Origin of the sequence: Gilliamella sp. wkB108 (assembly GCF_001690195.1) — a bacterium.
GTDB classification, from domain to species: domain Bacteria; phylum Pseudomonadota; class Gammaproteobacteria; order Enterobacterales; family Orbaceae; genus Gilliamella; species Gilliamella apicola_L.
On record NZ_LZGM01000085.1, the window covers coordinates 1 to 57,671 of the forward strand.

At 35.2% G+C, this 57,671-nt stretch carries 45 protein-coding genes and 1 pseudogene (1 of these 46 running past the window's edge); 23 read left to right on the forward strand and 23 right to left on the reverse strand.

Translation table 11 applies throughout. The annotated features are described in order from the left end of the window. A pseudogene (locus A9G11_RS14455) lies at positions 1-403 on the forward strand (hypothetical protein); the annotation flags it as partial. A gap of 122 nt (positions 404-525) precedes the next feature. Here A9G11_RS14455 and A9G11_RS09675 read toward each other — a convergent pair. Beyond that, positions 526-2,523 carry a MacB family efflux pump subunit gene (locus A9G11_RS09675; RefSeq protein WP_255308540.1) on the reverse strand — a complete coding sequence of 666 codons (1,998 nt, stop codon included), beginning with the start codon at positions 2,521-2,523 and terminating at the stop codon, positions 526-528. Beyond that, complete coding sequence (locus tag A9G11_RS09680) at positions 2,495-3,691, reverse strand: efflux RND transporter periplasmic adaptor subunit (RefSeq protein WP_065619406.1); 1,197 nt, start codon at positions 3,689-3,691, stop codon at positions 2,495-2,497. Before A9G11_RS09680 ends, A9G11_RS09675 begins: the two co-directional genes overlap by 29 nt. 1,187 nt (positions 3,692-4,878) lie before the next feature. Between A9G11_RS09680 and A9G11_RS09685 the strand changes: the two genes are divergently transcribed. Further along, positions 4,879-5,133, forward strand: coding sequence for a YfhL family 4Fe-4S dicluster ferredoxin (locus A9G11_RS09685; RefSeq protein WP_065619407.1), 255 nt, complete (start codon positions 4,879-4,881; stop codon positions 5,131-5,133). A gap of 4 nt (positions 5,134-5,137) precedes the next feature. Here the strand turns inward: A9G11_RS09685 and ispH are convergent, their stop codons facing one another. The 5 genes from ispH to folE all read right to left on the reverse strand — a co-directional run bounded on the left by ispH (position 5,138) and on the right by folE (position 11,315). After that, a complete protein-coding gene (ispH, locus tag A9G11_RS09690; protein ID WP_065619408.1) occupies positions 5,138-6,085 on the reverse strand; it encodes a 4-hydroxy-3-methylbut-2-enyl diphosphate reductase in 948 nt (315 codons plus the stop codon). Position 6,086: 1 nt separating this feature from the next. After that, positions 6,087-6,560: a signal peptidase II gene (lspA, locus tag A9G11_RS09695; RefSeq protein ID WP_065619409.1), complete on the reverse strand. Its 474-nt coding sequence runs from the start codon at positions 6,558-6,560 to the stop codon at positions 6,087-6,089. Between the two features lie 113 nt (positions 6,561-6,673). Next, on the reverse strand, positions 6,674-9,481 hold the full coding sequence (gene ileS, locus A9G11_RS09700; protein ID WP_065619410.1) for an isoleucine--tRNA ligase: 2,808 nt from the start codon (positions 9,479-9,481) through the stop codon (positions 6,674-6,676). 37 nt (positions 9,482-9,518) lie between these two features. Next, positions 9,519-10,457: a bifunctional riboflavin kinase/FAD synthetase gene (gene ribF / locus A9G11_RS09705; protein ID WP_065619411.1), complete on the reverse strand. Its 939-nt coding sequence runs from the start codon at positions 10,455-10,457 to the stop codon at positions 9,519-9,521. Positions 10,458-10,655: 198 nt separating this feature from the next. Further along, positions 10,656-11,315 carry a GTP cyclohydrolase I FolE gene (folE, locus tag A9G11_RS09710; RefSeq protein WP_065619412.1) on the reverse strand — a complete coding sequence of 220 codons (660 nt, stop codon included), beginning with the start codon at positions 11,313-11,315 and terminating at the stop codon, positions 10,656-10,658. A gap of 481 nt (positions 11,316-11,796) precedes the next feature. Here folE and polA point away from each other — a divergent pair, with 481 nt between their 5' ends. After that, positions 11,797-14,574, forward strand: a complete 2,778-nt coding sequence (polA, locus tag A9G11_RS09715) for a DNA polymerase I (protein ID WP_065619413.1) — start codon at positions 11,797-11,799, stop codon at positions 14,572-14,574. A gap of 369 nt (positions 14,575-14,943) precedes the next feature. Here the strand turns inward: polA and A9G11_RS09720 are convergent, their stop codons facing one another. The 8 genes from A9G11_RS09720 to A9G11_RS09755 form a co-directional block, all read right to left on the reverse strand. After that, positions 14,944-15,963, reverse strand: a complete 1,020-nt coding sequence (locus A9G11_RS09720) for a LacI family DNA-binding transcriptional regulator (protein ID WP_065619414.1) — start codon at positions 15,961-15,963, stop codon at positions 14,944-14,946. A gap of 77 nt (positions 15,964-16,040) precedes the next feature. Then, positions 16,041-16,472, reverse strand: a complete 432-nt coding sequence (locus A9G11_RS09725) for a GlcG/HbpS family heme-binding protein (protein ID WP_065619415.1) — start codon at positions 16,470-16,472, stop codon at positions 16,041-16,043. After that, entirely contained in the window at positions 16,459-17,364 is a 906-nt protein-coding gene (locus tag A9G11_RS09730; protein ID WP_065619416.1) for a dihydrodipicolinate synthase family protein, read from the reverse strand. Before A9G11_RS09730 ends, A9G11_RS09725 begins: the two co-directional genes overlap by 14 nt. Continuing rightward, entirely contained in the window at positions 17,358-18,185 is an 828-nt protein-coding gene (locus A9G11_RS09735) for an SDR family oxidoreductase (RefSeq protein WP_065619417.1), read from the reverse strand. Before A9G11_RS09735 ends, A9G11_RS09730 begins: the two co-directional genes overlap by 7 nt. A 16-nt stretch (positions 18,186-18,201) precedes the next feature. Further along, positions 18,202-19,305 (reverse strand): mandelate racemase/muconate lactonizing enzyme family protein, encoded by a 1,104-nt coding sequence (locus tag A9G11_RS09740; RefSeq protein ID WP_065619418.1) that lies wholly within the window; start codon positions 19,303-19,305, stop codon positions 18,202-18,204. A 68-nt stretch (positions 19,306-19,373) separates the two neighbouring features. Next, positions 19,374-20,771, reverse strand: a complete 1,398-nt coding sequence (locus A9G11_RS09745; RefSeq protein WP_065619419.1) for an MFS transporter — start codon at positions 20,769-20,771, stop codon at positions 19,374-19,376. A 93-nt stretch (positions 20,772-20,864) separates the two neighbouring features. Further along, positions 20,865-22,514: a signal transduction protein gene (locus tag A9G11_RS09750; RefSeq protein WP_065619420.1), complete on the reverse strand. Its 1,650-nt coding sequence runs from the start codon at positions 22,512-22,514 to the stop codon at positions 20,865-20,867. A gap of 27 nt (positions 22,515-22,541) precedes the next feature. Next, on the reverse strand, positions 22,542-24,125 hold the full coding sequence (locus tag A9G11_RS09755) for an FGGY-family carbohydrate kinase (RefSeq protein ID WP_065619421.1): 1,584 nt from the start codon (positions 24,123-24,125) through the stop codon (positions 22,542-22,544). Between the two features lie 775 nt (positions 24,126-24,900). On the opposite strand from A9G11_RS09755, the gene gltX reads away from it, so the two are divergent. From gltX to asnB, 5 genes are all read left to right on the forward strand, one after another. Continuing rightward, a complete protein-coding gene (gene gltX, locus A9G11_RS09760) occupies positions 24,901-26,331 on the forward strand; it encodes a glutamate--tRNA ligase (RefSeq protein WP_065619422.1) in 1,431 nt (476 codons plus the stop codon). Positions 26,332-26,388: 57 nt separating this feature from the next. Further along, positions 26,389-27,972, forward strand: coding sequence for an intermembrane phospholipid transport protein YdbH family protein (locus tag A9G11_RS09765; RefSeq protein ID WP_065619423.1), 1,584 nt, complete (start codon positions 26,389-26,391; stop codon positions 27,970-27,972). Between the two features lie 26 nt (positions 27,973-27,998). Continuing rightward, complete coding sequence (locus A9G11_RS09770; RefSeq protein WP_065619424.1) at positions 27,999-28,184, forward strand: YnbE family lipoprotein; 186 nt, start codon at positions 27,999-28,001, stop codon at positions 28,182-28,184. Between the two features lie 167 nt (positions 28,185-28,351). After that, positions 28,352-28,696 (forward strand): YdbL family protein, encoded by a 345-nt coding sequence (locus tag A9G11_RS09775; protein WP_065619425.1) that lies wholly within the window; start codon positions 28,352-28,354, stop codon positions 28,694-28,696. Between the two features lie 217 nt (positions 28,697-28,913). After that, a complete protein-coding gene (asnB, locus tag A9G11_RS09780; RefSeq protein ID WP_065619426.1) occupies positions 28,914-30,587 on the forward strand; it encodes an asparagine synthase B in 1,674 nt (557 codons plus the stop codon). Positions 30,588-30,678: 91 nt separating this feature from the next. Here the strand turns inward: asnB and satP are convergent, their stop codons facing one another. Next, positions 30,679-31,257: an acetate uptake transporter gene (gene satP / locus A9G11_RS09785; RefSeq protein WP_065619427.1), complete on the reverse strand. Its 579-nt coding sequence runs from the start codon at positions 31,255-31,257 to the stop codon at positions 30,679-30,681. A 232-nt stretch (positions 31,258-31,489) separates the two neighbouring features. On the opposite strand from satP, the gene dnaK reads away from it, so the two are divergent. Both dnaK and dnaJ read left to right on the forward strand, forming a co-directional pair. Further along, positions 31,490-33,406 carry a molecular chaperone DnaK gene (gene dnaK, locus A9G11_RS09790; RefSeq protein WP_065619428.1) on the forward strand — a complete coding sequence of 639 codons (1,917 nt, stop codon included), beginning with the start codon at positions 31,490-31,492 and terminating at the stop codon, positions 33,404-33,406. A gap of 124 nt (positions 33,407-33,530) precedes the next feature. Next, on the forward strand, positions 33,531-34,664 hold the full coding sequence (gene dnaJ, locus A9G11_RS09795) for a molecular chaperone DnaJ (RefSeq protein ID WP_065619429.1): 1,134 nt from the start codon (positions 33,531-33,533) through the stop codon (positions 34,662-34,664). A 702-nt stretch (positions 34,665-35,366) separates the two neighbouring features. Here dnaJ and grcA read toward each other — a convergent pair. Both grcA and A9G11_RS09805 read right to left on the reverse strand, forming a co-directional pair. After that, entirely contained in the window at positions 35,367-35,750 is a 384-nt protein-coding gene (grcA, locus tag A9G11_RS09800; RefSeq protein ID WP_065619430.1) for an autonomous glycyl radical cofactor GrcA, read from the reverse strand. Positions 35,751-36,030: 280 nt separating this feature from the next. Further along, complete coding sequence (locus A9G11_RS09805; protein WP_065619431.1) at positions 36,031-36,594, reverse strand: DJ-1/PfpI family protein; 564 nt, start codon at positions 36,592-36,594, stop codon at positions 36,031-36,033. Between the two features lie 318 nt (positions 36,595-36,912). Here A9G11_RS09805 and A9G11_RS09810 point away from each other — a divergent pair, with 318 nt between their 5' ends. The 6 genes from A9G11_RS09810 to A9G11_RS09835 all read left to right on the forward strand — a co-directional run bounded on the left by A9G11_RS09810 (position 36,913) and on the right by A9G11_RS09835 (position 43,711). Beyond that, a complete protein-coding gene (locus A9G11_RS09810; protein WP_065619432.1) occupies positions 36,913-38,433 on the forward strand; it encodes an MFS transporter in 1,521 nt (506 codons plus the stop codon). A gap of 48 nt (positions 38,434-38,481) precedes the next feature. Beyond that, positions 38,482-39,621: a beta-galactosidase BglB gene (gene bglB / locus A9G11_RS09815; RefSeq protein ID WP_065619433.1), complete on the forward strand. Its 1,140-nt coding sequence runs from the start codon at positions 38,482-38,484 to the stop codon at positions 39,619-39,621. Between the two features lie 107 nt (positions 39,622-39,728). Next, a complete protein-coding gene (ung, locus tag A9G11_RS09820) occupies positions 39,729-40,424 on the forward strand; it encodes a uracil-DNA glycosylase (protein ID WP_065619434.1) in 696 nt (231 codons plus the stop codon). After that, entirely contained in the window at positions 40,414-41,418 is a 1,005-nt protein-coding gene (gntR, locus tag A9G11_RS09825) for a gluconate operon transcriptional repressor GntR (protein ID WP_065619435.1), read from the forward strand. The genes ung and gntR overlap by 11 nt, the downstream gene beginning before the upstream one ends. 310 nt (positions 41,419-41,728) lie before the next feature. Then, the gene (gene upp, locus A9G11_RS09830; RefSeq protein WP_065619436.1) at positions 41,729-42,355 is read left to right on the forward strand and encodes a uracil phosphoribosyltransferase; all 627 of its coding nucleotides are present in this window, start codon (positions 41,729-41,731) and stop codon (positions 42,353-42,355) included. Positions 42,356-42,448: 93 nt separating this feature from the next. Further along, complete coding sequence (locus tag A9G11_RS09835; RefSeq protein ID WP_065619437.1) at positions 42,449-43,711, forward strand: uracil-xanthine permease family protein; 1,263 nt, start codon at positions 42,449-42,451, stop codon at positions 43,709-43,711. A gap of 599 nt (positions 43,712-44,310) precedes the next feature. Here the strand turns inward: A9G11_RS09835 and lysS are convergent. The 5 genes from lysS to A9G11_RS09860 all read right to left on the reverse strand — a co-directional run bounded on the left by lysS (position 44,311) and on the right by A9G11_RS09860 (position 49,569). Further along, the gene (lysS, locus tag A9G11_RS09840; RefSeq protein WP_065619438.1) at positions 44,311-45,828 is read right to left on the reverse strand and encodes a lysine--tRNA ligase; all 1,518 of its coding nucleotides are present in this window, start codon (positions 45,826-45,828) and stop codon (positions 44,311-44,313) included. 30 nt (positions 45,829-45,858) lie between these two features. Next, positions 45,859-46,957, reverse strand: a protein-coding gene (gene prfB / locus A9G11_RS09845; RefSeq protein ID WP_141674402.1) for a peptide chain release factor 2 whose coding sequence is annotated in 2 segments (ribosomal slippage) — positions 45,859-46,881 and positions 46,883-46,957 — 1,098 coding nt in all. Because the reading frame shifts where the segments join, the coding sequence is not laid out codon by codon here. Between the two features lie 181 nt (positions 46,958-47,138). Beyond that, the gene (locus A9G11_RS09850; protein WP_065619440.1) at positions 47,139-47,765 is read right to left on the reverse strand and encodes a Fe-Mn family superoxide dismutase; all 627 of its coding nucleotides are present in this window, start codon (positions 47,763-47,765) and stop codon (positions 47,139-47,141) included. Positions 47,766-47,969: 204 nt separating this feature from the next. Continuing rightward, complete coding sequence (locus A9G11_RS09855) at positions 47,970-48,791, reverse strand: VanW family protein (protein WP_081298523.1); 822 nt, start codon at positions 48,789-48,791, stop codon at positions 47,970-47,972. A 46-nt stretch (positions 48,792-48,837) separates the two neighbouring features. Next, positions 48,838-49,569, reverse strand: a complete 732-nt coding sequence (locus A9G11_RS09860) for a type 1 glutamine amidotransferase (protein ID WP_065619441.1) — start codon at positions 49,567-49,569, stop codon at positions 48,838-48,840. A 599-nt stretch (positions 49,570-50,168) separates the two neighbouring features. Between A9G11_RS09860 and tssB the strand changes: the two genes are divergently transcribed. The 7 genes from tssB to tssH form a co-directional block, all read left to right on the forward strand. Then, on the forward strand, positions 50,169-50,672 hold the full coding sequence (gene tssB, locus A9G11_RS09865) for a type VI secretion system contractile sheath small subunit (RefSeq protein ID WP_176701261.1): 504 nt from the start codon (positions 50,169-50,171) through the stop codon (positions 50,670-50,672). A 77-nt stretch (positions 50,673-50,749) separates the two neighbouring features. Beyond that, the gene (gene tssC, locus A9G11_RS09870) at positions 50,750-52,282 is read left to right on the forward strand and encodes a type VI secretion system contractile sheath large subunit (protein WP_065619443.1); all 1,533 of its coding nucleotides are present in this window, start codon (positions 50,750-50,752) and stop codon (positions 52,280-52,282) included. Positions 52,283-52,321: 39 nt separating this feature from the next. Continuing rightward, complete coding sequence (gene tssK / locus A9G11_RS09875; protein ID WP_065619444.1) at positions 52,322-53,674, forward strand: type VI secretion system baseplate subunit TssK; 1,353 nt, start codon at positions 52,322-52,324, stop codon at positions 53,672-53,674. 10 nt (positions 53,675-53,684) lie between these two features. Then, positions 53,685-54,350, forward strand: coding sequence for a type VI secretion system protein TssL, short form (gene tssL, locus A9G11_RS09880; protein ID WP_065619445.1), 666 nt, complete (start codon positions 53,685-53,687; stop codon positions 54,348-54,350). An 11-nt stretch (positions 54,351-54,361) separates the two neighbouring features. Beyond that, positions 54,362-56,122, forward strand: coding sequence for an OmpA family protein (locus tag A9G11_RS09885; protein WP_065619446.1), 1,761 nt, complete (start codon positions 54,362-54,364; stop codon positions 56,120-56,122). 40 nt (positions 56,123-56,162) lie between these two features. After that, positions 56,163-56,651 carry an Hcp family type VI secretion system effector gene (locus tag A9G11_RS09890; protein ID WP_065619447.1) on the forward strand — a complete coding sequence of 163 codons (489 nt, stop codon included), beginning with the start codon at positions 56,163-56,165 and terminating at the stop codon, positions 56,649-56,651. A gap of 79 nt (positions 56,652-56,730) precedes the next feature. Beyond that, a protein-coding gene (tssH, locus tag A9G11_RS09895; RefSeq protein ID WP_065619448.1) for a type VI secretion system ATPase TssH crosses the window boundary here: on the forward strand, positions 56,731-57,671 show its 5' end (the start). Its footprint extends 1,888 nt past the window's final position; the window shows 941 of its 2,829 coding nt (coding positions 1-941); its start codon is at positions 56,731-56,733; its stop codon lies beyond the right edge, outside the window.

Genomic DNA, 57,671 nt, shown 5'->3' on the forward strand with positions numbered 1-57,671 from the left:
GGAAACTGTTGCACCAGCCACAACGACTCAGCCAGAAACCGCGCCGGTACCAGAGACAAAACCTGAACCTGTTGTACCAGCCACAACGACTCAGCCAGAAACAGTACCGGTACCAGAGGCAAAACCAGAAACCGTTGCACCAGCAACACCGACTCAGCCAGAAACTGCGCCGGTACCAGAGGTGAAACCGGAAACCGTTGCACCAGCAACAACGACTCAGCCAGAAACCGCGCCGGTACCTGAGACGAAACCGGAAACCGTTGCACCAGCGACAACGACTCAGTCTGAAACCGCACCGGTACCAGAGGCAAAACCTGAGACCGTTGCACCAGCCACAACGGCTCAATCAGAATCAGTGCCGGTAGCAGAAGTTAAAACTGAAGTAATACCTGAAAATAAATAATTTATTTAAAAATTAATTTCTGTTTAGGTAAATGAGACACGCTTTAAGGGTTTTTAAAGATGTGGAAAAAATAAATCCCCTTGTAGGTTAACATCACCAAGGGGATTTTTATTTGAATAACACTATTCTCTTTCTAAAGCATATATCGGATCAAGTTTAGCTGCACGTTTAGCAGGGAAATAACCAAAAATTATACCAACCATACTTGAACAGGTGAATGCCGCTACAATAGCTGCAACTGAAAAACTCATTGCAAATGAAGTAACTAAATAATTGAAAATAAAGCCTATTGCAAAAGAGAGTAAAATACCTAAAGTACCACCAATTAAACAGACTAATATAGCTTCAATTAAAAACTGTTGTAATATATCACTCGAACGAGCTCCAACAGCCATGCGTACGCCAATTTCCCGCGTTCTTTCTGTCACAGACACTAACATGATATTCATCACCCCAATCCCACCAACTACTAACGAAATTAAGGCAATTGTAGAGACTAATAGCGTCATAACCCAAGCGGATGAATTAATTGTTTCACGAATATTATCCGAGTTAAAAATAAAGAAATCTTTGGTACCATGCCTTTGTAACATAATTTTGTTAATCGCTTGCTCAGCAACGGATAAATCGACATCGTCATTAATACGTACAGTAATACTTTTTAAAGAAGTTTGTCCTACCATCCTATTAATCACAGTTGTATAAGGTAACCAAACATTGAGGCTTTCATTACTACCAAAACCTTGTTGTTTTTTGGTTGCAACACCAATAATCCTAACGGGAAGTTGCCCAACCATTAAGATTTTACCGATTGGATCTTGATTAACAAAGAGTCGATTGGCGGTGTTATCATCAATTACTGCTTCTTGTGCAGAAGTAAAAACACTGGTTTCGTCGAAAGCTATTCCTTGGGTAATATCGTATCCACGGACAGCAAAAAATTGTTCACCTACTCCATTAACCGTTCCTGTTACGGCTAGATTGTCAATTCGGAAATAAACAGTGGTTGCAAGATTAGGTGTGGTACTATGGACAAAGCTTTGTTTAGCTAAAAAATCAGCATCGGAGGAGCGTAATGTAGTGATCTTTTCGGCATTACGATCACCAAACCCAGTCCCAGCAAAAATTTCTAATGTACTGGTTCCAAGTGAATTAATATTGGATAAGATTTTTTGTTTAGTACCTTGTCCTAAAGCTACGACAGATACGACAGACGCAATACCAATAATAATCCCCAGCATGGTTAAAAATGTTCGTAAACGCTGCGAAAACATAGATAAAATCGCCATTTTAAAGGCATCCCGAAAGCGATAATATTTAGCAAAAAAATTATCTTTCGTTTTTGTCGTTTCAATCTGTTTAACTTGTCGATTATTAGGTTGTTCGGATTGATAATCAGGATTAATGGTATCTGAAATAATATGGCCATCACTAATTTCAATTATTCGTTCAGCACTTTGGGCTATATTGGTGTCATGAGTTACGATAATTACCGTATGACCTTGTTGGTGTAATTCGCGTAAAATAGCCATTACTTCAAGGCCACTTTTGCGATCAAGTGCGCCGGTTGGCTCATCAGCTAAAATAATTTGGCCACCGTTAATTAATGCCCGACCTATACTTACTCGTTGTTGCTGACCACCTGATAGCTGATTGGGTTTATTATGTATTTTATCGGCAAGACCTAACCTTGTTAGAATTTCAGTTGCGCGTTTTTGCCGCTGTTCAGAGGTGACACCAGCATAAATAGCAGGGATCTCGACATTACCTTGCGCAGTTAAGGCACTTAATAAATGGTATCGTTGGAAGATAAAACCAAAGTGTTCGCGGCGTAATTCAGCAAGTTCATCAGGTGACAATTTGCTCGTAGTTCGCCCGCCAATTGTATAAGTACCCGTAGTCGGTTTATCTAAACAACCTAAAATATTCATTAAGGTAGATTTACCTGAACCCGAAGCGCCAATAATGGCTACCATTTCCCCAGCATTGATTGTTAAATTCACATTTTTAAGAACTTGTATGGTCGAATCCCCGGCAGGGAATTCACGAACAATATTCTCAAGTTTAATAAGAGGAGTATTGGTCGTCATATTAGAATCGAATCCTTGGTGTTTTGGCATTGTTACCTAATGAAGTTCCATTGGGACTACTAATAATAACGGTTTCACCTTCTTTAAGTCCTGATTTTATCTCTACATTAACGTTATTATTTATACCTAAAACGACCTCACGTTCTTCTACTTCCTTCTGTTGATTTAATAGGTAAATAATGGCTTTATTATTTACTAAATTCTTCTGAATGGCTTGAGAAGGAATAGTGAGTACATCTTTTACTTCAGCCAGTACTATATACACTTGAGCCGTCATGGAGATTCGTAAAATATGATTTGGATTATCAACATCAAACAAACCATTATAGTAGATAGCACTTTTAGTTGTGGAAGATGCACTACTTGAATTGGAAGTACTTTCGCTGTTAATTGAGTCAGGAGCAGGGTTGATTGAGCGTAAAGTCAATCCGTCGAAACGTTTATTCGGTTGACCAAGAATCGTAAAATAGACCGACATACCTTTTTTAACATTGATCACATCTGCTTCTGATATTTGCGCCTCAATTGTCATCTTATCAAGCTGAGCCACTTTTACTATAGTTGGTGCGCTTTGAACGGAGTTAACAGTTTGTCCTTGATCCACGGGAATAGCGACTACCACTCCGTCGATAGGCGAACGAATTTTGGTATAACCCAAATTAACTTTGGCGGTATCGACTGCGACTTGAGCGCTGATAATATCGGCATCTAAAGCCACAATATCAGCTTTAATTGCATCGAGATCCGCTTTTGCTGCATCCAGATCGGATTGAATACCCACCCCTTTATTGACTAATTTTAATTGACGCTCATAAGTTAATTGATAATTAACTAACTTAGCTTGTTTTGATTTACGCTGAGCTTCAAGGCTGTTAAGTGAGGCTTCAGATTGCTTTAAATCATTGCTTTGTTTGAGATCATCAATTTCAGCAATCATATCACCTTGTTTAACTTCATCGCCCAACTCGACATATAATTTTTTAATCTGACCAGATACCTGCGCACCAACACTTACTTGTTTAAACGCACTGATAGTGCCATCTGCAAGTACCGTTTTTTCAATATTACCTTTCGTAACTGGTGCGGTAATGTAATTAATCGTGGTTTGAGTTGGCGAAATGATTAATTTTATAATATAACAAATTGCAAAGACAATGATTGCTATGAATAAATATTTGATTTTAATGTGTTTTAACAATCTTTTATATCCTTTGATTTTGTTGTTATTGTATAAATATTGTATCTTATTAAATGAGTTGTCATTGATAACTAACCATAATAATTTGTAATAAATACGAAAATTTGTGAAATTATATAAAAAAAATAAAATAATTAAATTTAAATCTTCAAAAAATGTCTGAATACAAAGAAATTATTGAATTTCTAGAAAAAGAATAATTATGTAAATAATAGGTAAAAGCTAAACTTAATATGCGTGTAAATAATGGTAATAACACACCTAAAATAACAATCCACTTTAGATAACTCTACTTGAAATCATTAGCCATTATTCTTCGGGAATTGCTTTAGCTGAAAATAGTGATATTAAGTCGAATAGCTAAAACAGCGGTCTTTAACATCTCGGATATATACCAATTGTCACAATAAAATCGCTCTTATATGTTGAGTTCAGCCTCGTCAAAAAAATGAAACGGTATAGACTCCTGAATAATTTTTACACTATAGGCATCATATTAAATACAAATAAATCCTGTTATTACTCTCTCTGATGTTGAATTCAGCTTTTATATGATACTTAAACGTATAGCTAACCTGAAACATCTTTACCAATTGCAAATGATCTCTACTTAGTTAACCGAGTTCGACATTTAATCTGACAGATATTAATAACATATCGGCACTTAGAGGTTAAATTCAGCCGTCAATAAAAATGAAACGGTATAGACTCCTGAATATTTTTCACACTATAGGTATCATATTAAGTACAAATAAATCCTGTTATCACTCTTTTAGCTGTTGAATTCAGGCTTTTATATGATACTCAAACGTATAGTTAACCTGAAACATCTTTACCAATTGCAAATGATCTCTACTTAGTTAACCGAGTTCGACATTTAATCTGACAGATATTAATAACATATCGGCACTTAGAGGTTAAATTCAGCCGTAAAGAAAAATGAAACGGTATAGACTCCTGAATATTTTTTACAAAATAGGTATCATATTAAGTACAAATAAATCTTGTTATCACTCTCACAACTATTGAATTCAGGCCTTATTTTTATACTAAAACGTATAGTTAATCTGAAATATTTTTACAATCTGTATGTTAACTCATCATTGATTTAAGGATCTTGGTAGGATTTATTAGGTATTGCGCTATAATGGCGCAAATTTCAGAGAGTCAATAAAGATTATAGAGAGATGGCATTAAAAATAACAAGTAAGTGTATTAATTGTGATATGTGTGAACCAGAGTGTCCCAATGAAGCGATTTCAATGGGTTTTGATACTTATGAAATAGATCCCAATAAATGCACAGAGTGTGTCGGCTATTATGACCATTCAACTTGTCAGCGAGTTTGTCCTATTCAAAATGCTATCATTGCCGATCCTGAACATATTGAAACGCATGAACAATTGATAGCTAAATTTGCCTTAATTAACAAAAAGTCTTAATTTGTTAAATTGATTTAATCTCTATACGAAGCTCTTTAGGAATTTCAAAAGTAATATTTTCTAAAATACCGTCTGTTTCAATAAGAGAAGTACAACCTAAACTTTTTAAGTGATTAATCACTTGTTGTACTAAAATATCAGGTGCAGAAGCACCGGCTGTTACCCCTATTGTGCGAGCATTAGCTAACCATTCTTTTTGAATATCAGAGGCAAAATCAATTAAATAAGCATTTTTGCTATTTCGTCTGGCCAGTTCTGCAAGACGGTTTGAATTAGATGAATTTTTAGAGCCTACAACTAATACCACATCCGCCTGTGAAGCTAATTGCTTAACAGCTTGCTGACGATTGGTGGTTGCATAACAGATGTCATTTTTGCGAGGACCACGAATATGAGGAAAACGTTGCTTTAAGGTCGCTATAATTTCGGCTGTATCATCAACTGATAAAGTGGTTTGTGTGGTAAAGCAGAGATTATTTTCATTTTTTACTTGTAACTTGTTTACATCTTCGATTGATTCAACTAAATAGATGCCACCTTCTGGATTACTATATTGTCCCATTGTACCATCGACTTCAATATGACCAGCATGTCCGATTAAAATTACCTCTTCACCACGATAGCTTGATCTGGCAACTTCCATATGTACTTTTGTTACTAATGGGCAAGTCGCATCAAAAATTCGCAATTTTCGTTGTTTTGCTTCTTCTCTGACTGCTTTTGAAACCCCATGAGCTGAAAAAATAAGAATGGTATTATCGGGGACTTCGTTGATATTTTCGATAAAAATCGCACCTAACTCTTTTAAGCGATTGACCACATAACGATTATGTACAACTTCATGACGAACATAAACAGGTGCGCCAAATAATTCTAGCGCACGTTCAACGATAGTAATAGCACGATCGACACCAGCACAAAAACCACGAGGATTGGCCAAAATGATTTGCATATTATTTTGTCTTCTTAGGCTTCTTATAATAACTACTAATGATAAAGAGTCCAATGCCAACACAAATTGCGCAATCAGCGATATTAAAAGTTGGGTAATGCCAATCACCAAAATTAACATCTAAGAAATCGATCACAAAACCATGATAAAGACGATCGAATAAATTCCCTAAAGCTCCACCCAATATAAGTGATAATGAAAAATTTTCTAATTTTTTTAAGCGAGGATTACGATATAACAGATAAACGATAGCTCCACTAATCACCGCCGCAACGACGGCAAGCATCCAACGTTGACCTTCAAAAATACTAAAAGCGGCACCGATATTACGCACATAAGTAATAGAGAAGAAGGGTAAAAGATTTACTGATTCAAAAAGTACGAAATTATTTATAATCAAAAATTTACTTTCAATATCAGCAATAAAGACGACAATTGCGAATAGTAACCAGTAAAGTCCATTATCTTTTTTCATAAAAATCTATGCTCATTATTATATTTCCGCCGACAATCGTCGGCGGAAAAAGTACGAAATTGCTATTGGGTTATCCTATAGCTTTTATTAATACATTAAGTAGCTTGTCGCTATTATGCGAAATATCTTACTTCGCCTTTACCATGAATATTTTCTTCACAGCGTTTGCATAAATGTGTGGTTGGATCATTATCAACAGTATAATGCCAACAACGTGGACATTTATCACCTTGCGCTTTAGCTAACTCAATTTTAAGCCCTTTTATTTCACTTTGTACCGCATCGTCTGGTGCTGTCGATAATGGTTTTACACTTGCTTGTGAAGTTAATAATACAAAACGCAATTCATTTTCCAATTTAGCTAAAGCTTTGGCAATATCTTCATCGGCATATAATGTTACTGATGCTTCCAATGAACCACCAATCACTTTATCATTACGTCCTTGCTCTAACACTTTATTTACTTCACTTCGAATAGCTAAAATATGTGACCAATATTCGCTATTTAAAGCTTCGTTTTCGGATAATGAAAATAATGACGGGTACCACTCTTCTTCGAAAACAAATTCTTGTTTTTGTAAAGCTGGTAAATATTGCCAAATTTCATCAGCAGTAAACGATAAAATTGGTGCAATCCAACGTACCATTGCTTGAGCAATATGATACAACGCAGTTTGGCAACTATGACGAGCAATACTATCGCTTTTGGCTGTATATTGACGATCTTTAATAATATCTAGATAGAATGAACCCATTTCAATTGAGCAAAACTGCATAATACGTTGAACAACTTTATGGAAATCATAATTATCATAAGCCTGAACGATTTGCTCTTGTGCTTCTTTAGCTACGCTTACCGCCCAACGATCGAGTACGACCATATCATCTGCTTTCACCATATCTTTAGCGGGATCAAAACCGTTTAAATTAGCCAGTAAGAAGCGTGCGGTATTACGAATACGACGATAACTATCGGCTGCACGTTTAATAATCTCATCGGAATAACTCATCTCTCCGGAATAATCGGTTGAGGCAATCCATAAACGTAAAATATCGGCTCCTAGTTTATTCATGACTTCTTGTGGAGTGACAATATTTCCGAGGGATTTGGACATTTTACGACCTTGTCCATCAACGACAAAACCATGAGTTAAAACTTGTTTATAAGGTGCTTTGTTATCAATGGCAGTCGATAGCATTAATGAAGACATAAACCAACCACGATGTTGATCTGATCCTTCTAAATACATATCAGCTTCATGACCATTAAACTCAGGTCGAACACTTACAACTGAATAGAACGTTGATCCTGAATCAAACCAAACATCTAATGTATCTGGGACTTTACGATAATCTTGTGCATCAGGTCCTAAAAGATCTTTAATATCAGCATCCCACCATGCTTGAATACCTTTTTGTTCAACCAGCTTAGCAACCTTTTCAACTAATGCTAATGTGTCTGGATGCAATTCTTCTGTCTCTTTATGTACAAATAGCGTCATTGGTACGCCCCAAGTACGTTGACGAGAAATACACCAATCTGGTCGATTTGCCACCATGGTTTCAATACGCGCTTGTCCCCAATCAGGGATCCAGCGAACTTGTTTGATCTCATTTAATGATTGGCTACGTAGACCTTGTTTATCCATACTAATAAACCATTGTGGTGTTGCGCGGTAGATAACAGGGGTTTTATGACGCCAACAACATGGGTAACTATGTTCAATATTTTCAAAGTGCAATAATGTGTTATGTTCTTTTAATATCTCAATCACAACCTTATTGGCCTTAAATACAAATAAACCATCGAGACCGGCACCTGTTCCCGGTAAATAACAACCATTACCACCGACAGGATTTGCCACTTCAAGACCATATTTTTGTCCGACAATAAAGTCTTCTGCACCGTGGCCGGGTGCAGTATGTACTGCCCCGGTACCCGCATCAACAGTAACATGTTCACCAAGAACAATCGGCTCATCAAAATCAAGGAAAGGATGTTTGAAACGTAATAACTCTAAATCGCTTCCTTTACAGCTACCTAAAATTTTCCACTCGCTGATATTGGCTCGTTGCATTACTGATTCAACTAAATCTGTTGCCAGAATTAAACACTCTTGATCATTAATTTGCACTAATTGGTATTCTACATCAGCATTTAATGCAATGCCTCGGCTAGCAGGTAAAGTCCAAGGTGTAGTTGTCCAAATAACGGCATAGATAGTTAAATCGGTCTTTGTTGCGAATTTATTGGCCACAGCTTGATTATCGGTAGCTTTAAATTTCACATCAATAGCCGGTGAAGATTTATCATAATATTCCACTTCAGCTTCAGCTAAAGAAGACATACAATCGGTACACCAATAAACGGGTTTAGCACCTTTGACTAAATGTCCGTTTTTAATTACTTTACCTAATGCCCGGATGATATTTGCTTCAGTATCATAATTCATTGTACGATAAGGATTTTGCCAATCACCAAGTACACCCATACGAATAAAGTCGGCTTTTTGTAGTTCAACTTGTGATGCGGCATAGTCACGACAGATTTGGCGAAACTCAGCGGGTGTTACTTTAACTCCAGGTTTGCCAACTTGTTCTTCAACTTTTTGTTCAATAGGCAGCCCATGGCAATCCCATCCAGGAATATACGGGGAGTCATAGCCATTTAAGCCTTTTGATTTAATAATAATATCTTTAATAATTTTATTAACAGCGTGACCGATATGCAATTTACCGTTTGCATAAGGAGGACCATCGTGCAAAATAAAGGTTTTTTTGCCTTTTTTTACTTGGCGGATTTTGCGATAAAGTTCTTTATCATACCAGTTCTGTAACATAGCCGGTTCACGTTTAGCTAGATCACCTCGCATTGGGAATCCGGTTTCCGGTAGATTCAATGTGTTTTTATAGTCTGTCATGCTGATTTATTCCAGTTAATTTTGTGGATACTACTTTTCAATTTGTTAATTTTGCACTGATCTTTTTAGCAGTGCAAACATCTTGTGCAATTTGTTCTTTCAAAGCAACTAATGAGTCGAATTTTTTTTCATCGCGTAACTTTTCAACAAACATAACTTCTAAATATTGTCCGTAAATATCACCTGAAAAGTCAAAAAGGTTGACCTCTAAAATTGCTGTTTTGCCTTGTATAGTCGGTCTCATTCCAATATTTGCAACACCAACGTAGCATTGATTGTTACATATATTTTTAACTTTAACAAAATAGACGCCTTGTAAGGCTGGTTTTTTGCGATGCAAATGAATATTCGCTGTTGGGAAACCTAACTGTCTGGCTAGCGCATTTCCGCGTATAACTCGACCTTGAATAGTATAATCACGACCTAATAAACAGTGTGTTAATTGAAAATCACTGTTTGATAAAGCGTGACGAACAGCTGTACTACTAATGCGTAGATTTTCCCAAACAAAGGTAGGCATACTTTCGACAAAAAACGTATTATTTTGTGCATATTGTTGCAGTAAATTAATATCGCCTTTTCGATTGAATCCAAATCGAAAATCATCACCAATAGTAATATATTGTGCTTGCAGCTTATTTATCAACCAATCTTGTATAAAATGATCTGCTGACATATTAGCAAATGTTTGAGTAAAAGGAACTGCGATAATATAGTCTATACCTAACTTTTCAATAAAAATGATTTTTTCTTGAAATGAGGTTAAACGAGAAGGCGCATTATCTTGGTTAAAAAATTCTAAAGGCTGTGGTTCAAACAGCATGACTACAGTGGGTAAATTTAATTTTTTACCATTTTTAATCAAATGATTAATTAATCGTTGATGTCCTAAATGTACCCCATCAAAGTTTCCCAATGTCAGGACACATTGAGAAAATTGATTTTTCAAATTAGCAATGCCACGGATAATCTTCATGAAAACGGTGTTATTTATCTTAAGTAGCCGAGAATTATACCAATCTTTCTTGAAGATGCACGCAATATAAGACGGTTTTTGTGTACAGTTTTTACTTTAATTGTTATCAGATAGCGATAAGATAGATAGTGCTGTCTGAACAGCACTTGACCTATGAATATTTAACACGGTTATCAGTTAAATATTGAGCTTTTGCGATCAAACATGATTTAATGCGCGTAAAAATTCTTGTCTGGTACTTGGGTTGGTTTTAAATCCACCACCTAGAGCCGTGGTTCTTGTAATACTGCTGGAGTCTTTTATCCCTCTTGCTTTTACACAGTAATGTGTGGCATCGATTGAAACAGCAACATTGACGGTACCAAGTAATGTTTGTAATGCAACTAAAATTTGCTGAGTTAATCTCTCTTGTACTTGTGGTCGTTGTGAAAAAAATTCAACAATACGATTTATTTTAGATAATCCAATCACGCTATCTTTAGGAATATAAGAGACTGTCGCTTTACCGTCAATAGTAACAAAGTGATGTTCACAAATACTGGTTAAGCTAATGTCGCGCACAGTGATCATCTCATCAACTTGCATTTTGTTTTCAATTAGTGTGATTTTTGGGAAGTTTTCATAATACAGGCCAGAAAAAATCTCATCGACATACATTTTTGCAACTCGATGAGGTGTTTCAGCCAAGCTATCATCCTTGAGATCAAGCTCGAGTAATTTCATAATCTCACGAAAATGGGATTCAATTTTTGCTTTTCGTTCACTATTATCCATACTTAAAAGGCAAGATGGCGTTTCAAGATTTTTGGCTAAAAGAGCTTCTTTTACTTTTTGAGCTGAGAGCGTTAATTGATTCATTGTTTATAACTTAATGCAACTAGGGATGTTTTATTATATCGCTCTATTAGTATTTAATAAACCATTCACTTGTCAGTTGTATCTTATCTTGACTTAGCTTTTTATTTAATTGTTTGTCAGAAAATAGATGCAGTATTGTTACTGTGCAAAAACGTAAATTTAATGTTTATTTGTAGTTGGCAATCTATCTTATGCTAATTAATCTAAATGAACACACACCGATAATAAAATACATAAAAGCGTATTGATATGGATTTAAGTGATAAGTAGGTTCAACAATTTAACGTTTGCTGAATAATAAAATCTATGGCTTGTTTTCAGCTATTCTCTAAATAAAAATGCAATATTGCTGATATTTTTTTAGTCTCAATTAATACTAAATGTGTCTAACCAAAATTTGTAATGTAATGTCGATAAGAATATTATTATTAATTAGGTTATACTGTGACGTATTGTATAGAACAACGTTTAGGTAAGAATAATGCCAAATAATACACCGATTATCTTAATTGATGGATCTTCATATCTTTATCGTGCTTTTTTTGCATGTCCTCCGCTCACAAATGCCAAAGGTGAACCAACAGGTGCTATTTTTGGGGTAATAAATATGATCCGGAGTTTGATTAATCAATACGATCCAACTCATATAGCGGTCGTTTTTGATGCTAAAGGTGGATCTTTTCGTAATGAACTATACAGTGAATATAAAGCAACGCGTGAGGCTATGCCTGAAAATTTGCGCCCACAAGTTGAGCCTATTCACACAATTCTACGAGCAATGGGATTACCACTTCTTTGCATTGAAGGTGTCGAAGCCGATGATGTAATAGGGACACTAGCCAGACAAGCAGAAAAAGAGGATCTAGATGTATTAATCAGTACTGGTGATAAGGATATGGCACAATTAGTAAGTAATAAGATCACACTGATTAATACCATGAATAATACTTTACTTGATCCTAAAGGGGTAATGGATAAATTTGGTGTACCACCGGAAAAAATTATCGATTATTTAGCATTAAGAGGAGATTCATCGGATAATATTCCTGGTGTACTGGGAGTAGGTGAAAAAACCGCACAAAGTCTATTAACTGAATTTCAAAGTGTCAAAGATATTTATGCGCGGATAGATGAAATTGAAAAACTATCTATTCGTGGTGCTAAATCATTAAAACAAAAATTGATCGATAATCAAGAGAATGCTGAACTCTCTTATTTACTCGCAACCATAAAAACTGATGTTGCATTAGATTTTACCAATGAACAGTTGCTAGCTAGTGATATTGACGTTACAGCTTTAGCAGAATTATTTGCATATTATGGTTTTCATCGTTGGCAAAAGGATTTAGTTACTGGTACTTTTTTAAAACGGCAAAAAAAACCAACTGTTGACGTTGTAGATAATTTATCGTTAGTTAACTTATCTGATAAAACAGATACACCAAAAAGAGAACATGATTACCAATGTATACTATCTCATACTCAATTGGATAATTGGATTGCTAAATTACGAGAAAGTAAGCAATTTGCCTTTGATACCGAAACCAATAATGTTGATCATGTTCATGCCAAATTAGTAGGAATATCCTTAAGTGTTGAGCCTCATCAAGCAGCTTATATTCCTCTTACTCATCAATATTTAGGTGTACCACCGCAGTTACCCGTTGAAGAGGTATTGGCTAAATTAAAACCTGTTCTTGAAGATCCTTCAATTAAAAAAATCGCTCAAAATGCAAAATTTGATTACAGTGTATTAGCTAATTATGGTATTGAAGTGCGAGGTATAGCTTTTGATACCATGTTGGAATCTTATGTGTTAAATAGTACTGAACGCCACGATATGGATAGTATGGCTAATCGTTATTTAAATCACAAAACCATCACCTATAATGAGTTAACTAAAACTGACAAAAAACAGGTCACCATTGATGCCATTGACATTGAAAAAACGACTCAATATGCGTCAGAAGACGCAGATATTACTTTGCAATTACATCACAAATTATGGCCAACGTTAGAAAAAGATGAAAAATTAAAGAAACTCTTTACTGACATTGAAATGCCATTGGCGATTGTATTAGCGCAAATGGAAAGAACTGGCGTATTTGTTGATGCAAAACAGCTGAATGCCTATTCACATGAGCTAACCATAAAATTGAAAGAAATCGAAGAGCAGTTACAATTACTGGCGGGCGAAAAATTTAATCCAGCATCACCCAAACAGATTCAGGCGATTTTGTTTGATAAACATAACCTGCCGGTATTAAAAAAGACACCTAAAGGAGATCCTTCAACTAGTGAAGAAGTGCTTAGTGAGCTTGCCAATCAGTTTGAACTTCCGCGTATGATTTTGTTTTATCGTGGTTTGGCTAAACTTAAAAATACTTATACCGATAAATTACCATTAATGATTAGTCCGCTTGATCATAGAATACATACCAATTATAACCAAATTGGTACTATTACAGGTCGGTTGTCATCGAATGATCCAAATTTACAAAATATTCCAGTGCGTAATGAGGAAGGTCGCCGTATACGACAGGCTTTTATTGCACCTAAAGGCTATAAAATCATTTCTGCTGACTATTCACAGATTGAATTACGCATCATGGCTCATTTATCCCAAGATAAAAGTTTGCTTAATGCTTTCGCGCATGACAAAGATATTCATCGTGTTACTGCGAGCGAGATTTTAGCAAAAACGGAACCAGAAGTGACTTCAGAAGAGAGAAGGCGAGCAAAAGCGGTTAATTTTGGTTTAATTTATGGTATGAGTGCTTTTGGTTTATCCAAACAGATTAATATAGCCCGTAAAGAAGCACAATTTTATATTGACCGTTATTTTGAACGATATCCGGGTGTACAAACTTATATGGAACAGACTCGCCAACTAGCGGCAAACCAAGGTTTTGTTGAAACCCTATCAGGACGACGATTGTATTTACCTAAAATTACCTCTACAAATGGTATTGAACGACGAGGAGCTGAAAGGGCGGCCATTAATGCACCAATGCAAGGTACTGCCGCTGATATCATTAAAATCGCTATGATCAAAATGAGTGAATGGATTAAACAACAATCCCCAGAGAGTATTAAAATGGTCATGCAGGTACACGATGAGTTAGTTTTTGAAGTAAAAGAAGAACTGGTTGAGCAGTACCGTTCTGAAATTAAATCAATTATGGAAAATTGCTATCAACTTTCAGTACCATTAAAAGTAGATGTTGGTGTTGGTAACAATTGGGATGAGGCGCACTAATAATCTCTGTGATTATAGGCTATTTTGCTGAATTATCGGCTTGATAGCCTGTAAAACTCTAACTGTTTTAAAACAATGCTATTAAATTGATAAAAATAACTTATAACAGTGATCTTGCTTTAGAGCGAGTCATAATCTTTAAATTATCTTCTTGAATTGATTAATAATGTAGGAATTAGAATGATGAATTGTTGCAGTTTTTTAAGGATATGTTAGCAAGTTAATCAATAAAAAATAATTTGTCCCAATAGCCAAATATTCAATAATAACTAGAGAATCTAAACGGTTAATTTGGATCATTTAAGGTTTAAATTCTCGGTTATTTCTCTAATCGGAATATAAAATGCTATTGCATTATTGAATGCTCTTTTAGTTTAATTTTATGGGTTGTTTTAAACGATAAACTAATTCTACCGGAACAATGATATTTTCAGATTGATAATCATTATTGGCGATCTTTTGTTCCATCATATATAACGCTTTTTCGGCAATTAATTTATCATTTTGTTTAATAGACCAAATATTATTTGATAAGAAATTTAACATTAAATGCTCATCAAAAGCACCAATATTAATATGTTCCGGAATATAACCTAATCTTTGATGAAGTAAACTAATAACTCCTTCAAGGATAGGTAATGATGAAGCAATAAAGTTTTGTGGAATATCATTATATTTTTCAATATATTCTGAAATCATTAATTCACCATCACTTACTGAGTCATTTTTAGCATGACAAACAATGATTTGTTTATCATCCCCACACTCTTTGATTGCTTGAATATAACCCTCAATTCTTTCTTTGACTGGAGCAAGAGTTTCTAAACCGGCAAAAAAGACAATAGGATTTTTAACTTTGGTTAACATTGATTGAGTTAATAGATAACCACCACCTTTGTTATCTGACACTACGCCAGCCGATGTTGTTTGGTGATGATTTCTATCTAAAAAAACTAAAGGTTTGTCTAAAGATGATAAATGCTTAGCTTCGGTATCTTTATTGGCTGGCACAATAAAAATACCGTCAACATTCCTAGCCTGCAAAGAACTAGTCAGCTTGATTTCATAATTAGGATCATTATAGGTACAGCAAATCATCAACTGGTAACCTTTATGCCGACAACTTAATTCAAGTGATTCGGCTAAAGCTGAAAAAAATGGGTTAGATAAATTCGGAACAACTAAGCCCAACGTATCGGTTTTATTCAATTTGAGGCTTCTGGCTGTATGGTTAATGACATAACCATATTTATCTACATAATCTTGTATTTTTTTTTGGGTCTTAACGCTAATGCGATAATATTCTGCCTTCCCATTTAGTACCAGTCTAACTGTCGTAATCGATAAATTAAGATCGGTTGCGATTTGTTCTACAGTCTTCTTAGCCATCCCTATCCTTTATTTTTGTTTTTATTTTATTATATCTTCGATTATACAATAATTGCTGTAAAATTGATCTAATTCAGTCATTCTTTAAATGATAACAAACGATCAATATATTGTTTTGCTAAGGCAATATCTTGTTCTGCGGTTAATCCACTAACACCGACAGCACCGACGATATTTTCTTCAATTATAATTGGAATACCACCTGGCATAGCAAGTAATAAAGGATCATTTAAAGATGATAAATTTAGTCTTCCGGTTTTTACCTCTTCGCTCACAATTGCTGTTTCTCGCCTCAATAATGAGGCGGTATAAGCTTTTCGAAAAGCGACTTTCCTTGGCAGTGGAAAACAGTTATCGTTAGCGCTAAAAGCAATCAACTCTCCATGTCGATTTACAATAGCAATAGCGATAGCTTGAGTAGTTGAGCTAATTATATTAGATAATGTAGCCATTACAAAATTGATATTTAATATTTTCTGATTATCAATAATAGAATTACAGTTCGACATTTTTAATCATCTCTTGAATATAACTATTAAATTTATCTAATTCATCTTTTTGAACCGCGGTCAATGCGGTAAAAGGTTCTCGAATTGGACCAAGATCAGTGATGTTATAACCTGCTAAATATTTGGCTGATTGGAAGATCCCTCTATCAACTAAATACTCAATCACATTATTGATAATTTTTTGTACTTCACGAGCTTTGTCAAAATTACCTTGTTGAAATAATTTACGTAAATACAAAAACAGTTCAGGTTGAATATTAACCGTTGTGCCTACAGTTGCATTAGCGCCAGCGGCTAAACTTGAGAAATAGATTTCATCAAATCCATTAAAATAGACTTTGTCAGGATATTCTGATGTCATACGTTCTAATGAGTACATATTATGAGAGGTATGCTTTATCCCAAGTACTTGTTCATCTGTTAACAGAGCTGATGCAAATTTTTTATCAAAGTCAACCTTAGTAAATTGCGGAATATTATAAATAATGACCGGAATAGAAATTGCAGAAAGCACTTTTTTATAATAAGCAATAATTTCTTGTTGATTAAAGTTATAATAATAAGGTGGAACTAACGAAACGGCATCTGCGCCATTTTGTTCAGCATTTTTAGCTAACGAGACAGCATCAGCAGTTCTCACTGTTCCAACATGTGAAATAACCGGAACTTTTTTTTGAACGGCCTTTGTTATAGTAGCTAAAATGTTATTTCTCTCCTCTAAATTAAGGAGAGGGCCTTCTCCCGAAGACCCGCAACAATAAAACCCTTCAACACCTCGTTCTAATTGTTTAGTGACTAACAAACTTAATGCATCATAATTAATTGATTCATCATGATTCATTGGTGTAACAATGGCAGAGATGACTTTTTTAAATTTATCATAATTTACCATGCAGTCCATCCTCCATCTATAATAAGATTAGAGCCTGTCATATATTTTGATGCATCAGATAAAAGAAAAACAATAGCGCCATTGAATTCGTTAGCTTGAGCCATTCGCCCAATAGGGATTCTTGATGTATAGTTTTTCTTAAATCGAGGATCTTGATCCGCTCTTTCTACACCCGATAGCGTTAATGTATTGACCCTAATATTGTCTCGTCCCCAGTAGGTTGCACAATATCGAGTGAAATTATAAACACCTGATTTGGCAGCAGAATAAGCAACCGGTTTAATAAATGGAATGCCAGTATCTTCTTTTTTATAGGCATAAATATCTTGTACCGGAGATACCACACCATAAATTGATCCAATATTGACAATTGAACCTGATTTACCTGCTTTTTTTATTCTTGCGCCTACTTGCTGCGTCATTAAGAATGTACCCACTAAATTAACTTCAACGACTTTCCTAAATACGTCTTCTGGGAAATTCTCAAAAGGTCCGGAGACCTCTGGTGGCGCGCTCGGTTGAGTATCAATCCCTGCATTATTGACTAAACCGTCGGGGGTTCCCCAACGGTTTTCAATGGCATCTAATGTTTGATTAATTTCCTCAACTTTGGTGATATCTACAGCATGGAAACTAAGATTTTCTGAAGTTTTGATATCACCAAATACTTTGTCAATTTTACTTTCAGGACAAGTTGTACCTAATACGGCAACTTTAGCTCCACGCGCGTGGAGCTCCCTAACATATTGTTCACCTAATTGTCCAAAACCACCGGTAACAATAATGATTTTGTCTTTTAAGGAAAATAAATTATCTTGCATATCTTATCCCTTCTCATTAAATTTTGTGTTTATTGAGATAATCGCGATCTAAAATAATGCCATGGCCTGGTAACTCGCTTGGAATGTAGCAACCATTTTCTTCTCTGCCAGCTGATGCAAATATTCTTAGATCTTCCCAACGACCACCATCGGTCATTTCAGCATAAGAAATATTTGGTATTGCAGCCAATAAACTTGCACTTAATTCCATTACAAAGTGTGGTGTCATTGGTAAGTTATGCGCTCTGGCAACAGTCGCTATATCTAAATAACCCGTGATCCCACCTACACGACCTAGATCTGCCTGAACAAAATCAACTGCGCAGCCTTCAATATATTGAGCAAATTGATTAACATTGTAGACATTTTCACCAAGCGCAATAGGTGTGTTAGTACGTTGACGTAAGTTAATATGACCGACAATATCATCAGAAGGTAAAGGCTCTTCAATCCATAGTAAATTTAAAGGATCGAAGGCTTTGAATGCTTGTAATGCTTGTGGGAAGTTCCATCCTTGATTAGCATCAACCGCTAACGGCATATCAGGCACTGCTTCTTTGATTTTTCTCAATCTTTCAACATCTTCTTCAATCGTTGGTTTTCCTACTTTTACTTTTGCTGCAAAATATCCTTTGCTCTTCCAACGTTTGACTTGATCAATGACTTCTTCAATAGATAAATGTAGATTGATACCACTACCATATAAAGGTACACGATCACGTACTCGACCTAAGATATCAATAATAGGTACATTTAAGGTTTTACCTAACAAATCCCAGTAGGCAATATCTAATGCTGATAAAGCGTGGGTGGTAACACCGGCTCCCCCTACGTCATGAACGTGTTTGTAGCTTCGATGCCATAATCCTCTTGGTGAAAGAGGTTTGCCAATAACATCAGGAATAATTTCTTGAACTAAGGCCGAAATGGTTTTACCACACCATCCTGAAGTATGGCTAAAACCGGTACCTACTTTTCCATTAGAACCGTAAACATCTACGATTGAAACTTCAATATCGGTTACATGGTGAATTTGATCTCCCCATGGTCCGTCAGGTAATGGTACTCTTGATGTCATTAATTCAATATGGTCAATTACTGGCATTTCATTAATATTCATAATAACTTCCTCTACTATAAGATTTTGGTGTTTGCTTTTTTAAGCACATTTAGTTTGATCAATACTCTTTATTCATTCTCTGGTGGAACTTCCTCATCACCACTTACATGTCCAAATACTTCCGGTAAAATAAATGTTGCAGCTAAGAACGCTAAGAATGGACCAATAGCGATAATGGCTGCAGCAAGTGGAACACCTAACGATGCAAATAGTGGTGGGAATACTAATGTTGTTGTAAACGCAGTTATTTTAACAATCGTGTAAGCAATACCTGATGCAATTCCTCGATATTCAGGTTTAGCCACTAACGATATAACTGTCATACCGCTTTCAGAATCCCAATAGTGACCCCATAGCATTAAAGCAGCACCAGTTGTAATTAAGGCGAAGTTTTGATCATAAAAACCATAAGCAGCGATTAAAATACCGATCACCACACATAAAAAGCCCCATTGACTTAATCCTTTATGTCCGAGTTTAGGCAATAATAGTGGTCCGATTAAAGCTGATGTGGCAGCAATACAGTTGATGAATAATAACGCTAAATTATTTTGAATTTGGCCTGATATTCCCAACGAAACTAAAATAAATGGTAAATAGAAGGAGAAAGCATAATTTTCAAATGATTGTACTGCACAAGAGATCCAACCAAAAATGGTAGTTTTTTTGGAGAAATCTTTTTTAAATACATCACTTAAAGCATCTTTTACTTTTGGTTGTTCAATTTTAACATTGACATCCGGTAATATATTATCAAGAAAGTTGTCTTTATAAAATTTTCTTGAGGCAACTTTTGCTTCTATAAAGCGTCCTCTTTCAACTAACCATGTCGGTGTTTCTGGTAGTTCTTTTCGCATTAATAATAATGTGAAAGCAGGTATAGCAGGGAAGGCTAAAACGATACGCCAGATCATGTCATTATGAACGTTAGCTAATTGTAAAATAGTAACCATAATAATGGCGGCGATAATACCTAGTGCAAACATGAATTGCCAACGGTTGGCCATAACTTCACGTTTTTTCTTAGGCATTACTTCCATGATATAGGTAAATCCATTTGCCACATCTGCACCAACAGGGAAACCGGCAAAAAATCTTATGACTGCTAACCAATACATATTTGGTGCAAAACCTTGTAGAATTGCGCAAATCGCAAACAATATCATGGAACCTAAGAATATTGTTCTTCTACCGATTTTATCGGTTAACCAACCGCCCATTAAGGCACCGATTACTGCACCTAATTGTGTACCAGCTGCTGTTAATCCTAATAACCAACTGCTTGGATGATAAATATCATTTAATGCATACATAATAAATGCCATAGAATAAATATCCCATGACTCGATGAGTAAAGCTGTAATCATTAACCAACCCGCTTTTGTAGCTGACGGCGACTCTTTATGATCAAATAACTTTTTCGTTGACGAAATAAGTTCACCAACATTGTTTATTTCCGTTTTCATATTGTTTTCCTATCTATCATTAAACTAATCATTAATGCTGTAAAATCAAAACAACAAAATGTTGATTACGACAAAATTAGATATTTCTGGCTATTATTTAAAATAATCAAATGCATCCCCAGCGACTTTAACTTTAATATTTTGTGTTAAAGCCTGTGCAACAAAGGCTTTTACGACATGCTCTAAGTGCGCTTCATCAACATAAGCTATGGTAATGTGATTGCTTTGATGACCTGCCATAAAGTCGTCTCGTGTAATGCCATCAAGTACGGCATTAAGTAATGGCCACTCGTAATTGGTTGCTTTGCGACGACGTTCAAATTCCTCTGTCGGTAATTCAACGGCATGGCCGGTACCTATATGCATAATCACATCTAATCCTTCATAGTGCGCTCTAGCCCAAACAAAACGTCCGGCTTTACCTTGACCTGCAATAGTTGAACCACCATAAGGGAAGAACATTGGAGGTTGTCGGTATCCGGTTGCTCCCGCAATACCACCTTTGATATGTTCAAACGGTACCGCACCTGAAATTTCAAAGTCCCAATAGAATGTTCCGTTATATTCACTTCCCCAGCGTACATCGTGGAGTGTGGTTTCAGCAGGTAGCCCGAGGGAAGTTAATAAATACCAAAGCATGGTTTGTGGAATAGCCGTTCCCATATCAACTTCATTGATGCATGGAATTGGTTGATTAGGCATAATCACCTCACCATTTTCGTCAGGAATTGGGAAGCGTTCTGTAGAGCCAATAGCCCCTTCTGCAAAATCTGATGCAGCGCAACAATCTTTTAGACCTTGTTGATATTGAACACCTACAGCAGATAAACCGTATCGCTTAAAGAATCGAGCCATGGCAATCATCATTGCACACTGTTCTTCAACTTGTTCGCGGGTAAGCTCTTGTTCGCTATTACTACCAAATTTGAATTGCATGCCACGATCTTCATACCACTTCAAGCATTGTTCTCTTAAAGATTTTGGTACTTTTTTCATTTCAACTAATAAAGCGGATTGTGAAAGTGATTCAAGCGGCATGCCAATTTTGATTAATGATAATTGAGGAAAGACGCCATTAATCATTCCCATACAAAACGTATCAAATAATCCTAATATCGCTTTATTACGAAGAATATATTGACCTACCTTATGCCCCACTGCTCCTGCTTTGGTGGCCAGGACAGAATGTGTTGCAGGGATGTCATGGAGATATTGTGTATTATGTTCAATAGCACCAAATCTTAACCAAGTATTAAGTGCTGTATCGAAAAACTCGTCATCAAAATTTTCTGACCATAATCTTGAATATGACTTACCTAAACTGGTTAATGTTCCGGCTAAGCAGAGCATGCCCACTAATCCAGGCCATGTACCTTCAAAATTGGCCAATAATAAGATCGGTCCTTTGTGGTGAACTAAGCATGGTGCAACATAATGCGAATATTGCCATGCAGTTAACAAAACAATTATTGGTGCATCAGGATCAATATTGGCAAAACAATCACAGCCTTCACGTTGTGTTCGTAAAAAGCCATGTCCTGATTCAGTATTAATTGGAAACGCTCTGGTTAATTTGTATCCTTTTGTTTTTAATACTTGTTCTAATTTCTGTTCAAATTTTAACTGTGTTGGCCAGCAGGTAGTATTTGCGGCTTCTCGCAAATCACCACTGGTTATCATTAAAATTTCATTTTTATCAGCTGTCATTGACGGCTTTTTATCGGATAATGCACTTTCTAACATAAGTCCTCCCTGTTACTTCTCATCAAATTAATCGTTCATTAACTGGTTATAACGCAATTGGTCTTGATACATTTGTAAATAGACGTTGTATTTTCGTTGGTGGAAATTCTGTGTGGAGAGATCTGGTTTGATCGTATTACCGAACTCAACCATCTCTTTTGCTGCACTAGAAATATCTTTAAAAGCTTTACATGCCACAGCCCCTAAAATTGCAGCACCAAGATTGACGGCGTCTTCTTCTTTAGCCAGAAAAATCTCTTTACCTGTGATATTGGCGTATTCTCTTAACCAAAGTGGATTTTTAGTAGCTCCTCCACACATAATTAATCTGTCAATTTGATAACCTGATTCGATCATGGCATTGACTATGTGAAGTGTTCCGTAAGCAATAGCTTGCATCGTGGCTAAGTAGTGTTTCGCTAAAGCGGTTATACCTGTTTCAAGCGTAACGCCTGAAACCATACCTTTTGCATCAGGATTTGCTCTTGGTGAACGGTTACCATGGTGATCAGCTAATATATGCAGATCATCGGTAAGGTATTTATTGTGCTGTTCTAATTGATTAACATAATGATTAAGAAGTTGATAATAACTACAACCTTTTTGTTTGGCTTCTTGTTCTAATTTTGGCCATGCTTCGTGTTGTCTGATTGACCATTCTAATAAAGCACCAGCAGCACTTTGACCACCTTCATTAAGCCAATAATTAGGTAACATTGCATTTAGATACGGCCCCCAGACACCCGATACCAAAATTGGATTTTTATTAACAATCATGTGGCAATTTGAAGTGCCACTGATAATGGCAAGGCTTGCTTCTGGATTTGAACCAACAAGTGCAATACCACCAGCATGGGCATCAATAATTCCTGTTGCGACAATAACGTTTGTGTGTAATCCAAGTTGCTTAGCAGCCTCTGGTGTTAATGCGCCAGCACTTTCACCTAATCCCAAAACAGTTTGTGGAATTTTATCTTTGAGATCATTAAGACCAATTTTATTGAGGAATTTTTCACTAAAACTCTTTTTATGGGCTAAGTAATTCCATTTACACGTTAGTGTACAAACACTTGCAAGATCGGATTTTGTGGCTTGCCAAACTAAATAATCAGCTAAATCGAAAAAACGCGCTATTTTTTTGTATCTTTCAGGATAATGATGTTTAATCCATAATATTTTTGGCAGTTCCATTTCAATGCTGACTTCACCACCTACATATTGCAATACAGGATCATTGGTTAAATTTATTGTTCTTGCCTCTCCTTTAGCTCGATGATCCATCCACATAATAATATTTTCATTGTTATCGTTATTTTCAGAGATAGATACCGGATCGCCTTGATCATCAAGGGCTACTAAAGAACAAGTAGCGTCAAAACCAATGGAACGAACTTGAGCTACATCAACATTTGCAATAGCTATTGATTCTTTTACTGCAAGGCAAATTTGTTGCCAAATTTGTTTAGAAGATTGTGCAATCCAATCAGAATTGGAATGAAATTGGTCAATAGGTTTAACACTAAATCCTAATCGATGACCTTGCCTATCAAATAATGCGGATCTTACACTTGCAGAACCTACATCAACACCTATAAAAACATCTTTCATCATCGCCTCAACTTTTTGCTAACTCGTGTTAGCATAATAAATAAAAAAATCGAGTAAACAATTAATAAATGTTCATAATGTGATTTAATTCAAATTTTTTTTAAAAATTGCAATAAAAAACACGCGGATATTTGTTCAAAATAAAAGCAGTTAAATTCACAAAAAATAGTCTTTTTTGAAATCACATATATTTATTTTCATTTAAAAATCAATGAATTATTCTTTTGCACAAATCTAAAAATTTATATAAAAACAATGATAGGCTGTTATTAATAATGATAAATACCGATTTTATGTTTTAGTTACTTGATAAAAAATATAAAGGAAATAAGGCAGATATCATGGTTAAAAATGATAACTAACTGATAGATAAATGAGTGGATAAGAAGTTTTGTTGTTAATTTATTGAAATACTCTCCTAATCACTCTTGAATTCAGCCCAAAAAGAATGGCATTTGATAGCATCAGTGATGAAGAGATTAAAGCGGTTGAAAGTCGACTTAATCATCGTCCAAGAAAAAGGCTCAAGTATAAAACACCTTATCAAGCCTTTTACTAACTCGATTCGCACTTAGATGTTGAATTCAAGCACTATTTTTATACTTAAACGTATAGTTAACCTGAAACATCTTTACAATAAATTCTAAATGTTATTGAAATTAATAGGACTATTGCCGAAACCTTTTAGCATGTTAGAATAAGTAACCATATCGATGTTGTAACAATGTAGTAATATTATAATTATTAACATCATCTTCGTTATAAGTAGGATTATTTCATGAAAATCAAAACCCGTTTTGCGCCTAGTCCAACAGGCTATTTACATGTTGGCGGTGCGCGTACAGCACTTTATTCTTGGCTTTATACTCGCCATGCAAAAGGCGCATTTGTGTTGCGTATTGAAGATACCGATCTTGAGCGTTCAACGCCAGAAGCGATTGAAGCAATTATGGATGGTATGAATTGGTTGAAATTGTCATGGGATGAGGGGCCATATTTTCAAACTAAGCGTTTTGATCGTTATAACCAAGTCATTGATGAAATGTTGGAAAAAGGGACAGCTTATCGCTGCTACTGTTCTAAAGATCGTTTGGAAAAATTGCGCGAAGAACAAATGGCAAAAGGTGAGAAGGCTCGTTATGACGGTCATTGTCGTTGTGAGGCGGTACAAAAACAGCATTCTCATGATGAACCTCACGTAGTACGTTTTGCTAATCCAGTTGATGGTGTGGTCATTTTTAATGATTTAATTCGCGGTCCAATTGAGATTGCCAATAAAGAACTTGATGATCTTATTATTCGTCGTACCGACGGGTCTCCAACTTATAATTTTTGTGTCGTGGTAGATGATTGGGATATGGAAATTACTCACGTTATCCGTGGGGAAGATCATATTAATAATACACCTCGCCAGATTAATATTTTAAAAGCACTCAATGCTCCTCTCCCTGAATATGGTCATGTATCAATGATCTTAGGTGATGACGGACAAAAATTGTCCAAGCGTCATGGCGCAGTAAGTGTGATGCAATATCGTGATGATGGCTATTTACCTGAAGCATTACTTAATTATTTAGTTCGACTCGGTTGGTCTCATGGTGATCAGGAGATATTTTCTGTTGCGGAAATGGTTAGCTATTTTTCATTAGATGCAGTGAGCAAATCAGCAAGTGCGTTTAATACTGAAAAGTTACTGTGGTTAAATCATCATTATATTAACCATTTAGATGCTGATTATGTTGCCCAACATTTGGTTTGGCATATGAACCAGCAAGGTTATGATCTACGACAAGGACCAGATCTTATTACAATTATTAAGTTATTTGGTGAGCGCTGTAAAACACTTAAAGAAATGGCTGAATCTTGTGCCTATTGTTATCAAGATTTTGCTGATTTTGATGCCGATGCAGCTAAAAAACATTTACGTCCAGTTGCCAAAGTACCGTTAGAAACGATTAAAGCGAAAATAGAAGCGATTGCCGATTTTGATTGGCAAATTGATAAGATTCATCATGCTATTGAAGAAACAGCAACTGAACTCGATGTTGGTATGGGGAAAGTAGGTATGCCATTGCGAGTTGCGGTAACGGGATTAGGTCAATCACCGTCAGTGGATGCGACAGTTTTTGCTGTTGGCAAACATCGTTCGCTTGCCAGAATTGATAAAGCACTAGCTTATATAAAACAGCGAGAACAAGCTCAAGAATAATATCATTCTTTATTGTCGGTAACCCCGACAATAAACTTGGCTAAGTTGAGAGTTTATATGGCTCACTTAAAAAAACGCTATTGGATCCCTTTGGGGTTTTTACTTCTTATCATTTTGATAAGTCTATATGGTTGGCAGTATTGGCTCTCATTTAAGCAAAAATATGGTATCAATGTTGACTGGCATGGTGCTAAAATCAGTTTAAATGGCATTTTATTTGATGAATTCACCGTTACCAAACAGTCACAATTATCGGTCACGAGTAAAAATCTGGTGATCTCATGGTCGCAGTTATCAGCAACAGATGTTGATATTTACTGGCAAGCAAACCAAGTTATCACGCAAATAACACCGGCAGAAAAAGTAGTTGATGATACTGCACAAAACTTTAATCCTTCTTTGATAGCGACTTTTTTTTATTGGTTACCAACAGTAATTCATATTGATTCATTACGATTTTATCAGCAAGATAATGAGTTATTTAACCTTAATGTTGATGTAACAAAACAGCAAGAAGGGATACAGTTAGCAATAGCAACAAAAGATCAACGTACCATTAAGCTTTCAGCCATATTGCGTTACAACTCAATTGATTCACGCATTGATATACAAAACGGTCTTTTAACCACAATGCTAAATCAAGCCGAGGTCGTAAATAGTACCTTAATTTTACCTTTCTCTGGGTGGTTAACCCAAGATCGGTTATCATTGAGTAGTTTGAATGATGCTACGTTTAATTTAGAAAAAATAAATATCTCTCAAGATTTAATGTTAACTAATACGTCAGGAAAAGCAAAATTCCAATTTGAATCTAAAATACCCATAGAGAGTGATCAGATTTCAGCTAATGTACAATTAATGCTTAATAAGCTCAATGGTATCTATCAAAATAGTGAAATAAAATCGGCCACAGGAACAAGTAATATTGTGATTAACAATAATCAAATTACTGTGTCAACGCCGGAATTAAATATTCAAGAAATCAATGTGGGTATTGCTTTTGAAAAGCTAAAATTAGCGGGCAGTTATACTGCTTCATTCAAATCGCTAAATGGAGGTATCATAACTTGGTCGCAGGCTAGAGCCAATATTTTTTCAGGATCAATTTGGCTGGAAAAAAATAGATTGAATTTAGCTAAATTACCCCAACAATTTAATGTAAGATTAAAACAGATACAATTAAAAGATATTTTTGCTAAATATCCTGTTGAAGGGCTTGCTGGTGAAGGCGAAATTGAAGGCGTTATCCCTATCACTTTATTACAAGCCAAAAATAACAATAAAATTGTGATGAAAACGGTGATTAAAAAAGGCCAATTAGCCACGATTAATGCAGGTTATTTGCAGTTTGAAAATTCAGCACTTAAAGGTTATGTACAAAATAACCCTAATATGAAAATACTCACTGATATTCTTAAAAATTTTCATTATACTAAATTAACAGGTAATGTTGATTATGCTGATGACATTGCTAAATTGAGTCTCAATATTCAGGGACGTAATGAAGATGTTGAAAATGGCAAAGCAGTTAATTTAAATATTACCCTTGAAGAAAATGTTGCCAAATTAATGATGAGCATACTATTGTCAGACCAAATTAGTGAACCGATTCGTAAACGAATTGAGGCGCGTTTAAAGTAATTATTTTATGACTAAGAGGTTACCTTATGGTACGAAATGTTTTTGCAATAATGGTATTGAGTTGCACATTAATGGGATGCTCGCCTACCGTTAAAGTTCAGGCGCCAAGTGAACCTATTAATATTAATTTAAATGTTAAAATAGATCATGAAATTAATATCAAAGTCGATAAGGCACTAGATAATATCATTAATAAATCAGGTCTATATTAAATTCAGGTTTAATTAAATATAGTAGAGTGAAGTTTTATGATTTGCCTTTGGCAAAGGGGTGTGGATTAATTAAGGTAAAATGATCTGTTGTTATCTAAAATCTAACATAATTTTACTTTTTACACTTTTAAATTTATTGAATAATAAAGTTTTTTAGGGAGTCGATTATGGCTATTTATAAAAAAGTAACTGTCGCTTTATTCTCTATAGTTTTATCCTTTTCTAGTGTTGCATTAACGTTAGATCAAGCTATGGATTCATTAAGTCAAGCTAAAGCGAAAGGATTAGTAGGTGAGCAAGCCGATGGTTATTTAGGCATAGTTAAAAGTGAAGGTAATGCAGGAGAAATTGCTCAATTAATTAATCAAGCTCGTAAACAGCAGTATCAAAAAGTATCGTCAGAAACTAATGTTCCTCTTAGTGAGGTTGAAAAAAGAGCGGGTAGTAAAGCACAAGAAAAAACACCGGCGGGTCAATATATAAAGCAACAAGGTCAATGGCAAAAAAAATAATTATGGTATATCTTGCAACAATAGGAAAAGTATAATGATATTGTACTTTAATTGTATTTAAATAATGTGTATGCTGTTTTACCTGACTATTTGCTTATTGCAATTTTTGAAACAAACTGTGAAGCTAATTAAAATAAAAAAAGATATGATAATTTCATATAATTAGTTTTTTACTTGTAAATAGTATCGCTTAGGCGATTTTAAATGGAGAAAATCAATGTGTTCGATTTTAGGTATTCTTGATATTAAATCAGATCCAGAACAATTACGAACCAAAGCATTAGAATTATCAAGTCTTATGCGTCATCGTGGTCCTGACTGGTCTGGTATTTTTGCCTCTGATAAAGCTATTCTTGCTCATGAACGTCTTTCTATTGTAGATGTTAATACTGGCGCTCAACCTCTTTATAATAAAGATAAAACCCTAGTTTTAGCGGTAAATGGCGAAATATATAATCATCAAGAACTCCGAAATCAGTACAAAGATCGTTATGAATTTCAAACTGGTTCTGACTGTGAAGTCATTTTAGCACTTTACCAAGAAAAAGGGATCCACTGTCTTGATGAATTACAAGGCATGTTTGCTTTTATTCTGTATGATATCAACAAAGGTAGCTATTTTATTGGTCGTGATCATATTGGTATTATTCCAATGTACACAGGCTACGATGAAAATGGTACATTTTATGTTGCCTCTGAAATGAAAGCTTTAGTTCCAGTTTGTAAAACCATTGCAGCCTTCCCGCCGGGAAGTTATCTATCTAGTACTGAAGGTGAAATAAAATCCTATTATAAGCGAGACTGGATGGACTATGATAATGTCAAAGATAATAAAACTGATATTAATGCTTTACGTATTGCATTAGAAGAATCAGTAAAAAGCCATCTAATGTCAGATGTTCCTTATGGTGTTTTATTATCAGGCGGATTAGACTCTTCAGTTATTTCTGCTATCACTAAAAAGTTCTCTGCTCGTCGTGTTGAAGATCAAGAAAAATCTGAAGCATGGTGGCCTCAGTTACACTCTTTTGCAGTTGGACTTAAAGGCGCACCTGATCTTAAAGCTGCACAAGCGGTAGCCAATCATTTAGGTACTGTTCACCACGAAATTAATTTTACGATTCAAGAAGGTATTGATGCAATTCGTGATGTGATCTACTTTATCGAAACTTATGATGTAACGACTATTCGCGCTTCCACACCAATGTATCTTATGGCTAGAAAGATTAAAGCTATGGGGATTAAAATGGTACTTTCAGGTGAGGGTGCTGATGAAGTGTTTGGTGGTTATCTTTATTTCCATAAAGCGCCAAATGCGAAAGAATTTCACGAAGAAACAGTGCGTAAATTAGCCGCACTTCATATGTATGACTGTGCGCGAGCTAATAAAGCGATGGCTGCTTGGGGCGTAGAAGCTAGAGTTCCTTTCCTTGATAAGAAATTCTTAGATGTGGCAATGCGTATTAATCCAAAAGATAAAATGTGTGGTAGCAATGGCAAAATGGAAAAATATATTGTCCGTGAAGCTTTTGAATCTTATCTACCAGCATCGGTTGTTTGGCGTCAAAAAGAGCAATTTTCTGACGGGGTCGGTTACAGTTGGATTGATACCTTAAAAGAGATTGCCAATAGCAAAATTACCGATCAACAATTGGAAAACGCAAAATACCGCTTCCCTTACAATACGCCAGCTAGCAAAGAAGCTTATATGTATCGTGAAATTTTTGATGAATTATTCCCACTTGAAAGTGCCGCTCAAAGTGTACCGGGTGGTCCTACTGTTGCTTGTTCAACCGCTAAAGCAATCGAATGGGACGAATCATTTAAAAATCTTAATGATCCATCAGGTCGAGCGGCAGTCGGCGTACATAATGATGCATATAAAAAATAAGCTATTTTCAACTTTATAAATAGTTAAATATAAAAAACGGGGTGTTATCCCCGTTTTTTATGTCTACAAAAAAATTTTTTAGAGTTTTATATTAATGTGTAGAGCCTTTAGGGGCGCCAATAGGTAATATAGTGCGACCATATTGTTCATTAATCACTTCAGCCATAGCAAGATAAATAGCACTTGCTCCACAAATAATCCCTTCAAAACCAGCGATATGAATAATGTCATGGTTACCTGAGATATTACCCATAGCTAATAAAGCAAATAGTATAGTTAAACTAGCAAAGACAAATTGCAATGCACGATTTGCTTTTAATGTACCAATAAACATAAATGCCGTGAAAATTCCCCATAAGGCAAGGAAAATTCCAACAAATGTTGCATCAGTTGATGCGGTTACTGGTGAAGTAGGTAAATACCAAATTCCAACAAGAGCAATCCAGAAAAAACCGTAGGAAGTAAATGCTGTTGTACCAAAAGTATTACCTTTTTTAAACTCTAAAATACCGGCAATCACTTGTGCAAGACCACCATAAAAAATACCCATTGATACAATTGCCGTCATGACGGGAAAAAATCCTGCATTATGAATATTTAATAAAATTGTTGTCATTCCAAATCCCATCAAACCAAGAGGGCCAGGATTTGCCAGTTTTGTTTGTTCCATAAAGATCCTATAAATTAAAATTTATAATAAAAAAAAGAGCGGCAATGATAAGTGCAGAACTCCTATCAATCAAGATCTATAAAAAAATTATTTTTCGCCCCCTTGATATTACCAATAATGTTCCCATTTATGTGAAAACAAAAACATTTCTTTGTGAAAATTAAAGGGTTGAAAATAGCGATTTAATACCTATATACAAAGAATAAAATACAGAATTCGAGGAGAAAAGATTATGGGTAAAATTATTGGTATTGATTTAGGTACAACTAATTCATGTGTTGCGGTCATGGATAATGGTCAAGCAAAAGTATTAGAAAATGCAGAAGGTGATCGTACTACACCATCGATTATAGCTTACACACAAGATGGTGAAATCTTAGTTGGTCAACCAGCAAAACGTCAAGCAGTAACAAATCCACAAAATACACTATTTGCTATTAAACGTTTAATCGGTCGTCGTTATGAAGATGCTGAAGTTCAACGCGATGTTGGTATTATGCCATACAAAATTGTAAAAGCTGATAATGGCGATGCATGGGTTGATGTAAAAGGTCAGAAAATTGCACCACCACAAATCTCTGCTGAAGTATTAAAGAAAATGAAAAAAACTGCAGAAGATTATCTTGGTGAACCAGTCACAGAAGCTGTTATTACTGTACCTGCTTATTTTAACGATGCTCAACGTCAAGCAACTAAAGATGCTGGTCGTATCGCAGGTCTTGATGTTAAACGTATTATTAACGAACCAACAGCAGCAGCACTTGCTTATGGTTTAGACAAAGATGTGGGTAACCGCACTATAGCTGTATACGACCTTGGTGGTGGTACATTTGATATCTCAATTATCGAAATTGATGATGTTGATGGTGAAAAAACATTCGAAGTATTAGCAACTAACGGTGATACTCACTTAGGTGGTGAAGATTTTGACTCACGCTTGATTAATTATTTAGTTGATGAATTTAAACGTGAACAAGGTTTTGATTTGAAAAATGATCCACTTGCAATGCAACGTTTGAAAGAAGCTGCTGAAAAAGCAAAAATCGAATTATCATCAGCTCAACAAACTGATATTAACTTGCCATATATCACAGCTGATGCAACAGGACCAAAACACTTAAATATTAAAGTAACACGTGCAAAACTTGAATCTTTAGTTGAAGATTTAGTAAAACGTTCAATGGATCCAGTTAAAACTGCATTACAAGATGCTGGTCTTTCTGTATCAGACATCAAAGATGTTATTTTGGTTGGTGGTCAAACACGTATGCCAATGGTACAAAAAGCAGTTGCAGACTTCTTTGGTAAAGAACCACGTAAAGATGTAAACCCAGATGAAGCGGTGGCAGTTGGTGCTGCGGTACAAGGTGGGGTACTTGGTGGTGATGTTAAAGATGTATTATTACTTGATGTAACACCATTATCTTTAGGTATTGAGACTATGGGTGGTGTAATGACTACCTTAATTGAGAAAAACACAACTATTCCAACTAAACATAGTCAAGTGTTCTCAACAGCAGAAGATAATCAATCTGCGGTAACTATCCATGTGTTACAAGGCGAACGTAAACGTGCTAGTGATAATAAATCATTAGGTCAATTCAATTTAGACGGTATTCAAGCGGCACCACGTGGTATGCCACAAATTGAAGTAACTTTTGATATTGATGCTGACGGTATTTTACATGTATCAGCTAAAGATAAAAATACAGGACGTGAGCAAAATATTACCATTAAAGCTTCTTCTGGATTAAGTGAAGAAGAAATCCAAAAAATGGTACATGATGCAGAAGCAAATGCTGATGCTGACCGTAAATTTGAAGAGTTAGCTCAAATTCGTAACCAAGCAGATCATCTTGTTCACACAACACGTAAACAAGTAACAGATGCAGGAGATAAATTATCATCTGATGATAAGAAAGCTATTGAAGATGCAGTCAGTGCTTTAGAAGTCGCGGCTCGTGGTGAAGATAAAGCTGAAATTGAAGCAAAAATTAATGCGTTAATGGAAGCTTCTAAGAAATTACTTGAATTAGTACAACAACAAGCTCAAGCAGATCAAACTGCTGGTCAATCAAGTGATAATTCTGCAGCGCAAGATGATGTTGTTGATGCTGACTTCAAAGAAGTTGATGATGATAAAAAATAAACGCTAACTGCTATGTTTTTTAATGAGTTATTTCAACAAGTTTTAAACATGTAAGACATTAAACGGGCGCGAGGTAACTCAAGCCCGTTTAGTTGTTTAGGAACTATAAGAATAAAGGTTAATTATGGCGAAGAAAGATTATTATGAAATATTAGGCGTAAGTAAAAGTGCCACTGAGAGTGAGATTAAAAAAGCCTATAAACGCCTAGCCATGAAATATCATCCCGATAAAAATCAGGATAATAAAGCTGAAGCTGAAGCTAAATTTAAAGAAGTCAAAGAAGCTTATGAAGTCTTAACTGATGAACAAAAGAAAGCAGCTTATGACCAATATGGACATGCTGCTTTTGAACAAGGTTTCGGTGCAGGAGCCGGAGCTGGCGGATTTGGTGGATTTGGCGGTGGTTCTGCTTTTGATGATATCTTTAGTGACTTTTTTGGTGGTGGTCGTGGACGTGGTGGGCAAGCTGCATCAAGGGGAGCCGATTTACAATACAACATCACATTGACATTAGAAGAAGCTGCTGCTGGTGTTAAAAAAGAGATAAGGGTACCAACGTGGGTCACTTGTGACACTTGTCATGGACAAGGCACCGAGAAATCCTCTGATGTAGTGACTTGTGAAACCTGTCATGGTGCTGGTGTGGTACAAATGCGCCAAGGATTTTTTGCTGTACAGCAAGAGTGTCCAACTTGTCATGGACGGGGTAAGGTTGTTAAAAATCCTTGTAAAAAATGTCATGGTGAAGGACGAATACAAAAAACTAAAACGCTATCAGTTACCATTCCTGCAGGTGTTGATACTGGTAATCGTATTCGACTTTCTGGAGAAGGTGAGGCAGGCTTGAATGGTGCGCCTGCAGGCGATTTATATGTTCAAGTGCAAGTTAAACCACATGCAATTTTTGAACGTGATGGTTCAAATCTTCATTGTGAAATTCCAATTAATATTGCATTAGCATCATTAGGTGGTGAAGTTGAAGTACCAACGCTAAATGGTAAAGTAAGTTTGACTATACCAAGTGAGACTCAAACTGGAAAAATGTTCCGTTTGCGTGGTAAAGGCGTTAAATCATTACGAGGTAGTACTATGGGTGATCTTTATTGTCACGTGGTAGTCGAAACACCAGTTAATTTAACCAGTAAACAAAAAGATCTACTTAAAGAGTTAGGTGAAAGTTTTAAAGCTGATAAAAGTGCTAAACATAGCCCAAAAGAAAAAAGCTTTTTTGATAAAGTGAAAAAGTTTTTTGGGTAACATTAATTATTAATATAGTGAATGCGAGGTTAGGTGACTGGCCTCGCTTTTTTTTGATAAAAATATAGTTAATGACCAATTGATTTGCAAAAGAAATGATTAGCAGAATAAGATAATTTGTTTAGTATCTTGACTCAAAACTGGAAAAAAATTATTGGAAGAAATCCTTAAGCAACATAGTCTTTGGATTAAGATGATAACTAAAAGTTTATCAAATGAAGATATCTCTATATTTAAAAGAATGCTGCAACAAAATCATAATAATGTGTCTAAAAAAAACTGAAATGAAAATAATTGATGAGGTCACCGAGATACAAAAATATGCTTAAGTAATTACCTGACAATAGCTTAGATATGACGGATCATTCATTATTGGATATGTTAACTAAAAATTCATGGTACTAAAATAAATTATGGCATACAGGGGATAGATACTTCGCTCTTCAACTAGAGCAATAGATAACAAACCAACATACATACAATGCTATTTGTTAGTATTGAATACCAGGTTGATCTATGTGGATCACAATATTTATAAAGTTGGGTTAAATAATCATCAAATATAACAATGTATCAATTATGGATAGATACTATTTTAGCCAAAAATAGCTATTTTATTACAGATTGTCTCTATTTTGATGATAAAAAAAAGGATAACCTAATTTCTTAGGTTATCCTTATTAAAGCTAATACTCAGTTCAATTACATTTTAGTTGTAAATGTACGAGCAATAACGTCGCGTTGTTGTTCAGCAGTTAAAGAGTTAAAACGTACTGCATAACCTGAAACACGAATTGTTAATTGAGGATATTTTTCCGGATGTTGCACAGCATCTTCTAAGGTTTCACGACGAAGAACATTAACATTTAGATGTTGACCACCTTCAACTTTAATTGTTGGGGCAATATCTAAAGGTACTTCACGATATTCGAACTGACCTAATTCAGCAGTTGGGACAATTTGATCTTCTTTATAAACTGATTTAGCAGCAACACAACGTGCTTCTTTTGTTGTATCATCTAATAACCAGAAAGAATTTAAAAGTGCAGCATTGTTTGCTTTAGTAATTTGGATACCTGTAATCATTTTAAAACCCTCCTATGAGTTTTATTACGCTAACTTATTTATAGCTAATATAGCACTTTAAAAATTTGATTAAAGTCAAAAAAAGCTATTAATTTGATAAGTTATACCTTTGTTACATTTGGGTTTTATATTTGACAATATTACTAATCAATTGATTTTTAAAATTAAATCATATGGTTCGGTAATTTAGGCTTATTTGCCAAACTATATTCCAACACGATTTTTTAATCATAAATAAAAAAATAACTGAATATTGACTGTGAAATAGCCAATATTCAACTTAATAAGTGATATAAATATGTTCGGCTTGAAAGCGCACCTCTTTTTTATCAAGTTGAAGCAATTCCGCTAGAGTAAACGCAAATTTAAAAGCGATACCAAGACCTTTACCGCTAAATAGATTTTCATCAAGCACCACATCTTGATCAACATACACACCATCATTAGCTAATTTATACAAATCACCAGAGCAAACATATCTTCGACCATGAAGTAAATTATTTTTGCTTAATACCTTAACGGCAGCTGAGCAGATAGGGCAAATCCATTTTCCTGCTTTATCATGTAATTGAATAAAAGTGATGACATCAGGATTTTTACCAAGATTAATTGTGCCATCTGGCCCACCGGGAAGAATAATTGCATCATAGAGTGTGGTTTCTTTTTCTTTAAGTAATGCATGCGCTTTAATATCTATATTGTGATAACTGGTTACCACAATGTTATCTTGGCACGCTAATAGGTCAACATTAATCTTCACACGACGTAATGCATTAAAAATAATGATAGCTTCTGCTTCTTCAAAACCTTCTGCAAGTAAAATGGCGACTTTAGGGTTATTCATATAAATAGTTCCTCTATTAAATAAAATTTGAATTATTGTTTCATAAATTTTTACGACTTTTTCAAAAAAAATAGGAGAAATAAAACATTTGTGATGAGAATCACATCGACTTTTAAATTTTTGCCACTTTTATAAAAAGTTGGCATTCAATTTAAGGTGTAACTAGACCTCTCACCATAGACTATTTGTTGTATCTGGAATAAATATTTGGTTTTTTGTTGAAAAATAAAACATCACTGTCTTTAGATACAAGATCGCATTTTACAGTTAATGACAATTTACCATTAAGGTGAATTGATTACACAAGCGGGTGTCAAAATGAAAAATAGAGTGATAGGTTTAAAAAATTACTTAGCATATGGATCGGGTGATTTTTTAGGTGCGGGAACCACCGCACTAACAGCTGCGTGGTTGTTGTATTTTTATACCAATTTTTGTCATTTAACTCCCATTGAGGCAACTTTTATTTTTGCTGCTGCCAGAGTGGCAGATGCAGTTATAAGTCCATTAATGGGATATTTAACCGATAATTTTGGACGAACTCGCTTAGGAAAACGGTTTGGACGACGTAAATTCTTTATTTTATTGGGGATCCCATTAATCTTTAGTTATAGTGTAATGTGGGCTCCAGGCATGAGCTATATCTATTATCTGTTGACCTATCTTTTCTTTGATATTGTTTATACTATGGTACTTGTACCATATGAAACCCTTGTTCCTGAAATGACGGATGATTTTAAACAAAAAACCAAATTCTCAGGTGCGCGTATTTCAATGGCTCAATTGTCAGCTATTTTAGCTGGTTTCTTACCGGGTATCTTACTCAGCTATTTTGGTAAAGATAATGCCATATCATTTTTCTATTCTAGCCTAGTTTTCTCTATTTTATGTTCTATTGCACTTTGTATGGTGTACTTATTTACATGGGAAAGACCAAAAGAGTTGAAATCTAAAGAGGCATTACAAGCAGAAGAAGAGGCTGCGTCATTAACTTTCAAAGAGAGTTTTAAACACTTAATTATTGAGTTGTTATCTACCTTTAAAATAAAGATATTTCGACAACATTTGGGCATGTATTTAGGTGGATACATCGCGCAAGACGTCTTCAATGCAGTATTTACTTACTATGTTATTTTTGTATTACTACAAGAGCCAACGGTAGCCTCGATGTTAATTGGTACTATGTCTATAACGCAATTTATAGCTGTTTTATGTATGATGCCATTATGTATTAAATATGGCCCCGCCCCATCATATCGGGGAGTGGTAACTATTTTTGGTATCAGTTGTTTAGCTTATGGTATTGTTTGGTACTATAATTTAAGTCATATACACACACTATTAATTACAATTTCAGCTATCGCAGGATTGGGTCGCGGCGGTATTAACTATGTACCATGGAATATCTATACCTATATTTCAGATGTGGATGAAATGATCACTGGCAAACGTCGTGAAGGTATTTTTGCAGGTGTGATGACGTTCACTCGTAAAGCATCTCAAGCTGGAGCAGTTATGTTAATCGGTGTATGTCTACAAATGTCAGGTTTTGTGAGTGGACAAACACAACAACCGCCTGAAGTATCACAAACCATTCTTTTCTTATTAGTTTTTGGTACCGTTTTTGTGTTGACATTAGGGTTCCTTATTTCATTGAAATTTAAATTAAACCTAAAAACACATAGCGTATTGATTAATGAAATTAAAAATATGAAAGGTATTGGTACAAATCCTGATAAAAAAATTACTGATGAAGGAAAACCTATTGTAGAAATGCTTACTGGTATGCCGGTTGCCGAGCTCTGGGGTAATAATAATATAGGTTATAAGAAAAAATAAGTTTGAATCATATTGATGATATTAAAGTAAAATTAGAGGTACATGGACATGCAAATTTTCCCAGTAAAACATAGTAAGTTACTATGTAAGCCTGAGTATTTGGTTACTCGCTCAGAGTTAGAACAATTAATTCGAAAAATAGTAAACAATTTAATTAATATCCAAGATGAAACCGGTGAATTCCTTTTACGCTTAGATGATGGGCGCGTTATTGATACCAAAGGTTGGTGTGGTTGGGAGTGGACTCATGGTATTGGTCTTTATGGGATGTACCAGTTTTACCAACAAACCGGTGATCAAAAAACACTTAATATCATTGATGATTGGTTTAAACAACGTTTATCAGAAGGTACGCCAACTAAAAATGTCAATACGGTTTGTCCATTTTTAACTTTAGCATATCGTTATGAAGAAACTAAAAATCCTACCTATGTACCTTATTTAGAACGTTGGGCAGATTGGGTAATGTATGAGATGCCAAGAACTAAATTTGGTGGATTACAACATATAGTTTATAACAATGAAAATCATCAACAGCTTTGGGATGATACATTGATGATGAGTGTGTTGCCAATAGCTAAAATTGGTAAGCTTTTAAATAAAAAAGAGTACATTCAAGAAGCGATTTATCAAATATTGTTTCATATACAATATCTGATGGATCGCCAAACAGGACTTTGGTTCCATGGTTGGACTTTTGAAGGAAATCATAATTTTGCTAACGCAAGATGGGCAAGAGGAAATAGTTGGTTAACCATTGTTATTCCTGAATTTATTGAATTACTCGATCTTAAAGAGAGTGATCCTATCAGGAGAACTTTAATCGAAGTATTAAATGCGCAAGTTGAAGCATTAGCTAAATATCAAGATAAAAGTGGTTTATGGCATACTATTATTGATGATCCTGACTCTTATCTTGAAGCCTCAGCAACAGCAGGATTTGCTTATGGTATATTAAAATCTATTAGAAAACGTTATATTTCTAATGATTATATTCCAGTTGCCGAGAAAGCCATACAAGGTGTAATAAATAATATCGATGATGAAGGAACATTACTGAATGTTTCATTTGGAACGGCAATGGGTAATGATATTGATTTTTATAAAAAGATCCCATTAACATCGATGCCTTATGGTCAAGCCATGGCTATTTTATGTTTAACTGAATATTTAAGAGTATTTATTTAAACTAGAATAATTGATTTGGATTAGGTTTATTATTTTTTTTAGGTATAATTACGATATTTCAATAAATCACATTATTGATTCATATAAAATAATAATATAGGTATCGTATGAGTAATCCACTAACATGGCATGATGTCATCGGTGCAGAAAAAGAAAAGCCTTATTTTCAACAAATAATGCAATTCGTTGCTTCTGAGCGTGCTGTGGGAAAGGTAATTTACCCTCCCCAGCATGATGTATTTAACGCCTTCCGATTTACCCCCTTTAATGACATCAAAGTTGTGATTTTAGGACAAGATCCTTATCATGGTCCTAATCAAGCTCACGGACTTTCCTTTTCTGTCTTACCGGGTATCAAACCACCGCCGTCGTTATTAAATATTTATAAAGAACTCTCGACTGATATTGACGGTTTTAGTATACCCTCACACGGATATTTAGCCTCTTGGGCTAACCAAGGCGTGTTACTATTAAATACTGTATTAACTGTTGAGGCTGGACAAGCTCATTCACATGCAAAAATGGGGTGGGAAACGTTTACCGATCATGTCATTGCTATGATTGATAAATATCTTACAGGGGTAGTTTTTTTGTTATGGGGTTCACCCGCTCAAAGAAAAGGTCAATTTATTGATCGCCAAAAACATCATGTTTTGACATCAGTTCACCCTTCGCCTTTATCCGCTCATCGTGGTTTTTTGGGATGTAAACACTTTTCAAAAACCAATAACTTTATTTTGCAACAAGGTAAAACACCGATAGATTGGCAACCTCGATTACCGGAAAATAATAATGAGCATTAATAAAAAACGTCGAACAGGTTTGCAAGAGATTGCTGATTTAATTGGTATAAGTAAAATGACGGTAAGTCGTTTTCTGCGAGATCCCAAATTAGTGTCTGAACCACTTCAATTACAAATTTCAGAGGCTATTGATAAGCTAGGGTATATTCCTAATAAAGCCCCTGATATGCTCTCTAATGCTAAGAGTAATGCAATTGGGGTTTTGTTGCCTTCTTTAACTAACCAAGTTTTTGCTGAAGTATTGAAAGGGATTGAGATAGAAACAGATAAATATGGTTATCAAACTATGATTGCCCATACTGGTTATAGTCCTGAAAAAGAAGAAATGCGTTTACGTTCATTACTTGCCTATAATATTGATGGACTAGTTCTGACTGAACGTACTCACACAGAAGCTACCCGAAAAATGATAGAAATATCCGGTGTTCCTGTGGTGGAAATTATGGATAGTGTTTCCCCTTGTCTTGATATGGCTGTAGGGTTTGATAATTTTGCTGTGACTAAAAATATGATTAATCGCATGATCAACAAAGGTCATCAACATATTGCTTATTTTAGCGCTCGCCAAGATGATCGTAGTATTATCAGACAAAAAGCTTATGAAGAAGCGATGATAGAAGCCGGATTGATACCCAAGACATTTGCCACTAAAGCGTCTTCCTCTTATTCATTGGGAACTCAATTACTTCAGCAAGCGTTAAAAGATTATCCACAAATTGATGGCGTATTTAGTACTAACGATGATTTAGCTTTAGGGGTACTTTTTGAATGTTTACGACTTAACATTAAAGTGCCAGAACAAATTGCTGTAGCGGGTTTTCATGGTCATGATGTTGGGCAAGTTATGACGCCAAAACTTGCATCAATTTTAACACCAAGAGTAGAAATTGGGCAGAAAGCTGCTGAAATGCTATTAAAACGTATTAACGGAGAATCCATTACTCAAAAAGTTGTCAATTTTCCGGTACAATTTTTAGATGGTGAAAGTATTTAAATAAAACAATAGTCGTGAGTCAGATTTTCAATCTCTTTAAATTAAAAATGAGATAGGTTTGATAATTATGATCTGTGGCTTCCTTGATATATTAACATCGATCAAATATTAATTTTGGCATACAAAAAATCGAGATAATTTGCCTTTGGATATATTGCTTACGCTAATAATTTATTTAGGTTAATAAGTAAAAAGTCTAACTGAGTTTTTAGATTTCCGGTTTTCATCTTCTAATAACTATGTTAATATTACCGCTCAGTGGTTATTTATACCTACTAAAAATTTATAGAAGAATAACACTGAGGCCCCCATGAAAATAGTTGAAGTAAAACACCCTCTTGTCCGTCATAAAATCGGTTTAATGCGTGAACACGATATCTGCACCAAAGACTTTAGAGATCTTGCCAGCGAAGTTGGTAGTTTATTAACCTATGAAGCAACCGCAGATTTACCCACAGAAACTGTCACAATTGAAGGTTGGTGTGGACCTGTTCAAGTTGAACGAATTAAAGGTAAAAAAATTACTGTAGTACCTATCTTACGAGCTGGTCTCGGTATGATGGATGGTGTCCTTGAGCATGTGCCAAGCGCGCGTATTAGTGTCGTTGGATTTTATCGCAACGAAGAGACACTTGAGCCTGTACCTTATTTCCAGAAATTAACTTCCGATATTGAAGACCGTATGGCTTTAGTTGTTGATCCAATGCTTGCAACAGGTGGTTCAATGGTTGCGACAATCGATCTTCTAAAAAAAGCGGGTTGTAAAAATATTAAAGTATTAGTGTTAGTTGCTGCACCAGAAGGCATTAAAGTTCTGGAAAAAGCACACCCTGATGTCGAACTTTATACTGCCTCAATAGATGAGAGGTTAAATGATAAAGGTTACATACTGCCCGGACTCGGCGATGCTGGTGATAAGATATTCGGCACCAAATAAAATCTCAAATTTTAGACCGGTTAATCCGGTTTTTTTATGCCTGCTAGTTAATAATAAAAAACATGAAACAAAATTTAAGTTTAATAGGAGAGGATGAACGTGACAAATACCATAACCGATGTAATAAAAAATGATACATCACCGCAAAAACACTCATGGCAAGATATTTTTACAGGCGCACAAATGTTATTTGTGGCATTTGGTGCATTAGTGTTAGTTCCGCTTTTAACTGGATTAAATCCTAATGTGGCATTATTTACCGCTGGCGTGGGGACTTTATTGTTCCAAATAACTACCAAAGGTAAAGTACCAGTATTTCTTGCATCATCGTTTGCATTTATTGCACCCATCTCTTTCGGAGTGGCTCAGTGGGGAATACCTGCAACTTTGGGAGGTTTAGTTGCTGCTGGTTTGGTGTTTATGTTTTTTTCCTTTTTGGTCAAGATTAATGGTAAAAATGTGATTGATCGTATTTTACCTCCCGTAGTAACGGGTCCAATTATTATGGTAATCGGTCTATCACTCGCACCTGTTGCGGTAGGTATGGCAATGGGCAAAAATAGCAATTTACCTGCTGAAAATTATCAATTAATCATTATATCAATGTCCTCATTATTAACTACATTGGTTGTTGCTATTTGGGCGAAAGGTTTTTTTAAACTTGTACCAATTATTGCTGGCATTATAGTTGGATATACGATTTCTTGTTGTTATGGTATTGTCAACTTTAAACCAGTTATGGAAGCATCATGGTTTTCGTTACCAAATTTCACATTCCCTGAATTCAAATGGCAAGCAGTTTTATATATGATTCCGATTGTCATCGCACCTACAATTGAACATGTTGGCGATATTATGGCTATTGGTTCAGTGACAGGAAAAGATTATACACGTGATCCGGGACTACAACGTACATTATTAGGTGATGGATTAGCTACTTCAACCGCTGGTTTTTTTGGTGGTCCACCATGTATAACTTATGCTGAAGTAATTGGTGCTGTTACACTTACGCGTAATTTTAAAACTCGCGTAATGACATGGGCGGCAGTTTGGGCTATTTTGATGTCTTTTGTTGGTAAAATTGGCGCTTTTTTAAGTTCAATCCCGACCGTTGTTATGGGTGGAATAATGGTTTTATTATTCGGCTCTATCGCTTCAGTAGGTATCAATATTTTAGTCAAACATAAAGTTGACCTTTCTGTATCACGCAATATGTGTATTGTTTCACTGGTACTTGTATTTGGTATAGGTGGAATGGTTTTTGATTTTGGCTCTTATGCATTACAAGGGATCAGTTTATGTGGGATCTTAGCAATAGTGTTAAATTTGATCCTACCACATCCAACTAAAAAATAATTAACCTTCATACTGTTGACTATATTAATAGTCAGCAGTAATACAGTAATAAAAGTATAGTTTATTGCAAACTACAACCACAGCAGATAGATATACATTTTTTAAAAATCACTTATTCATGTTTATAAATACAAAAACAGATTGTAAAGATGTTTCAGGTTAGATATATGTTTTAGTATAAAAAAGAGCTTGAATTCAACATCCAAGTGTGAATTAAATTGGTGGAACGTATAAATCAATTTCAATCAACAACAACAATGGATAGATATTCATTGATTCCTGTTAAAAAATCACTTATTCATGTTTATAAATACAAAAACAGATTGTAAAGATGTTTCAGGTTAGCTATACTTTTTAGTATAAAATAGCCCCTGAATTCAACATCTAAGTGTGAATTAAATTGGTATAACGTATAAATCAATTTCAATCACCAACAACAATGGATAGGTATTCATTGATTCCTGTTAAAAAATCATTTATTCATGTTTGTAAATATAAAAATAGATTGTAAAGATGTTTCAGGTCAGCTATATGTTTAAGTATAAAATAAAAAACTCACTTACTTTACAGTAAGTGAGTTTAGATAAATTAACAATAACTTATTTTAAAGGACGCATGGTTGGGAATAAAATGACATCACGAATAGTATGACTATTAGTAAATAACATCACTGTTCGGTCAATACCAATGCCAAGTCCCGCCGTTGGTGGTAAGCCGTGTTCAAGGGCTGTAATATAATCTTCATCATAGAACATAGCTTCATCGTCTCCGGCATCTTTTTGTGATACTTGATCAGCAAAACGTTGAGCCTGATCTTCGGCATCATTAAGTTCTGAGAATCCATTACCAATTTCGCGACCACCAATAAAAAATTCAAAGCGATCTGTGACAAAAGGGTTTTCATCATTACGGCGAGCAAGTGGTGATACTTCTGCCGGGTATTCTGTAATAAAAGTTGGTTGAATTAAATTGGCTTCTGCTACTTCTTCAAAAATTTCAGTAACAATTCGACCTAATCCCCAACTTTTTTCAACTTTGATACCAATGGAGCTTGCAATTGCATGAGCCTTATCAAAATCATCTAAATCAGCATTATTCGTTTCAGGGCGGTAGTGACAAATTGCTTCACGCATGGTCATTTTAATAAATGGTTTGCTAAAATCAAAAGTATGTTCACCATATTGTACAACTGCATTACCTGTTACGTTGATAGCTAAACGGCGGAATAGTGCTTCAGTTAATACAATCAAATCTTTGTAATCAGCATATGCCATATACATTTCCATCATGGTAAATTCAGGATTATGTCTTGGTGATACACCTTCATTACGGAAGTTACGATTGATTTCAAACACTCGTTCAAATCCACCAACAACTAAACGTTTTAAGAAAAGTTCAGGAGCGATACGCAAATACATATCTAGATCAAGCGCATTATGATGAGTAATAAACGGTTTAGCTGATGCGCCACCAGGGATCACTTGCATCATCGGTGTTTCTACTTCCATAAAATGATTTTCAAGCATGAAATTACGAATTTCAGTTACCACTTTAGAACGTGCTTTAAATGTATCGCGAGATTCTTGATTGGTAATCAGATCTAAGTAACGCTGACGATAACGCATTTCTTGGTCGGCAAGACCATGGAATTTATCAGGTAAAGGACGTAGTGCTTTGGTTAATAAACGAATTTCTTCACAATGAATAGACAGTTCACCTGTTTTAGTTTTAAACAAGTAACCTTTAGCGCCTATAATATCGCCAAGATCCCATTTTTTAAATTGCTCATTGTAATAATTTTCTGGCAAATCATCACGAGTTACATAAAGTTGAATTTGCCCAGCTACATCTTGTAATGAAACAAAAGATGCTTTACCCATGATTCGACGCATCATCATACGACCTGCAACAGTTACGATGATTTTCTTTTCAATTAATTCTTCGTTAGTTTTATCGTCATATAGTTTATGAAGATCACTTGAAATTGCATCACGACGGAAATCATTTGGGAACGCAATACCTTGTTCACGAATATGTGCTAGTTTTTCACGACGTGTTTTCAGTTCGTTATTTAAATCTTCAATTTGATTTTGTTGATCTTGCTGATTAGTTGACATAGTTTTCCCTTTTATTCATAAACAAGCGGTTTATAAACCTGCTTTTAAGCTCTCTTCAATAAACTGATCTAAATCACCGTCTAACACGGCTTGAGTATTACGTGTTTCAACTCCGGTACGTAAATCTTTAATACGTGAATCATCAAGCACATAAGAACGAATTTGACTGCCCCAACCAATATCAGATTTATTTTCTTCCATTTGTTGTTTTTCGGCATTCTTTTTCTGCATTTCAAGCTCATACAGTTTTGCTTTTAACTGTTTCATTGCTTGATCTTTATTGCTATGTTGTGATCGGTTATTCTGACACTGAGTAACAATTCCAGTTGGAATATGCGTAATACGGACAGCCGATTCGGTTTTATTAACATGTTGTCCACCAGCGCCTGATGCGCGGTAGACATCAATCCGAAGATCTGCTGGGTTAATATCGATATCAATATTATCATCTATTTCTGGATAGACAAACACTGATGCAAATGATGTATGGCGACGATTACCCGAATCAAAAGGACTTTTTCGTACCAGACGATGTACGCCTGTTTCGGTACGTAACCAACCATAGGCATAGTCACCCGATACTTTTATTGTAGCAGATTTAATACCAGCGACATCTCCGTCTGACACCTCCATGACTTCGGTGGTAAATCCTTTAGATTCTGCCCAACGTAGGTACATTCTGAGTAACATATGTGCCCAATCTTGTGCCTCTGTACCGCCAGAGCCAGATTGAATATCCAAATAACAATCAGCACTATCATAATCACCCGAAAACATGCGACGAAACTCTAGTCTAGCTAACTTTTTTTCTAACTGTGCGAGTTCCAAGTTGGTTTCATCAAAGGTATCTTGATCTTCGGCTTCAATAGCAAGCTCCAATAGACCTTCGACATCGTCTAGACCTTGTGTTAATGAATTGATGGTACTAATGATTTCATCGAGTGCGACACGTTCTTTACCTAATGCTTGTGCTTTTTCAGGATCTGCCCAGACTTCAGCCTGTTCTAATTCAGCATTAACTTCTTCAAGTCGTTCTTTTTTTACATCATAGTCAAAGATACCCCCGAATCACAGCGGTACGCTCAGTAAGTTCGGTTATCTTTGATTTAGTTGGATTAATTTCAAACATGAGTTTATTTTAGGCTATTTAAAATTTTGATTTTTACGTAATCGTTCATTGTAGCGGATTTGGACATAAATTAGCAATTATCATTTTTCAGCTAAGTCAATTGAGTAATCGTGTTTAATATGGAGGATAAAAAAGATGACGCTTACAACGCCATCTTTAATCAAAATTGATGAGTAACGGACTATTTTTTAGCTTGTGCGTATAGCTCAGCAACTTTATCCCAGTTAACCACGTTCCAAAATGCACTAATATAATCAACTCGGCGATTTTGATATTTTAAATAATATGCGTGTTCCCAAACATCAAGCGCTAATATTGGTGTACCGGAAACACCTGCATATTTTTCACCCATTACTGGTGAATCCTGATTTGCAGTTGAAACGACTGAAAGTTTACCATTTTGTAAAACTAACCATGCCCAGCCAGAACCAAATCGAGTCGCTGCTGCAGCTGCAAATTTTTCTTTGAAAGTTTCAATCGATCCAAAATCATTTTTAATCGCTGTTTTTAAATCACCTTTAAGTTCGGTACCAACTTTTAAAAGTTCCCAGAAAAGAGTGTGATTCACATGCCCACCAACATTATTTCTAATAGCAGTAACTTTTTCGGTTGGGACTTTATCTAAATTCTGTAGTAAGGCATTTGGGGTTAATGCTTGAATCTCGGGTGATAAAGAGTCAAGTGTTGCATTAGCATTATTCACGTAAGTTTGATGATGTTTATCGTGATGAAGATGCATGGTTTGTGAATCGATATAAGGCTCTAATGCCTCATAAGCATAAGGTAATGGAGGTAAAGTGTAGGCCATGATATTGCTCCTTTCATATTAGGTATTGTTTACTACTACTTTATCCAGTATACGAGCTATCAATCAAGCACTCAAACTATTATTTAGATAGTTACCAACTATCCAAATAATAGTTCATTTTTAACGTAAAGATAGGTCAATTGCTGCATTAAACCTATTTTTAATTTTTTAAAAATAATTTATAAACCTTATCAAAAAATACGCTTAATTGTTAGATATAAATGGGGTATACATCATAATGGCATGATTTTCACTGATAAGCTTCTCTTCCACATAGTTATCAATTAAATGTGTCTTACGTTGCCATATTTTATTATGACGGGTATAACCACCCCACCATTGTTGTTCGATGCAATGGTCAGTTTCAAAAATCTCATAATGGCTATTTAACGGGGTATTAGCTAATAATTCTCCATGTAAATATTGATCATCTAACCACAGGTTTAGTCGATAAGTTGTGTTAGTTTTATTTAATAACTGCAAATCAACATAGTTATAAGATAAGGTTGCTCCACAAGCGAATGGAATTGTTCGATTAATATCTGGAAAAACATCAAAACTATGTCGCCAGCGCTCAGTTATGGTTAAATCAGAATGTAACGCTATCCAGTAAATTAAGTTACCTAATTGACATAAACCTCCACCAATATCAGTGCCTATTTGCCCATTATGTAGTGAAAGACCTTCTAAAAAACCTCTTTTTTTAGAAGGTCGTCCAACTTTTTGCCAAATTGAAAAACGTTGATTTGGCTTGATAATTGAACCATTAAGTTTATTAATTGCGAGTCGCAAATTAGTAATTTTATTATATTGCAAATACATATCCACATCTTTAAGTGGTCGTAACAAAATGGATTGATGCTTTTTATGTGAATAAACACAGGATGTATTATTTATATCAATACGACAAAAAGAGTTTTGGTGTTGCCACCAATAGAGTTTGCGTTTAACAATAAAATATTCTTTCCCTAATTTTAATCTTAATTTACTTCGATGTATGGGCTTATCAATCATTTTGTTGTGCATATTTTTATTTTCCATAAAAAGTTAATATGAACTTAACTAGGTATCATTACTCTTTTTTCAAACCCAAAAGATAATGTTGACTTAATTTATCTAAAAAAGTAAAAAGTTTTTGATTCATTTGAGTATAATCGTGAATGCGTAACATATCAGGGGTATCAACAAAGCGGTATTTAGCAGCTTGGCTAAGATCGTTTTGCGAGTGAGCAATAAGTAATTCTACTACTTCAGGGGTTAATTCCATATGGCATTGGAAACCATAAACCAAGTCATCATAAGCAATAATTTGACGAGGACAACCTTCACTGTAAGCAATTATTTGTGCATCTTTTGTTAAACCCGGCATATCATTATGCCAATGACCAACGTCTAAGCTATCACCAAAGTCACTAAATAAAGGATGATTTCTACCCATTTCAGTTAACGTAATAGGGAATTTACCTATTTCTTTTTCTGGGCTATGTGCATAACTTGCACCTAATGCTTCACCAATTAATTGTGAGCCAAGGCAAACACCGATGACCACTTTGCCGGCCTTAATCGTTGATAAAATTAACGCTTGCTCTGCTTTCGAATCAAAGTGTGAGCATTCTTGTTTGGTCGTTGAAGGTGATTGAGGTCCCCCCATAACAATAAGCAAATCAATATTATTTATATTATTGGGTAATGATTCTCCAAGATATACACGCGAGTAACTAATTTTATGGTGATGACTTATTGCCCACTGTTCATATGCACCCGGTAATTCAAAATCTTCATGAATAATAAAATGTACATGCATTGATAATTTCTCCTTAAGCATAAATATCAACGAAAACAATCAGCAAATATGAGTTGATAAAATTATATTAATGATAGGGATGATTTTTGACCAGTAATTATTATGGGTAATCAAATTTATAAAAACAATATTTTGGTTAAGAATTAAAAACAAAAATCTAAAAAGATTTCACAGATAAACTAATAATTAGTTACACAAAAAAGCTATAAACATTTTTGCATTTACCCAATAGGTTTTTTAAATCTATATTTATGTTATATAAATCATATGATTAATCATTATTGGTGTATGCCAGTCTAATATGTAGCATTTTAATTATTCATCAACTCATATGACGTTACTTTAATTATAGATGATAAATCTGCTTATCATCTATTTAATATTTTTATGAGTAATGAATAATTCTCTTAAGTACCGTCCTATCTACATTTTTTTGATGTTGCACTCTTGTTTCAACAAGTAAAAATATTAATACAAAATGTAAACATCTAACTAAATTAAACTATTTTATTGTCAATTGATTTTAAATCAGGTATTTTATCACCTATAAAAGGTTCTATGTTTTGCATTAAATAAGTGATCAATTTCATAAGGAAAAAATTATGTCAAACAGCTATCAAAATGAAGTACCTCCTGCTCGTGTCAATATCTTTTTAGATCTCCATACCGGTGGCGCTAAAAAGAAAGTTGAGTTACCCCTAAAAATCTTATCTATTGGTGATTATAGTCGCGGTAAAGATAAACGCCCTCTTTCAGAAAAAGAAAAGGTATCAATCAATAAGAACAATTTTGACTCAGTATTAAAAGACTTTAGACCTGAAGTTAAACTTAGTGTTCCTAACACACTTGCCGATGATGGTAGTGATTTCAGTGTAAGTTTGGCATTTGAGTCATTGAAGGATTTTTCACCAGAGCAAGTTGCTAAGAAGATCCCTGAGCTTCGCTCTTTACTTGCGATGCGTAATTTATTAAGAGATTTGAAATCTAACCTGTTAGATAACGCAACCTTCCGTTATGAATTAGAAAAAATCGTGAAAGACGAACAGTTATCCAAAGAATTACGTGCCGAGTTAGAAGCAATTGCGACTGAAAGCACAAAATAGGTATTTTGAAAAAATTTAGCTTAGTAACTTTCAAAACAATTTATAACGTTTTGATGAAAAAGAAAGGAAAAAAAGCAATGAATATACAGAAAGAAGAAAAAAGTGCTGGCAAAACCACTGTAGAAGATAATGGAAGTGTTTACCAATCACTATTTAGTAAAATAAATTTGAACCCAATCGACAAAGTCGGTGAAATTGAAAAATTTGAAGATAACGAAGCATTATTTGAATCATCAGCAGATGAACGTGTAACAATGGCGGTCAATATTTTGCTTAAATTGATCCAAAGTTCATCACAAAAAATTGATAAATTAGATAAACATTTATTAGATTATCATATCAGTCAAATTGACCAAAAACTAAGTCGTCAACTTGATGCGATTTTGCATCATGAAACTTTCCAAGAAATCGAAGCAACTTGGCGTGGATTGAAATTCTTAGTTAGCCGTACCGATTTCCGTCGCAATGTAAGAATTGAATTATTGGATGTATCAAAAGAGGGACTTCGCCAAGATTTTGAAGATGCTCCTGAGATTATTCAAACAGGTTTTTATAGACATACTTATATTCAAGAATATGACACCCCAGGTGGAGAGCCTATCGGTGTGACAATTTCAAACTATGAGTTTGATCGTGGTCCTCAAGATATCGCTTTATTACGTAATATTTCTAAAGTGTCAGCTGCTGCACACATGCCATTTATTGGTTCTGTTGGTCCAAAATTCTTTGGCAAAGAGACTATGGAAGAAGTTGCTGCAATTAAAGATATTGCCAATTACTTCGACCGTGCAGAGTATACAAAATGGAATAGTTTCCGTAATACCGATGATTCACGTTATGTAGGATTAACATTACCAAGAGTATTAGCACGTTTACCTTATGGTCCTGAAACCGTTCCGGTACGTAGTTTCAACTATACAGAAGAGGTAAAAGGACTTGAGCATAATCGTTACCTATGGGCTAATGCATCATTTGCTTTTGCAGCTAACATGGTACAAAGTTTTATTCGTAATGGTTGGTGTGTACAAATTCGTGGACCTCAAGCCGGCGGACTGGTTGAAGATCTACCTATCCACCTTTATGATTTAGGAACAGGTAATCAAGTTAAGATCCCAACAGAAGTTCTTATTCCAGAAACACGTGAATTTGAATTTGCTAATTTAGGCTTTATTCCGCTCTCTTTCTATAAAAATAGAGATTATGCGTGCTTCTTCTCAGCAAACTCAACACAAAAACCTGCTCTTTATGATACTAAAGAAGCAACAGCAAATAGTCGCATCAATGCACGTTTGCCATATATCTTCTTATTATCACGTATTGCACACTATTTAAAAGTTATTCAACGTGAAAATATTGGTACAACAAAAGATCGTCGTGTGTTAGAACTTGAGTTAAATAAATGGATTAGCAACCTTGTTACTGAAATGACCGATCCGAGTGATGAAGTTCAAGCATCTCATCCATTAAGAGAAGCAAAAGTCATCGTTGAAGACATAGAAGACAATCCAGGATTCTTCCGTGTTAAAACATTTTTAATTCCTCATTTCCAGATAGAAGGGATGGATATTAATTTGTCTATGGTTTCACAGATGCCTAAAGCCAAAGCTTAATATCATTAATTTCAAAAAAAACTGGGAGTGTCAGGACACATGAAAATTTTTCGTCCTTTATGGAATGAGGGCGTCTTTTTGACGCCCCAACAATTCCAGCAACAAGAGTTGTGGCAGCAGTTTACTTCGCAAAAGTTACCTGCAATGTCAGTGGCTAACCCGTGGGGAATTGAAAAATTAGCCATTGATACACAAGCGTTGACTGCAGATAGACTTATGGCTGAATCAATTAGCATTCGATTCCCAGATGGAGTGGTAATCAATACTGATATCGCCGATATGTTACCTGAGGTTAGAACACTAAATACCGATATTCCTGTAGAGCTAGAGGAAGTTACTGTATTAATTGGAATCCCATTATTACAAGCGAATGGCGGTAACTGTTTACAAGATAATCAGCGACTTGAAAGACCACTTCGGTATCGACAAGAATGGGTTGAAGTACCTGATCTATTTGGTCTCAATGCTGAAACCATCGCTGTTGAACGTTATGCGCTAACGTTTTTGTTTGATTTTGAAGATCTCAGTGATTACTTAACTTGTCCGATTGCACGTTTGAAACGAGACCTTAATGGACGATTTGTTTTGGATTTGGAATATCTTCCACCATTGGTTAATCTGTTTACCCAAAGTGGAACATTACAAAAAGAGTTAGACCTCTTATGTATCCAAATACAAGCAAAACGTCAGCGTTTAATGGGAATGCGTCATGAACGTAATCAACAAATGGCTGAATTTGCCATTGCTGATGTATCTTTGTTTTGGCTGTTAAATGCATTAAACACTTTTGAGCCGCAACTCAAATTTTTACGTGATAATCCAACGATTCATCCAGAAACGCTTTATCAAACATTGACAGGACTAACCGGTGCTTTACTAACATTTTCATTAGCTCATGATGTAGATGGTATTCCGACTTATCAACATACAAATCTTAATGAAGTGTTTCCTCCATTATTTGGATTAGTGCGTAACTTATTAGAAGAAAGCTTGCCATCTCGTGTAATTAAAATTGATTTGGTTCACGATAAAGATACATTATGGACAGGTCGTTTAAATGATTCTCGCCTTGTTGAAGATGCAGATTTCTATCTCTCTGTGCGTTCAAGTATGCCTGGTCATCAATTACAGTCTCAATTCCCGATACTATGTAAAGCAGGCGCGCCAGATGATGTCAGACAAATCATACATTCTGCACTATCTGGTATTCCAATTAAAGCACTTAGTCATGTACCAGCCGCAATACCAATGCGTTTAGAGAACCAATATTTTGCATTAGATCTTTCACATAGCGCAGCAAAAAACATGTTACTTACAAGATGTTGTGAATTTTATGTACCGAGAGCAATGCCTGATATTTCATTAGAACTTTTCGCGGTTTTGCGATCATAGGATCAAGATTATGAGTATAGAACCAAAAACACTTGTTATTGATGAATTATTACGAGACTCAATTTTGGTTGTTGTGCAACTAAAAACGAAAGCGGATATCCCATCAGGACATAAATTGTATGAACTTTGTAAACAGCAAGTGACCGCCGTTCGTGAAAAATTATATAACGCACAATATAGTCAAGATGTGATTGATGATGTGAGTTACGCCTTATGTGCGTTATTAGATGAAACGGTATTACTTTGTGATCGTGATAACCCTAATAATCAAGACTATGACGAATGGTTAGGCGCTCCATTACAAGTTATCTTTTTTAACACGCACAATGCTGGTTATGATTTATTTGAAAAAATACGGACTCGTTTAAAAGCAGATAGGAAAGAAGCATTGGTTTTAAGTTGTTTTGACAGAGTATTAGGTCTTGGCTTTCAGGGATGTTACCTCGATAAACCGCAATTGGAACGTGAGCATTTAATTATAGCTCTACGAGAAGCTGTGCGTGAGTATGAGCCAGATCAATCACACCCGATTATTGAACAAACACAGGTTTATCGTTATTGGGGACGCAAAACAATGCTACTGTCTTGCACTGCAATATCTGTTGTATTGGTAGTTATACTTTATTTTGTATTAGATAATCAACTCGATAAATTGATTAAACAAATTGTTGGTTAAAAGGGAGTTTTATGAGCGATTACTCTAAGCGCATCCAGATTATATACGCTGTCATATTAAGCTTATTGCTATTGTTTGTTTTCTTACCAATAACAATAGGTTGGAAGATTATAGGTACCATTTTAGTCTTAGCTATTGCCGGCGGATTATTATGGCGAATACAGCGCTACCGACGAGTACTTGCCTCCTCTACGGCAAATATTCAGTTTTTAACTCAAAAGCTTGATTTATTGCCAGCGAGACAACGTTATCGTTTACCTATTTTGTTGGTGACAGGTACTGCAGCAAAAGATTTTTTCCCTGATGATTTATCATTAGCCGAATCTAATGTACTTGTTTCGTCTGACGCTGTCTGGATTTATGTTGATGAGTTTTCGCACTTACCAATTGTTTATGATTCATTGGTTGCAAAATGGCCGGATATGGCAGGACGTGTTGGTTTGTTTTTGGCTCTCACTCCTGAACTGGAAGAGAAACAAGGATTGTTAATTGCTAAACTACAAGCATTTCGCCAATCTTGGGTTGATACCAGCCGAATCGCAAAATATCAATTACCTGTCTATTTATCAACACATATGGGTTTCAATGATTTAATTTATGATGAAAATAATCCTCTACCGGTTTACTGGTATCAATTAGTCAATCAAAAATTATACTTACTTGATAGTTATTTATCGCCACTAAACAACTGGGTTAATGACATCAAAATACCGTATGATGAACGTGAACGACGATTACGGCTACGTCCTTTTTTAAATGAAACCAAATATTGGATTGAAAGTGTGGTATTAGAGACATTATCCGACTCTAAACAACCTATTGCAAAGTGTGTACCAACAGCTTTGGCAATTTATCCAACTAATCAATCAATAACCAACAATAATATAATGCAAAAACGATGGCAAAGCATGACCACTTTACCTTTGCCAAATACACACACTATACAAGAAGGTATTAGTCCCCCAGACGCACTTGTCAAATTTATGCCAATTGCTTACCCATTTTCACCAATTTATACCATGATATGCGGTTTAATTATAATCACATCATTATTTGTTATGGGATGTTTTGGTGCATCATTCTGGAATAACATAAAGCTTGCAGATCAAGTAGAAAATGATATGCAAAATTATCGTTTAATTTCAATGGACAGCTATGAACAGAAAAAACAAGCTCTTGATGTTCTAAAAACAGATCGAAACATGTTAAATCAATACCTTGCTCAAGGTGAACCTGTTCGTCTTGGTATGGGACTTTATCAAGGTCAACGTTTAGTTGAACCATTGAATATTTTAATGAGTGATTATGTAGCTAAACCACCAGAGCCAGAAAAAATTTATGTGACAGAAACCAAAGTTGTCATGAAAGATCCACCGACAGTGATTCGTTTAGATAGCCTATCATTATTTGAAAGTGGACAATCAAGTTTAAAACCGGATTCAAACAAAGTATTAATTAATGCTTTAGTTGACATGAAAAAACAGATAAGTGCTAATCAAGGAACAGGATGGCTTATTTTAATTACAGGGTATACCGACTCGACAGGTGATGAAAATAAAAATATCCAATTATCTTTCGATCGTGCAACAGCTGTACGTAACTGGATGATAAAAACCAGTGATATCCCTGAAACCTGTTTTGCAATACAAGGGTATGGAGCAAAATCTCCGTTGGCTAGTAACGACACTTTAGAAGGTCGTGCAATAAACCGACGGGTTGAAATCAGTTTAGTTCCTCAAATGTCAAATTGTGTTTTGACAAAAGAAAACTAAATATGTGTAACAAAAACTACAAAAGAAAGGAGTAAATACAATGGCAGTCCCAGCATATATGTTTTTAAAAGATGATGGTGGTGCAGAAATTAAAGGTTCTGTAACCGTAGTAGGTCGTGAAGGTAGTGTCGAAGTGGTTGAATTTGACCATAAAGTCTACATTCCAACCGATGGTAATACAGGTAAATTAACAGGTACACGTGTTCATAAAGCACTTGAATTTGTTAAAGAAGTTGATGCTTCATCACCTTACCTTTACAAAGCTGTCACCACAGGTCAAAACTTAAAATCTGTTGAAATCAAATGGTACAAAATTAATGATGCCGGACAAGAAGTTGAGTATTTCAATACATTAATGGATGGCGTAAAAGTTGTATCTATCAAACCTGAAATGCACAACATTAAAGATCCAACTAAAGAGCAGTACAACCATTTAGAACGTGTTGAACTTCGTTATGAAAAGATCACGTGGACTTACAAAGATGGCAACATCATTCACTCAGATAGCTGGGTTGAAAGTCGAGGCTAATAAGGAAACCGTTGATCTTGTTATCATAACAGGATCAACGTTTATTTGATTGACACATTAAATAATGAAAGGAATAGTGATGATTACTGATCCCTCTGTTTTGTTAAGAAGATTAAATACGTATTGTGCAAAATCCCTTGAGGCAGCAGCAGGATTATGCCAAACGAGAGCTCATCATGAAATTACACTTGAACATTGGTTATTAAAGTTATTAGAACAGGGATCGGGTGATATTACAATCATTGTACGACATTATCAGCTTGATATGGATAAGGTCTGGCAAGGATTACTTAACTATCTTGATGAATTACCACACACCATTAATAAAAAACCAAGTTTATCCTCATCATTAATTGCCGTATTACAATCGGCATGGTTAAAAGCTTCATTAGAAGAACACGAAGATGTGATTCGTTCAGTGCATATTTTACAAGCATTACAAGAGATGCCACATTGCTTAAAAGCTCAAGAAGCATGGCCATTACTCAGTTTATCGGCTGTTTCATTACAAAAAATGCGCACAAAATTGGATGAAATATCAGACGAAAATCCTAATAATCAATACGGTTATTATTCCGACGTTAATGATGATACTTCTGAACAATTAAAGAATGAATCAGAAACTAAAGCAGATACAACATCGGATAAACAGATAAAAAAACAATCGATTGACGTTAAAAATGATAATAATAAGCAAGCTGCTTTACAAAAGCATCATCAGGCTGCACTTAGTCGCTTTACTGAAGATGTCACGGAAAAAGCCAAATCAGGCAAAATTGATCCCGTATTTGGACGAGATAGCGAAATTAGACAGATGATTGATATCTTATCTCGTCGTCGCAAAAATAACCCTATCTTAGTCGGTGAACCAGGAGTAGGTAAAACAGCTCTGGTAGAAGGATTAGCGCTACGCATTGCTGAAGGTAATGTACCGACTAATCTTAAAAATGTCACTATATTAACGCTTGATCTCGGTTTATTACAAGCCGGAGCTGGTGTAAAAGGCGAATTTGAACAAAG

Excerpts from the sequence above, each read along its gene's own strand:
- A9G11_RS09675 (WP_255308540.1), bottom strand. The coding sequence starts at position 2,523 with ATGCCAAAACACCAAGGATTCGATTCTAATATGACGACCAATACTCCT.
- A9G11_RS09685 (WP_065619407.1), top strand. The coding sequence starts at position 4,879 with ATGGCATTAAAAATAACAAGTAAGTGTATTAATTGTGATATGTGTGAA.
- ispH (WP_065619408.1), bottom strand. The coding sequence starts at position 6,085 with ATGCAAATCATTTTGGCCAATCCTCGTGGTTTTTGTGCTGGTGTCGAT.
- lspA (WP_065619409.1), bottom strand. The coding sequence starts at position 6,560 with ATGAAAAAAGATAATGGACTTTACTGGTTACTATTCGCAATTGTCGTC.
- ileS (WP_065619410.1), bottom strand. The coding sequence starts at position 9,481 with ATGACAGACTATAAAAACACATTGAATCTACCGGAAACCGGATTCCCA.
- ribF (WP_065619411.1), bottom strand. The coding sequence starts at position 10,457 with ATGAAGATTATCCGTGGCATTGCTAATTTGAAAAATCAATTTTCTCAA.
- folE (WP_065619412.1), bottom strand. The coding sequence starts at position 11,315 with ATGAATCAATTAACGCTCTCAGCTCAAAAAGTAAAAGAAGCTCTTTTA.
- polA (WP_065619413.1), top strand. The coding sequence starts at position 11,797 with ATGCCAAATAATACACCGATTATCTTAATTGATGGATCTTCATATCTT.
- A9G11_RS09720 (WP_065619414.1), bottom strand. The coding sequence starts at position 15,963 with ATGGCTAAGAAGACTGTAGAACAAATCGCAACCGATCTTAATTTATCG.
- A9G11_RS09725 (WP_065619415.1), bottom strand. The coding sequence starts at position 16,472 with ATGTCGAACTGTAATTCTATTATTGATAATCAGAAAATATTAAATATC.
- A9G11_RS09730 (WP_065619416.1), bottom strand. The coding sequence starts at position 17,364 with ATGGTAAATTATGATAAATTTAAAAAAGTCATCTCTGCCATTGTTACA.
- A9G11_RS09735 (WP_065619417.1), bottom strand. The coding sequence starts at position 18,185 with ATGCAAGATAATTTATTTTCCTTAAAAGACAAAATCATTATTGTTACC.
- A9G11_RS09740 (WP_065619418.1), bottom strand. The coding sequence starts at position 19,305 with ATGAATATTAATGAAATGCCAGTAATTGACCATATTGAATTAATGACA.
- A9G11_RS09745 (WP_065619419.1), bottom strand. The coding sequence starts at position 20,771 with ATGAAAACGGAAATAAACAATGTTGGTGAACTTATTTCGTCAACGAAA.
- A9G11_RS09750 (WP_065619420.1), bottom strand. The coding sequence starts at position 22,514 with ATGTTAGAAAGTGCATTATCCGATAAAAAGCCGTCAATGACAGCTGAT.
- A9G11_RS09755 (WP_065619421.1), bottom strand. The coding sequence starts at position 24,125 with ATGATGAAAGATGTTTTTATAGGTGTTGATGTAGGTTCTGCAAGTGTA.
- gltX (WP_065619422.1), top strand. The coding sequence starts at position 24,901 with ATGAAAATCAAAACCCGTTTTGCGCCTAGTCCAACAGGCTATTTACAT.
- A9G11_RS09765 (WP_065619423.1), top strand. The coding sequence starts at position 26,389 with ATGGCTCACTTAAAAAAACGCTATTGGATCCCTTTGGGGTTTTTACTT.
- A9G11_RS09770 (WP_065619424.1), top strand. The coding sequence starts at position 27,999 with ATGGTACGAAATGTTTTTGCAATAATGGTATTGAGTTGCACATTAATG.
- A9G11_RS09775 (WP_065619425.1), top strand. The coding sequence starts at position 28,352 with ATGGCTATTTATAAAAAAGTAACTGTCGCTTTATTCTCTATAGTTTTA.
- asnB (WP_065619426.1), top strand. The coding sequence starts at position 28,914 with ATGTGTTCGATTTTAGGTATTCTTGATATTAAATCAGATCCAGAACAA.
- satP (WP_065619427.1), bottom strand. The coding sequence starts at position 31,257 with ATGGAACAAACAAAACTGGCAAATCCTGGCCCTCTTGGTTTGATGGGA.
- dnaK (WP_065619428.1), top strand. The coding sequence starts at position 31,490 with ATGGGTAAAATTATTGGTATTGATTTAGGTACAACTAATTCATGTGTT.
- dnaJ (WP_065619429.1), top strand. The coding sequence starts at position 33,531 with ATGGCGAAGAAAGATTATTATGAAATATTAGGCGTAAGTAAAAGTGCC.
- grcA (WP_065619430.1), bottom strand. The coding sequence starts at position 35,750 with ATGATTACAGGTATCCAAATTACTAAAGCAAACAATGCTGCACTTTTA.
- A9G11_RS09805 (WP_065619431.1), bottom strand. The coding sequence starts at position 36,594 with ATGAATAACCCTAAAGTCGCCATTTTACTTGCAGAAGGTTTTGAAGAA.
- A9G11_RS09810 (WP_065619432.1), top strand. The coding sequence starts at position 36,913 with ATGAAAAATAGAGTGATAGGTTTAAAAAATTACTTAGCATATGGATCG.
- bglB (WP_065619433.1), top strand. The coding sequence starts at position 38,482 with ATGCAAATTTTCCCAGTAAAACATAGTAAGTTACTATGTAAGCCTGAG.
- ung (WP_065619434.1), top strand. The coding sequence starts at position 39,729 with ATGAGTAATCCACTAACATGGCATGATGTCATCGGTGCAGAAAAAGAA.
- gntR (WP_065619435.1), top strand. The coding sequence starts at position 40,414 with ATGAGCATTAATAAAAAACGTCGAACAGGTTTGCAAGAGATTGCTGAT.
- upp (WP_065619436.1), top strand. The coding sequence starts at position 41,729 with ATGAAAATAGTTGAAGTAAAACACCCTCTTGTCCGTCATAAAATCGGT.
- A9G11_RS09835 (WP_065619437.1), top strand. The coding sequence starts at position 42,449 with ATGAACGTGACAAATACCATAACCGATGTAATAAAAAATGATACATCA.
- lysS (WP_065619438.1), bottom strand. The coding sequence starts at position 45,828 with ATGTCAACTAATCAGCAAGATCAACAAAATCAAATTGAAGATTTAAAT.
- A9G11_RS09850 (WP_065619440.1), bottom strand. The coding sequence starts at position 47,765 with ATGGCCTACACTTTACCTCCATTACCTTATGCTTATGAGGCATTAGAG.
- A9G11_RS09855 (WP_081298523.1), bottom strand. The coding sequence starts at position 48,791 with ATGCACAACAAAATGATTGATAAGCCCATACATCGAAGTAAATTAAGA.
- A9G11_RS09860 (WP_065619441.1), bottom strand. The coding sequence starts at position 49,569 with ATGCATGTACATTTTATTATTCATGAAGATTTTGAATTACCGGGTGCA.
- tssC (WP_065619443.1), top strand. The coding sequence starts at position 50,750 with ATGAATATACAGAAAGAAGAAAAAAGTGCTGGCAAAACCACTGTAGAA.
- tssK (WP_065619444.1), top strand. The coding sequence starts at position 52,322 with ATGAAAATTTTTCGTCCTTTATGGAATGAGGGCGTCTTTTTGACGCCC.
- tssL (WP_065619445.1), top strand. The coding sequence starts at position 53,685 with ATGAGTATAGAACCAAAAACACTTGTTATTGATGAATTATTACGAGAC.
- A9G11_RS09885 (WP_065619446.1), top strand. The coding sequence starts at position 54,362 with ATGAGCGATTACTCTAAGCGCATCCAGATTATATACGCTGTCATATTA.
- A9G11_RS09890 (WP_065619447.1), top strand. The coding sequence starts at position 56,163 with ATGGCAGTCCCAGCATATATGTTTTTAAAAGATGATGGTGGTGCAGAA.